The organism is Sporosarcina sp. P29 (genome assembly GCF_002743265.1).
Classification (GTDB): Bacteria; Bacillota; Bacilli; order Bacillales_A; family Planococcaceae; genus Sporosarcina.
On the sequence record NZ_PDYX01000012.1, the window covers coordinates 1 to 57671 of the forward strand.

Here is a 57671-nt window from a genome sequence, read left to right on the forward strand (position 1 = left end):
TTCATGATAAAATTCATATGCACGTATCACCTTTCTCTTTGACTTGTTTCTCGACAATTCAAGTATAAAAGAAATTGGTGATCACGTGCATTTTTTGTTCAATTGTTTGAGAACCCCAACATTTATTATAGAACCTGTTTTCATTACGCTTATGAGTATTGCAAGTGTCGCAATCGTTTACTTTTGGTCGTACTATTATTTCGGGAAGATATTTGAAGATCGTATTATTGATGAATATACGTATGAAAAGAACGACGAACGAGGCGTCTATAATGAGTGGATTTTAGGTGTAACAGCGCATAGTATCGATATAGTCGAAGCTATTCATGGTCAGCCTACAGCGGAGTATATCATGGATCATGCGGTTGAGCAGATGGAGGAAAGCGAAGTGTACCGTGAAAAAGTTGAAGGTAAATACTTGTTATACAAAATCGATTTGGATTATGAAAATGGTGAAAAAGTATATAAGTATTCTGTTGTTAAAGATATTTACCGTGAAATTCTACCTAAAATGTTATTGTGGTTTTTGGCTATTACCGCATTCATCTTTATTTTGTCTGTACTACTCACACGAATGATCACGAACAAGCTCTATTATAATATTCATGAATTGAAGCGGTATATTATGCAGACTGACACGCAAAACTGGGACACGGAACTGGTATTGGAAACAGAAGATGCCGATATTCAAGAATTGGCTTCATCATTTTCCTCTATGAAATACAATCTAAAACAGAAGGATTTGGCACAGCAGTCCATGTTGAGGTATATTTCCCATGAACTAAAGACACCGATTATGATTATATCCAGTTATGCCGAGTCTGCAAGAGACGGAATTTATCCGAAGGGAACTATAGACGAAACACTAGAAACCATTACCAAGCAAACGGCTAGAATTGAAAATAGAGTAGAGGATTTATTATTCATTGCGAAGTCAAATGCTGAGGACCTTCAGAATGGTCAAGATATCCAGCTTGTTCAATTGGATGAACTGATTGAACAGGTCGCCCAAGATCTAAACGTATATGCATCCGGTTTAACGGTCGACTTGCAACTTGCTAAGCAGTTGACAGTGATTGGTTATCAGCATGAAATAGAAATTCTAATCGAAAATATGCTGAACAACCAAATGAAATATGCAAAATCTCTACTGATGATCCGTTGTGTAAAGGAAGATGGTAAAGCTGTGCTTTATTTTCATAACGATGGACAAGCTATTGACTCTTCGCTTAAAGATGAACTATTTACTCCGTTTACAAAAGGCAAGACCGGAGCGCATGGTCTAGGTCTCTCAATTGTTAAAGAGATTGCAGAGAAGCATCAAGGATCGATCGAGTTGTTGAAGCAGTCAAGTGGAGTCACATTTAAAATTATTATAAGAAATTGCATATGAAGTTGTAGAAAAGAGCTGATGGTTTATGTACAGCTCTTTTCTGCATTTTACTAAATTGATCTCTTTCAATCTACTCATCTACTAATGTTAGATAAGCCGCCAGCGTCGTAATCGCTTGACCGAATAAGGCAATAGATTCACCGAGCAATGCTAATTTCGCGATTTGTTTTTCACTCTCACGCATAGGAACCCCTTCTAAGTCATTTAATGGAGTTATAATGAAGTCTTTATTCTCGTTCTAGTGTGTAAACAAACAAAAAAGAGGTCTAACTAGGTTGGAGTTTTGCATAGAAATGATAATACTGTAAAAAGGAGAGTGTTCTATATGTACAACGAACAAGAAACACGAACGATTACTGTATTTGGTGAAGGCGCAGTGAAGGTCTCGCCTACTACGGTTCATATTGTATTATCTGTTACATCAAGAGGAGCGGAACTCGAGGAGATCCAGCAAGAAAATGCTAGACGTATGAATCAAGTGGTACAGTCGCTTCAAAAAGCGGGAATTTCGGAATCGTCTATTCAAACGATTGATTTTCAAATTCGTCCAGTCTATGAATATGTTAATGGGGAACAGCGCTTTCAAGGTTATGAAGTGATTAATTCTATCCGCATTACAAGTAACGAACTTTCACGAACAGGTGAACTCGTCGATCTTGCGGTCAAAAACGGTGCGAATCAAATCGGCTCAATTGAATTCACGATGCCCGATCAAGATGAACAATATCAGCAAGCCTTGGTACTAGCCTTGCAAGATGCAGAAACGAAAATGATTACGATTGGGACTTCGTTGAAACTACAGAATCGACCTATTCCTTTGAAGATTGAAGAACAGCATACATCTCAACCGGTAGCGTTCCGCGCAATGGCCTTAGCAGATACCAGCAGAACATCAATTGAGTCTGGAACGATTACAATCAGCGCAAGTTTGCAAGTGAAGTATCAAATCATTTAACTGTATAGTTTAGTATATCAATTGGTAGTCGGCTACTATGATGAGAAAACTTTCAGAGCGAGTTATACGAAAATAAAAAGGGTTCGATGTATAAACATACCCAATTCATCATTGAAACGGATCGAGTAGCAGGTAGTCATACTGATGGGAAAACTTAGAGAAACTACTGTGCGGCCAAACATTTTCGAAGTGGATCAACCGAAGTGGTATGTAGTGAATAAATCGTTAGTGTAATTGCTTAATGTCATTCTTAGCGTCAAGGTGGAATCGGTTTAGAGTGCTGTGCTATAGTGAAAGTAACAAAGCAGGCAGGTGAGTACAGTGCAAAAGAAGCGTAGACAAGTCATTAGAAAAGGGAATGTAGTCGTCTTTCCTGGAACACTTGAACGTCTTCATCGAGAAGGTAGACAGGCAATGGAGCGTGATCTTCATGAAGAAGCGGTCCAGAATTTCGAATCTGTATTGGAAATTGACCCCGAAGACTACACAGTTTTCGATGGTCTTGCCATTTCTTTATATGAAATGAAAGAGTATGGACGAGCGAAAGAATTCGCCCTTTTAGCTATGCAAAACCAAGCGGGCGATTACATAGAATTACTGGAGCTTTATCTTTCAATTTCAATCCAATTACAACAATACGATGAGGTAGAGCTGACGATACAAGGTTTGTTAGAGAAAGAGATCATTCCGGAACATAGCTTGCAGAAGTTTCAATACTTGCGGGAATTGAATAGTCGATTATCCGATCGTTATGAAGAACCTTCTATAGAGGAGCCTTCTATTACAAGCGAGCAATTTCAACAGATGGGATCGATGGAGCAACAGGAATTCTTATTATCGTTACAACATCAGAAATTACAGCCGTATATTCCGTTGCTGGTAGATGTAATTGAAACAGAGGATATGTTACCAGTAGTCAAGACGTATGCATTAATGTTATTGCAACAAACGGGATATCAAGAATCTTTAGCTGTTCGAAAATATCACTTTGAGACTGAAGCCAATCCATCGAGACTCGTGTCACCTGAAGAAGATCAATTTATCGGGGAAGTACAGTTTCTTGCGAAAGCACAATTCGAGAAAGATCCAACAGCTAGTGAACTGGTTGTTAATCTGATTCTTAAGTACAGTGTCTTGCTGTTTCCGTTCCACTGGGGACCTTATACAGCGGAAGAGGTGGCGGGCGCTTACGTCGCATATACAAAGCAGTTATTGTATGGCAAGGAGACAGAGGAAACGTCATTGCTGTCGTTCATACGTTCGGTGGATGAAGAAATGGAAAGCTGACAGTGATTAATTCTTGAAAGATGAATAGACTATGTTATACTAAAATGGTTGTCAACTGCTTATCTGCATTCAGTAACGTTGTTGCTTGTAATAGGCACAACAAAATGAGCTGATTCAGGTAAAGCCTTCAAAGAGTGTCGAAGATTTTTTAGGATGTACAGAAAAAATTCAGATACAATCATGCGAAGGTATAATTGATTAAAATAAAAATAAAAGTATTGCAAATGATTTGGAGGTCATACATATGACAGTTAAATGGGAAAAATTAGAAGGTAGCGAAGGGAAACTTACGTTTGAAGTTTCTGTAGATCGTTTCAACGAAGCGTTGGATGAAGCGTTCAAAAAAGTAGTAAAGAAAGTACAGGCACCAGGTTTCCGTAAAGGGAAAATGCCACGCAAAATGTTCAATAAAATGTACGGTGAAGAATCACTTTACAACGATGCTATCGATATCGTACTACCTGGAGCATACTCTGCTGCAGTAGATGAAGCGGACGTAGATCCAATCGCAGCTCCTGAAATCGACATCGAAAAGCTAGAAAAAGGCGAACCAGTTGTCTTCACTGCAATCGTAGCGCTTAAGCCTGAAGTAAAGCTTGGAGAATACAAAGGTCTTGAAGTAACTCGTCAAGCAGTTGAAGTAACAGACGAAGAGGTAGACGCACAACTTGAACAACGTGCTGAAGCACTAGCAGAAATGGTAGTCAAAGAAGACGGCGTTGTTGAAAATGGCGATACAGCTACAATCGATTTCGAAGGATTCGCTGATGGCGAAGCATTCGAAGGTGGACAGTCAGATAACTATGAACTTGAAGTAGGTTCTGGTTCATTTATTCCAGGATTTGAAGAGCAAGTAGTGGGCATGAAAACAGGAGAAGAAAAAGAAGTTGAAATCACTTTCCCTGAAGAATATCACGCTGCTGAATTAGCTGGAAAGCCTGCTACATTCAAAGTGAAAGTTAACGAAATCAAGTCTAAAGAAGTTCCTGAACTTGATGATGAGTTAGCAAAAGAAATCGACGAGAGTGTATCTTCAGTAGAAGAGCTACGCACGAAGTTGAAAGAAGAAGCTGAAGAAGTGAAAAAGAATGATTCTGAAACAGCTCTTCGTGACGATTTAGTAGAACAAGCTGCAAGCAACGCTGAAATGGAAATTCCACAAGCGATGATCGATTCAGAAACGGATCGTATGATGCAGGACTTCGAACAACGTCTACAAATGCAAGGCATGAACTTGGATCTTTACTTCCAGTTCTCTGGTCAAGACGAGCAAACACTTCGCGACCAAATGAAAGACGATGCACTAAGCCGCGTACGTGTTTCATTAACACTTGAAGCAATTGGTGCTGCTGAAGAAGTAGAAGTTCCTGAAGAAGAAGTAAATGCTGAACTTGAAAAAATGTCAGAGCAATTCGGTATGGACGTTGAGCAAATCAAGACTACTCTTGGTGGCACATCTGTACTTGAAAACGATCTTCGTTTCAATAAAACAGTACAACTACTTGTTGACAGTGCAAAAATCATCGACTAATCTTTTTATATGAACGTAACAAGGTACGGTTTGTCCGTACCTTGTTTTTCTTAAATAATAGAACTTCATGTATAGACTTTCGGAAACTCCATAAGCTAGATCATAAATAACGATACATATCCGGCTGGTTGTTATCGGTCATTAAGTTCTAAATAGTTGATTAAGTCATGGTAATCTTGTAGTATATTCACTTGAATAGGGGTGAGCATAATGTTCAAATTTAATGATGAAAACGATAACCTGAGCTGTTCTTTTTGCGGGAAATCTCAAGAGCAAGTCCGCAAACTAGTAGCAGGTCAAGGTGTTTATATTTGTGATGAATGCGTTGAACTTTGTGCGGAAATCGTGGAAGAGGAAGTCGGTCTTGAAGAAGGCTTCGAGCTAAAAGACGTTCCAAAACCAAGAGAAATCCAAGGTATCCTCGATGATTATATCATCGGGCAAGATCGCGCAAAGAAATCACTCGCAGTAGCGGTATACAATCATTACAAACGGGTAAATTCAGGCAGTAAAATTGATGAAGTCGAGCTGGCTAAATCCAATATCGTCTTAATCGGCCCAACTGGTAGCGGTAAAACATTACTCGCGCAAACGTTGGCTCGTATTTTGGATGTACCATTCGCGATTGCAGATGCGACTTCATTAACTGAAGCGGGCTACGTTGGGGAAGACGTAGAGAATATTCTCTTGAAATTGATTCAAGCAGCGGACTTCGATATCGATAAAGCTGAAAAGGGAATCATTTACATTGATGAAATCGACAAAGTGGCTCGTAAATCTGAGAACGCGTCGATTACTCGTGATGTATCCGGTGAAGGTGTGCAACAAGCCTTGCTGAAAATTCTTGAAGGAACGGTTGCGAGCGTACCACCACAAGGCGGTCGTAAGCATCCTCATCAAGAATTCCTGCAAATCGATACAACGAATATCTTATTCGTTGTAGGTGGAGCATTTGACGGCATCGAAGATATCGTTAAACGCCGTATCGGACGTAAAGTCATCGGTTTCGGTTCTGAATCCAAGCAAGAAATCAATGAAGAAGAGAGCTTATTGTCTAAGTTGATTCCTGAGGATCTTCAGTCATACGGTTTAATTCCAGAATTCATCGGTCGTTTGCCGGTTATCGCAACACTCGATACATTAGATGCGGATACATTGTATCAAATTCTAACTGAGCCGAAAAATGCGATCGTCAAACAATACCAGAAGATGGTTGAACTGGATGATGTAGAACTTCAATTTGAAGATGATGCATTAATTGAAATCGCGAAAGAAGCGATTGCTCGTAAGACGGGTGCACGTGGACTTCGTTCGATTATCGAAAACATTATGTTAGATGTAATGTACGATCTTCCTTCACTTGAAGAAGTGAAAAAGTGTATCATTACGAAGGACTCTGTTCTTGGTAAGTCTACTCCGATCTTGTATAGAGAAGACGGATCTGTATACGAATCAGATAACGAAAAAAATACCGCATAACGCCGAAAAGGCAAAAAGGCCGGCTCCACCGATGCGTATCCTATACGTTCGGCAGTCGGCTTTTTGTTACATAAGATTTCATTTGAGCACTACACATACATAGACATAATTTATTTGGAGGTGGCTTATCATGCCGACGATTCAAAAACAGAACATCCCATTATTGCCACTTCGCGGAGTGATTGTTTATCCGACGATGCTTTTACATATTGATGTTGGCCGAGAACGCTCAATTTTCGCGATTGAACATTCATTGGCAGGTGATCATCAGGTTTTCCTTGCGACCCAAAAAGATTTAAGTTTAGAAAACCCGGAAAAAGATGATTTACATGAAATAGGTACTCTGGCGAACATCAAATCCATGACTCAATTACCGAATGGTACGTATCGCGTATTAATCGAGGGCATACATAGAGCAAAGTGGAGCAGTTATCAGGAAGCTGATCTATATCCAGTTGTCAATGTTACATGTTACGAAGAGAGCGATGAAAAAGACGCGGAAGCAGAAGCATTGATGCGTTCACTTGTAGCTCAGTTCAAACGATATGCGAAGAATAGCAAACGTATTTCCGACGAAACACTGGAGACAGTTGAAAGCATTCAAGAACCGGGTAGATTAGCTGACATGATCGCATCGAACTTACCATTAAAATTAACAGCTAAACAAGAAGTGCTTGAAATTCTGGATGTACCTGAGCGTTTGGAATGGCTAATCAGTAGAATGTACAATGAACAGGAAATCATGGAGCTTGAACAAAAAATTAATGAACGTGTAAAAGAAGCAATGGAACGCACGCAAAAAGAGTTTTACTTACGTGAACAGTTAAAAGCAATTCAAACCGAACTAGGCGATAAAGATGGTAAAGGTCTCGAAGTGTCTGAGCTGAAGAAGAAAATTGAGGAAGCTAATATGCCACAATCAGTTAGAGAGACTGCTGAGCGTGAATTGGAACGGTATGAAAAAATTCCTTCCGTTTCAGCTGAAAGTGGTATCATTCGCAATTACATCGAGTGGCTCATTATGCTGCCATGGACGCATGCGACAGAAGACCAGTTAGATTTGTCTCGTTCAGAAGAGATATTGAACCGTGACCATGAAGGTTTAGAAAACGTTAAAGAACGAATTTTAGAGTATCTCGCTGTACGTCAGATGACAAATTCTCTGCGAGGACCAATTCTATGCCTAGATGGTCCTCCAGGAGTCGGAAAAACTTCGTTAGCTCGTTCTATCGCTGAGTCTTTAGGACGTGAATTTGTTCGTCTGTCACTAGGTGGTGTTCGTGATGAATCTGAAATCCGTGGTCATCGTCGGACGTATGTAGGCGCGATGCCTGGGCGTATTATTCAAAGTATGAAAAAGGCAGGCACTATCAATCCGGTCTTCCTACTTGATGAAATTGATAAAATGTCGAATGATTTCCGAGGAGATCCGTCGTCTGCTATGCTGGAAGTACTGGATCCTGAACAAAACAGCAATTTCAGTGATCATTATATAGAAGAGCCGTATGATCTTTCGAGTGTATTATTCATTGCAACTTCGAATGATTTAGGGTCTATTCCTGGGCCGTTGCGTGATCGTATGGAAATTATTTCGATTCCTGGTTATACAGAACAGGAAAAACAATCGATTGCTATTAATCATTTGATTCCGAAACAGATGAAGGAACATGGCCTGAAGAAATCGCAACTACGTTTCCAGGATGAAGCAGTACTGGAAGTCGTACGATACTATACACGTGAAGCTGGAGTGCGCTCACTTGAGCGAGAAATCGCCAGCATTTGTCGTAAAGCTGCGCGTCAAATTTTGGCGGGCGATAAGAAAAGCCTGACAGTCAGTCCGAAGTCTTTAGAAGCCTTACTTGGTAAAAAGCGTTTCCGGTTTGGACAGGCAGAAACGGTCAATCAAGTAGGTATGGCCACTGGACTTGCTTATACGTCAGTCGGTGGAGATACATTGCAAATTGAGGTTTCATTATCTCCAGGTAAAGGTAAGTTATTGCTAACAGGTAAACTTGGGGATGTCATGAAGGAATCAGCACAAACGGCATTATCCTATGTGCGTTCTAAAGCCATGACATTTAATATAGATCCTGATTTTCATGAAAAGTGGGATATTCATATTCACGTTCCGGAAGGTGCTACACCTAAAGACGGACCTTCCGCCGGTATAACGATCGTAACGGCACTAGTATCCGCATTGACGGAACGTCCGATACGCCGTGAAGTTGGTATGACAGGAGAAGTGACCTTACGTGGGCGTGTGTTGCCAATTGGTGGACTGAAACAAAAAACGCTTAGTGCTCACCGTGCAGGATTGCGCACGATCATCATCCCGTCAGATAACGAACGTGATTTGGATGATATTCCAGATAGTGTAAGAAAAGAATTAACATTTAAACTCGTGTCGGATGCTCATGAAGTACTCGATATCGCTTTGGAGGAAAAGAAATGAAAGTCCATAACGTTGAAATGATTATGAGTGCGGTTAGACCTGAACAATATCCAACAGAAGGTTATCCTGAATTTGCGTTAGCCGGTCGTTCGAATGTAGGGAAATCTTCCTTCATTAATAAAATGATTGGACGCAAAAGCTTGGCTCGTACATCTTCAAAACCAGGGAAGACCCAAACGCTCAATTTCTATAAAATTGAAGAAAAATTATTTTTCGTAGACGTACCAGGGTATGGCTATGCGAAAGTGTCGAAAACAGAAAAAGAAAAATGGGGCGGTATGATCGAACAATACATTACATCACGCGAAGAATTGCGTGCGGTAGTGCAGATTGTCGATTTACGTCATCCACCGACAAAAGACGACTGCATGATGCACGATTTCCTTTCTCATTATAATATCCCGACAATAGTCGTTGCGACAAAAGCGGATAAAATACCTAAAGGTAAATGGGAAAAGCATAAGAAAGTCGTTCGCACAACATTTAACATGGAAATACATGAGCCGCTCATACTGTTTTCATCTGAAAAGGGAATGGGTATGGATGAGGCATGGCGTGAAATTGAAAGCCGCATGTAAATAACGTGTGATTTTTGATGGAATTGCTACATTATGACTTCAAACGATGTTCACAATTTGCATTCCGACTAAAGCGCTATGTATGTTATAATGAATGTAAGAAAAAGATTCCGAAAGGTGTGAGCACCTAATGTATACAGTCGTTGTCGGTGTTAACCACCGAACCGCCCCTGTCGAAATTAGAGAGAAGCTATCATTCGTCGAGGCTGATTTACCACAAGCGATGCAAACATTGCAACAGCAAAAGAGCATCTTGGAAAACATCATTATTTCTACTTGTAACCGCACCGAGATTTACGCGGTGGTGGATCAGATTCATACTGGACGATATTATATAAAAAAATTCCTTGCTGATTGGTTTTCTATTCCTATGGAGGAATTCTCCAGTCATTTGATTATTCATGAAGAAGATGGTGCAGTGGAACATTTATTACGTGTAACTGCAGGCATTGATTCCATGGTACTTGGTGAAACGCAAATTTTAGGACAAGTTCGCAGTAGTTTTTTTGCTGCACAAAATATTGGTACAACAGGTACCGTATTCAATGAATTGTTCAAACAAGCGATTACGACAGCAAAAAGAGCGCATACGGACACTGCAATTGGAGAAAATGCCGTGTCAGTTTCCTATGCAGCAGTAGAACTTGGGAGAAAGATTTTCGGTTCTCTCAAGGATAAGCATATTGCCATTCTTGGAGCCGGTACGATGGGTGAATTAGCAGTCAAGAACTTGCAAGGAAGCGGTGTTGGGAAGATTACTGTGATCAACCGGACATTCTCTAAGGCAGAAATTCTAGCGGCGAAATTTAATGGTGAAGCGAAATCTATGCAAGAGTTGCAGTGTTTGTTACTCGAAGCAGATATTTTGATCAGTTCAACAGGAGCTACTGAATATGTCATCGATTATGAATTGATGGATTTTGTAGAGAGACTTCGTAAAGGCAAGCCACTATTTATGGTGGATATTGCTGTGCCACGTGACCTCGATCCAAAAATTGGTGAACTGAGTAGTGTATTCTTGTATGATATTGATGATTTGCAAGGCATTGTTGAAGCAAACTTAGCTGAGCGTAAGCGTGCAGCTGATGAGATCGGTTTGATGATCGAACAAGAAGTTGTTGCATTTAAAGAATGGTTAACAACACTAGGTGTCGTGCCGATGATTTCTGCTTTGCGTAAAAAGGCAAGTCGTATTCAGAGTGAAACGATGGCTAGCATCGAAAATAAGATGCCTGATTTAACAGAACGTGAAAAGAAAGTTCTGAACAAGCATACAAAGTCGATTATTAATCAATTATTAAAAGAACCTATTTTACAGGCTAAAGAATTATCTACTGATAAAAAAGCAGCAGAGAAACTCGCACTTTTTGAACAAATCTTTGGGATCTCAGAAGATGTTGTAACAGAAAAGGAACAGCTGGCATTACAGGCAAAAGAGCGTCTTCAAAAACGGGCTGATCAAAAATCAGACGTAGTTGATGTGACGAACTTAAATTATCAACACTAATCCCAGGTGGTTCTGTATCTGTCTTTCACAAGAACGATACAGGGCCACTTTTTTATTGCGGTTAAATAAGCAGTAAATGGATAACTGTTCATATCAATAGTAGAAAGATGCTTACTATGGATGCAATTATTTGCAGTAACACCCTCTCATTTGAGACAATGTAGACGAACACTCCTTACTAGCAAAAGAGAGGTTTTCGCTTGAAAGGCAGAGAATAGCATATGGTTGATTTAACCGTCGCAAGACTTCAGGAATTCATGATTGTCCTTTATGCCCTCGGTCTTGTTTTCTACTTTATTGATTACTTGAAGAAGTCAAAAGCTGTCCAACGTACTGCTTTTTGGCTCATCGTTACCGTATGGGTTACACAAACCGCGATTTTATCACTTTATATTATTCAGATGAAACGCTTTCCAGTATTATCGCTAGTTGAAGGAATTTATTTTTATGTATGGTTGCTGGTTACATTATCTATTGTGTTCCAGTTGATTTATAAAGTGAACTTTATGGTGTTTTTCACAAATATCATTGGTTTTGCATTTTTAATGATTCATGTCTTTTCCAATTTGAAATACACAGCGTCCACAGTAGGTGATTCGCTCATTTCAGAAGTACTATTTGTTCACATTACGTCAGCAATCCTCTCGTATGCAGTGTTCGCATTAGCATTTGTTTTTGCGGTATTATATTTGATTGTCTATAACGTATTAAAAAGTAAGAAGTTTGGAAAGCGCTTTTCCAGTCTACCCAATTTACATCAGACGATGACGGGAATGAAAATGTCGATCTATACCGGTATTCCGATTTTATTCGTCAGTTTGTTATTTGGTGTTCAGTGGGCGTATGTAGCGCTTGAAGATTGGTCTCCGTTTGATGTGAAAATTATGGGATCATTTGCAGTATTACTCATCTATTCTTCGGTTATTTATTTCAATTATAAGGGAAAGCTTCAATCAGTGGAGTTTGCCTGGATGACGATATTTGCATTTCTCTTAACGGTCATTAATTTCTTTTTAGGCAGTACGCTGTCACAATTTCATTTATGGATATAAGAAAGGGAGAGTTTTGTGAGAAAAATTATTGTAGGTTCACGCAGAAGTAAACTAGCTTTAACTCAAACGAAGTGGTTCATCGAACAAATGAAGCAGGCGGGTGCACCTTTTGAGTTTGAAGTAAAAGAGATTGTGACGAAAGGCGATCAAATCTTGGACGTCATGTTGTCAAAAGTTGGCGGTAAAGGGTTATTTGTAAAAGAAATTCAACAAGCTTTATTTGATAAAGAAATTGATTTTGCCGTACATAGCATGAAAGATATGCCAGCGGTAATTCCTGACGGTTTGACAGTCGGCTGTATTCCTAAACGTGTAGATCCACGTGATGCGTACATCGCAAACGACCATGTGCGTTTCATGGACTTACCGATCGGAGCGGTTGTCGGTACATCCAGTCTTCGTCGCAGTTCACAGTTATTGCTGTTACGTCCGGATATTGAAATTAAGTGGATTCGCGGCAATATTGATACACGCCTACGTAAGCTTCAAGATGGTGAATATGATGCAATTCTCTTAGCGGCAGCAGGACTTAAGCGTATGGGCTGGGATGACAATATCGTCACAGAACACCTATCGCTTGAAGATTGTATTCCAGCAGTAGGACAAGGTGCATTAGCGATTGAATGTCGTGAAGACGATACAGAATTACTAAATGAACTAGCGAAATTAACAGATAAGAATACTTGGATTGAACTACAGGCTGAGCGTACATTCCTTAATGAAATGGATGGTTCTTGCCAAGTGCCAATCGGTGGATTTGCAACGTTTGATGGTAATGAAGTGGAAATGACTGGCTTCATCGCTTCTCCGGATGCAGTTCAAGTGTTCCGTGAAACTGTGAAAGGAACAGATCCTGTTGCAGTCGGTAAAGAAGTCAGTAGAATTTTACGCGACCAAGGTGCTGCTGAAGTAATCGAGAAAGTGAAGGCGGATATGGATGCGTAACGCATTACCGTTAGCAGGAGAAACGGTTATTTTCACCGGAACACCAAAATCTGCGGAAGCTGCCGAACTTGTGAAAAGTTACGGTGGCATTCCGGTTTCGATTCCGCTTATTGAAGTCGGAGAAATACAGAAGAAGGCTGATCAGCAAAAATTGCAACAAGCAATGAAGGCTGATTGGCTCATTTTTACGAGCCAATCGGCAGTTGCTGCGTTCCGCGCCAAGATGTTGCGGTTCAATGTAACGGCTGATACGTTCAACGGAAAAGTTGCCGCGGTCGGAACTCGAACAGCGGCTGCGTTAGATAAACTTGGCTTTGCCGTGTCTTTCATTCCGAGCGTTTTTAGTGCAGATGTTTTCGTCAAACAGTTTAATCCAAAAAAGTCAGAACGATTACATGTAGTCTTTTTGAAAGGCACTCTCGCGGGCAGTTTGATTCGTGAAGAGTTGCCGTTTCATGTATCGGAATGGACAGTCTATGAGACCAAGAGTGCAACGAGTGAAATAGATAAATTGAGTCGTTTTATACTCCATAAAAATCAGGTGTCTGTTTTGTTCGCAAGCCCATCGGCGGTTGAAGTATTCTCTTCACGTATTGCGCCGAAAACAACGTGGTTCGGCTTTACAGTTTGCGCAATTGGACATGTTACGGAACGTGCGTTATTAAAAGTAGGCGCGCCCGTTCACGTCAAACCTGAAACGTATACATTAGTCGAGCTAGTTCATGAACTGGCCAAACGAAAGGGAGAATTCAAGTGAATCCAATAGAATTTAAGCGTCATCGTAGACTTCGTACACATCCTACCGTTCGAGCGATGGTAAGAGAGACAGAAATTAAAGCAGCGGATTTCATTTATCCTATCTTTGTTACAGAAGGCGAGAACGTACGTAATCCAATTGCTTCTATGCCAGGAGTAGATCAGTTTTCAATTGATTTATTATTGAAAGAAACAGATGAAGTAGTTGAGTTAGGTATTTCTTCTATTATTTTATTTGGTATACCTTCCGAAAAGGATGCAACTGGTTCTGAAGCGTATGACGATGAAGGAATCATTCAGCGTGCAACACGCGCAGTGAAGGAACGTCATCCACAATTAGTCGTAGTAGCAGATACTTGCCTATGTGAGTACACAGACCACGGTCACTGTGGCGTTATTCATGACAATGATGTAGATAATGATGCAAGTCTCGTATTGCTTGCGAAGACAGCAGTCAGCCAAGCGAAAGCTGGAGCGGATATTATTGCACCATCAAATATGATGGACGGCTTTGTGGCAGTTATTCGTCAAGCGTTAGATGATGCAGGATTCCAAAACATTCCGATCATGTCGTATGCGGTTAAATATGCTTCTGCTTATTACGGTCCATTCCGTGAAGCAGCGCAATCTACACCACAATTTGGTGATCGTAAAACGTATCAAATGGATCCAGCAAATCGTATGGAAGCAATGCGTGAAGCGGAATCCGATATTCTTGAAGGCGCGGATTTCTTAATTGTTAAGCCGGCATTGTCTTACCTAGATATCATTCGCGATGTGAAGAATCATGTGCTATTGCCTGTCGTAGCGTATAACGTCAGTGGGGAATACGCAATGGTTAAAGCAGCAGCGTTAAATGGCTGGGTAGACGAGAAGAAAATTGTATTAGAAACGTTAACAAGTATGAAGCGTGCAGGCGCAGATATCATCATGACGTATCATGCAAAAGATGCTGCTCGCTGGTTGGAGGAGAAGTAATATGGGACAAAAAACAAATACGAACTCTAAAGAGGCTTTCAAAAAAGCCGTTGATTTAATGCCGGGTGGGGTCAACTCACCAGTTCGTGCATTCAAATCAGTCAATATGGATCCGATCTTTATGGAAAGTGGTAAAGGTGCGATTATTAAAGATATCGATGGCAATGAATATATTGACTATGTTCTATCTTGGGGTCCTCTAATCCTAGGACACACACACCCTGACGTAGTATCTGCAATTCAAAAAGTAGCTGAAACAGGTACAAGTTTCGGAGCGCCTACTCTTCTTGAAAATGAATTGGCAGAGCTTGTGATCGACCGTGTACCATCCATTGAAATGGTGCGTATGGTATCTTCAGGTACGGAAGCGACGATGAGTGCACTTCGATTAGCACGTGGCTATACGAAGCGTAATAAAATCCTTAAATTCGAAGGTTGCTATCACGGACATGCGGATTCTTTGCTTATTAAAGCGGGATCGGGTGTCGCTACATTAGGTTTACCTGATAGCCCTGGAGTGCCTGAATCGATTGCGCAAAACACTCTTACGGTTCCATATAACGACCTGGAAAGTGTTAAATTAGCTATTAAAGAGTACGGAGACGACCTTGCTGCGATTATTGTAGAACCTGTTGCAGGAAACATGGGTGTTGTAGGACCGGATAACGGCTTCCTTAAAGGCTTACGTGATTTGACCGAAGAAAACGGTTCATTACTCATCTTTGATGAAGTCATGACTGGATTCCGTGTGGGTTATAAATGCGCACAAGGTCATTTCAACATCAAACCGGACATTACATGTCTAGGTAAAGTAATCGGTGGCGGACTCCCTGTAGGAGCGTATGGCGGTTCACGCAAGATTATGGAGCATGTAGCGCCGGCGGGAACTATTTATCAAGCGGGTACATTGTCTGGTAACCCATTAGCCATGACAGCTGGTATCGAAACGTTGAGAAAGTTGACACCGAAAACATACGAACACTTCATCAAACTTGGCGATCAGTTGGAAGAAGGTTTCCGCGCAGCAGCGAAAGCTAATAATATTCCACATACCGTCAATCGAGCAGGTTCTATGATTGGTTTCTTCTTTACAGACGAACGCGTCAATAACTATGATAAAGCGAAAACATCCGATTTGGAACTGTTCGCAGAATATTACCGTCTGATGGCGGAAGAAGGTATTTTCTTACCACCTTCCCAATTCGAAGGTATGTTCTTGTCAGCAGCACACACAGAAGAGCATATTGCGAAAACTGTGGAAGCATTCCATACGGTATTTGAGAAGTTAAAACGATAATTATGAAGCGCCAGGCAAATTTATTTGCTTGGCGCTTTTTTATGTCCATTATTTTAGGGGGGATGGCAGGGTTACGATTACTTCCATTATAATCTACACTATACTTCACTTCTAAACTCCTCCATTTCTTCATATAGTAGCCTGAGTTAAGAAAAGGAGTGAAGCGAAAATGACGACGCATCAATGGACATTGCAAGAGTCTTTTTATTTCCCTGCTGAGTACGGGGCATTTGCTGAATCGGCTGAGGTAAAGGTGACGCCAGGGTTTACGGAAGAGCGTACGGAGGAAGCGATCCGCTTGCAAGGGATCTATCATATCGCGGCAAACGTTGTATTTGATGCAGACAAGCAAGTGGAATTGGCAACTGAAGATGCATTAGTTATTAATGACGTGGAAGTAGAAAACAATAAAGGGTATTTTGAGTATGCTGTGCCTCTGAATGTTGATCTGCCAGTAGAACTCGATGGAGACTTGCAACTTGAAGTGCGGGATATTAAAACTGCAACACAGGAAGACGGAGGATTGAAGCTCGAGTGGACTGTTCATTTGAAACAGGATAAGCCTGTACAAGAAGTGGTCGTTATTGAAGAAGAACCCGCTGCGCCAGAGTTCGTAGCTGCATCGACATCTCATATGGAGTTTCTTGCAAATGCGGATCGTGCGATAGAGCAAGTAACTAATGAAATGGAAGACTTTCTCCTATACATCGCCGAGATGGATGACGATGTAACGAGAAAGATCTTCCATTCAAATAATGTTTTTGTAGAAGCAGAAGGACAAAGCAGCGAGTAAGCAAAATACTAAAAAGTCGCCAGTGGTCGGGACTAAAAGTAACCGAATCAATTGAAAAACGGTTAACGGAATAATACAGCCTTTACAATAAAATCTCGTTTTTCGAAGCCATGGCGGTAACAAGTAGGGATTATATCCTCTTCGCATCGTTCACCATCCTTTCTCTATAGACTACTATTCAGTTGACGGACGCTACATGTTTCGCTTATAATAATGGGTATATGAATATAAATGCGAAGAGTAGGAAAGTACATGTGAACCGTTTTCTTTAGAGAGGGTGCGATTGGTGGAACGTACCTGGAAACAACATATGGAAGTCCCCTATGAGCAGTTTCTGTGAAATTATAGTAGCAGAATCCGGTGAAGACCGTTACCAAATCATGAAGATGTAATGCTTTTTAGCGTTCATAAATAAAGGTGGTACCACGAGCTCCTTCGTCCTTTTACCGGGATGAGTGGGGCTTTTTTGTATCCCTTTTTATTTGAAGGAGGAACTGAAATGACTGATGAATTGACGATGCCGACTAAATACGATCCGCAAGCAGTTGAAAAAGGACGTTATGAATGGTGGCTGGAAGGTAAGTATTTTGAGTCAGATGTAAAGAGTGAAAAAGAACCGTATACGATTGTGATACCACCACCGAACGTTACAGGTAAGCTTCACTTAGGGCACGCTTGGGATACAACATTACAAGATATGCTCATCCGCATGAAACGTATGCAAGGGTATGACGCATTGTGGTTGCCTGGAATGGACCATGCTGGAATTGCGACACAAGCTAGAGTAGAGGAAAAACTTCGTGCTGAAGGCAAAACACGCAATGATCTGGGTCGCGAAAAATTCATACAGGAAACATGGAAATGGAAAGAAGAATACGCGAGCCATATCCGCGCACAATGGGCGAAACTTGGTCTAGCCCTCGATTACTCACAAGAGCGTTTTACGTTAGATGAAGGATTATCAAAAGCAGTAAATGAAGTATTCGTTAAATTGTATGAGAAAAAGCTTATCTACCGTGGCGAATATATTATCAACTGGGATCCTGCAACGAAAACAGCGATATCTGATATTGAGGTTATCCATAAAGATGTGCAAGGTGCATTCTATCATATGCGCTACCCGTTGGCAGATGGCACAGGTTCGATTGAAATAGCGACAACACGTCCCGAAACGATGCTTGGTGATACAGCTGTTGCAGTTCACCCGGATGACGAGCGCTATCAGCATTTGATCGGCAAGATGGTCAAATTACCGATCGTGGGACGCGAGATCCCAATCGTAGCGGATGACTACGTCGAAATGGATTTCGGAAGCGGTGCAGTGAAAATTACACCAGCGCATGACCCGAATGACTTTGAAATAGGTAACCGTCATAACTTACCACGTGTGTTGGTGATGAATGAGGACGGTACGATGAATAAATTAGCAGGCAAGTATGAAGGCATGGATCGTTTCGAATGCCGTAAGCAAATCGTCAAAGACTTGCAAGAGATGAATGTACTATTTGAAATTGAAGATCATATGCACTCTGTCGGACACTCGGAACGAAGCGGCGCAGTAGTGGAACCTTACCTTTCTACACAATGGTTCGTCAATATGCAACCACTTGCTGAACAAGCAATCAATCTTCAGAAAAATGAAGAAGAAAAAGTAACGTTTGTACCTGAACGTTTCGAGAAAACATATTTGAGCTGGATGGAAAACGTCCACGACTGGTGTATTTCTCGTCAACTATGGTGGGGTCACCGAATTCCGGCTTGGTATCACAACACAACAGGCGAAATCTATGTGGGTCAAGAAGCACCAGCCGATGAAGAAAACTGGACACAAGACAATGATGTATTGGATACATGGTTCTCATCTGCTCTATGGCCGTTCTCGACTATGGGCTGGCCAGATGTTGACAGCGAAACGTTCAAAAAATATTACCCGACAGATGCCCTTGTTACAGGATATGATATTATCTTCTTTTGGGTGTCCCGCATGATCTTCCAAGCACTTGAATTCACGGAAGAGCGTCCCTTCAAGGATGTCTTGATCCATGGATTAGTACGCGCGGAAGACGGGCGAAAAATGTCTAAATCTCTTGGTAACGGTGTAGATCCAATGGACGTAATCGAACAATACGGTGCAGACGCATTGCGTTACTTCCTAGCAACCGGTTCTTCACCAGGACAAGATCTACGTTACTCTACAGAAAAAGTAGAAGCGATTTGGAACTTTGCCAATAAAATTTGGAATGCTTCCCGTTTCGCCTTAATGAATATGGATGGTATGACGTATGAAGAAATCGATTTGTCAGGTAAGAAATCTGTTGCAGATGCATGGATCTTAACTCGCCTAAATGAAACGATAGAATCAGTAACCAATTTAGCTGATCGTTATGAGTTCGGTGAAATGGGCCGCGCATTATATAACTTCATCTGGGATGATTTCTGTGACTGGTATATCGAAATGGCGAAATTGCCACTATACGGTGAAGATGAAGTAGCCAAAAAAACGACTCGTTCGGTTCTTGCGCATGTTCTTGATCAGACGATGCGTTTATTGCACCCATTAATGCCTTTCATTACTGAAGAAATCTGGCAGAACCTTCCACATGAAGGTGAGTCGATCACAGTAGCGAAGTGGCCTGAAGTAGATGCAACGATGATGGACAAGTCACGTGCTTCGGATATGAAATTGTTGATGGATATTATCAAAGCGGTTCGTAATATTCGTGCGGAAGTGAATACACCGATGAGTCGTAAAGTTGATTTGTATATTTCGGCGAAGGACGAGAAGACGGTGGCGGTACTAGAAGAGAACCGTAATTATCTTGTGCGCTTCTGTAATCCAGAAACATTGACGATTGGTGTGAAGGTGAATGCACCAGGCAAGACGATGTCCGCAGTCGTGACAGGGGCAGAGCTGTATTTGCCACTTGAGGGATTGATTGATATTGAGGAAGAATTGGCTCGCTTGACGAAAGAGCTTGGTAAGTGGCAAGGTGAAGTGAAGCGGGTTCAGGGCAAGTTGTCAAATGAACGTTTTACTGCGAAGGCGCCTGAGTCAGTTGTTGAGGAAGAGCGTGCGAAAGAGAAGGATTATTTGGAGAAATATGCGGCGGTTGAACGTCGTATTGCGGAACTGAAGGAGATTTAAAGATAGTTATAAATAAATCGAAGGCCCATTCGACAGTGTAACGCTGTTGAATGGGCCTTTTTGTAGTTTAGTGGTGGTAAAGTTGAAGCGAAGAGTGGTAAGGATTTACACTTAGCAATGGACGCATTCTTATGGCCCCGTCCGGCGCTTCAAATCTTAAAAATATATTTTCATTATAGTAATCATCAAGTCCGATGGGTATAATTAAAATCACAATATTATGAATTATTAAGGAGAGGGCTATATGAGTTTTTTAGTTCGTGAGATGGTAAGTGAGGATATTGAGAGGGTTCAAGATATTGCTAGGCAGAGTTGGCATGCTACGTATGAAGGCATTATTCCTCGTACGATTCAAGACTGCTTTTTGGATGCAGCTTACGATACTCCTATGATGAATAGGCGTCTACAAACTTCTAATCTATTTGTTGTAGAGGTTGATGATGAAGTGGTGGGCTTTGCTGATTTTTCACAGGTAGATGAAGATGGAAAATCCAAACTGCGCGCTATTTATCTTTATCCTGATCGACAAGGGAAGGGGCTCGGCTCGGCTCTTATACAAAAGGGGATTGAAGTTCTCGGGAAATTGAAAGAACTTATAGTTGAAGTGGAAAAAGACAATATGATTGGGCGGAAATTTTATGAAGCGAAAGGATTTGAGGTCGTTAAAGAATATGATGATAACTTTGACGGTCATACGTTGAAAACGATTCAAATGATTAGGAATCTGTAAGTAGTAAAAGGGGGGTATGGGGTTGAATAGAATACTGTTCATTGCAATAAATATTTTTACTGGTTTATTTGTGCTAATCAACAGTGTAGTGGGCTATGGAATTAGCGGTTTGGGAGAGGATTCTACACATAATATTGCTATACTTGGTTTAATCGTAGTGTGGATAGTTGGCTTAGCTTTTCAGTTAAGCAAAAGGATTCGAGTTTTAGGATTTGTTATCACGTTTATCCCAGCATTGTTTATCTTGTATATTTACTTTACCGCTATGAATATGTAATGCAGAAGTCACATATTGGGGGGCACTATGCGGAAGTTCTTTACTTTATTACTTTTTCTCTGCTTGTCATTTGTATTGGTTGGCTGTACCACTAGTGTTGGACAAAACAAAGGTGGGTATTTGACAAAAAAACAGGTGGTAAAGTTGGACCCAAAAGCGGATTGGCTGAAATTTGAAGGCAAAGTATACAAAAGTAATATCGGTTGGTCTGATATGGGGAAATTCACAAAGGGATCGAAACTAGGGGAAGTTTCAAGGGGGATGGCATCGCATATCCCGATTGGAGCTGAGATTTATGAATCGAAGGAACGGAGCGATATTTTGATTGTTGACTATATGAAGGTAGAGAAACACTATTTACTACAACGGGGTGAGTAGTAATTGAGCGTAATAGGTACTCGGAAAAAGGTATAGCAATGGATGCGAACTAGTTAAAAGGGGGAAATCGAATGTTAATTAAACCGAAGAAATTGCAGCGAGGCGATCAAGTTGCAACGGTGAGTCCATCGTGGGGAGGTGCGGGCGAACCAGAAATCAGATGGAGATATGAGCAAGGAGTAAAGAGATTGGAAGATATATTCGGCTTAACTGTTGTGCAGATGCCAAATAGTTTAAAGGGAGCCGACTTTCTCTATGAAAATCCGAAAGCCCGTGCAGAGGACCTGATGACTGCATTTAAGGATCCGAATATTAAAGGGATCATTGCGAATATCGGAGGAGAAGACAGCATTCGCTTACTTTCATATATCGATTTTAACGTAATACAAGAAAATCCAAAAATCTTCATGGGTTATTCTGACGTTACGGTATCTCATTTGTTTTGTCATAAAGCGGGAATTTCGTCGTTCTACGGACCGGCTATATTAACCGATTTTGCTGAAAATATTGAGATGGATTCCTACACGGTTGAGATGGTGAATCGAACTCTTTTTTCTAATGAAACCATTGGTGAGATCCGACCAGCTGAAAATTGGACAAGCGAACGGTTGGAATGGATTGAGCCTAATAAGGATACGCGACGCACGATGAATCCGAATACTGGATACGAACTACTTCAAGGCTCAGGTACTGTGCAAGGACGATTGATTGGTGGATGTATCGAAGTCTTGGAATTTGCGAAGGGTACGGTAATTTGGCCTGAAGACAAGTATTGGGACAATAGTATAGTATTCTTTGAAACATCTGAAGAGAAGCCCGATCCAAATTTGATTCGCTACTGGTTGAGAAATTATGCAGCACAAGGAATCTTACAGAAAGTGAATGGCATTATTTTCGGTAAACCGAAAGATGAGAAATACTTTGATGAGTATAAAGAAGAAATTCTTCACGTGATGAAAGAATATGGTTTGGAGCATTTGCCTATTTTATATAACTTGAACTTTGGCCATACAGAACCTAAATTTATATAACCGTATGGTGCGTTGGCGGAGATAGATTGTGAACAAAAGATGTTTTCGATTCTCGAAAGTGGCGTTCAGTAAAATAATAGTTAAATGAGGTGTTTCTAATTTTTACAGATCAGCAATTGCGAATGCTCATCAAAGGTGAAGTTATAAGTGGAACCTTTCCTTATAATAGCTATGATGAAAAAGAAATCTTGGCACATATCAATCGACTGTTCTATCGAATCAATCGCATCCACAATGTGCTCTGCGAAGCGGAATGGGATCATTTCGGCAGTGGCTATGCTTCCTTTGTGGAGTATTTTTGTTATCGCAAAGAAGATTGTATTGTTATGGAAGAAAAGAATGGAATACGTGAAATAGAGATAACAGGTATTATACTCGATATAAGTCGCCTAGCACCAGTTGCTATAATGGGAGAAGATGTGAGGCATAGAACCATTCGTATAGAGACGACCGAAGAATTGAGCAGTGGACAAGGTTCAATACTTGATGATCCTATTTCGTTAGCTGTTGGTGAGGAATTGGAAACATTAGCATTTGAATTACAGAATGCTTTAGAGGAATTTGATTACAAGCTATTAGCTACAAAAGAAATGAATGTACCACTATCCTTTAATACAAAAATCCCGACGGTTTATCGGAATGAGCGACAATATCTTGTCTTAGATGCTATCTTTTATTGGGAAGATTAACAACGTGTTTAAACGTAGATCAATAAAATAAATAGGGAGGAACGATATGAAAGTGCAAGTAGTGGACTACAATAATCAATGGCCAGAGATGTTTAAAAAAGAATCTCGAAAGATCGCCAAGGTTTTTGAAGATGAATTAGTACATATTCATCACATCGGCAGTACATCTGTAGAAGGACTACCAGCTAAACCAATAATCGATATAATGCCCGTAGTAAAGACAATTGAAAATGTTGATGCGTTGATTACTCAGATGAATGAAATTGGTTATGAAGCGCTTGGAGAATTTGGAATGAAGGGAAGACGTTATTTTAGAAAAGGTGAACAGCCTCGAACACATCACATCCATGTATTTCAGGATGATAATTTATACGATATTGCTCGTCATTTAGCCGTTAGAGATTATCTTCGCTTTCATCCTGAGGAAAGTAAGCGCTATGGCTCCTTGAAAATGAAACTGGCTGCCAGGTTTCCGGACGACATAGAATCCTATATTGATGGAAAAGATCTGTTTGTGAAGGAATTGGAACGAAAAGCGCTTAGTTGGTATGATGCTAAGAAGTAATATGTAGAAGGGTATCTAGAAAGTAATGAGGTGTTCTGTGAGGTTATTCACGAAGTTAGGAATTATAGTATTTTCAACACTTCTATTAACCGCATGTTTTGGAGAAAATTATGATTTCACCCCTCCAGATGTTACGCTAATGAATAATACGGAATATCCTGATACAGAAGAATTGACTGCGGTCAATATCGAGTGGGATTTAGACAAATTGTATACTAAGAAAACAGATGATATTTTGTCAGTCGCTAGAGATCAGAAAACATTGGTTTACCATAAAGGGCAAGAAATGAGAGTCGTATTTGTTACCCAGGATTTTGCTATCAGGAAGTTGAGCGCCTATGTAACTAAAAATGGGATAAAGACAGAAATCAAGGTAGACGGGGAAGTTTTCAACATGCCTAACGAGAAGGGTGAATATATCATGGTTTTACATCTTCTCGCAGATAGTGGAACGGTAGAATATGTAGGGAATGTGTTAATTGAGTAGTAGAGAATCATTCCTAGTGGTGCTAGTCATCTTAAGAATTGTGAAGCTTAGACTAAAAACCCACCAAACTAGTTTACATAATATTATTATTAGTAAGAGCAGAGAGGAGTTTAGTTATGCAAGCAATTATCGAAATCTTGGGTATTGTCTTACCGATTATAATAGCAGGCCTTATTGTAATATTTGTCATTAAGAGACTGGATCGGAAAATGAAGCAAGGTACGTTGCCTAAGAAAAAATCGAAGAGCGCTCAGACGTTGTTGGATAGTTTGATACCTCTTGGAATGTTGGTTGGTTGTATACTTGGTTTGCTAATCAGTATGATGTCACCTATTTCGTTAGGACTTGCCTTTAGTTTAGGTTCTTCATTTGGTTTATTAGGTGGGTATTTTGCCTATGAGAGTTATGGTAATCAAGAAGAAATGTAAGTGTACGAGACATGATCTAGAAAAGAGGCTTTCGATATGATGAAAAAAGTAGTTTCTGCGTTAGTGGTCGTTCTCTTAATTGAATCGGTAACTTCTAGTAAATCGGCTTCATGACCGAATATAAGGATGAGTTACGTAAGGAGAAAATGAATGATTAAAATCAAATCTACTTCTGAAACTTGTATTATAGTTCTTCATGAAATCTACGGAATCAATCAATTTATGAAAGACGTTTGTGAATCGTTGTCTGAGAAAAACTTCGATGTGATCTGTCCAAATCTGTTACCACAGGAAATACCTTATGAATATTCGCAAGAAGAGTTAGCTTATGAAAACTTTAAGGAACAAGTGGGTTTCGAAAACAGCGCACATAAAGTAAAAGGACTACTAATGGATATAAAAGATCAGTACGCAAGAGTATTGATCCTTGGATTCAGCGTAGGAGCGACAATTGCTTGGTTATGCAGTGAGGATGAGTGTGTGGATGGCATTGTTGGATATTATGGGTCACGAATTCGGGATTATGAAGGGATTCATCCAGCATGCCCGACGTTGTTGTATTTTCCGAATGTCGAGAAGTCATTTGATGTAAATGAAATGCTATTAAAATTAGAGAAGCCGAATGTAGATGTATATATGTATGAAGGGCAGCACGGTTTTAGCGATCCTTATACTTATGCATACAATGAAGAATTGGCTTATATCGCCTGTAAGCAAACGATAAACTTCTTCAGAAGTAATGGAATGAATAGTGTAGAGGGAAGCACTTCATAAAGAGAAGTGCTTTTTGCATTTTAGATATATTGATAATATAAGCCGAACTGAGTATCGTACCATAACAAGGTGCCATGTTTTCGTTTTGGCAGGCGTGTTTGGAAACACCACTCAGGATACTGTTTAATGATTTGAACTTGATCACCAGTAGCGAATGCGATAAAGGATATATAATGTTCTTTTGTCATCGGGTGATCGCTTGAAATAAAACGTTCATTATCCACCTCTTCAATCGTGAGTTTTTCTTCCTCGCTCGCTTTCTTCGCTTCGAGCGCTTCGAGCTTCCTTCCACAGCAAGATATGGTAACATCTCCTGTTGCTAATACAATATTCTGGCAAGACGGGCATACAAAGTACTTTGATTTTTTCATATTTCCTCCTATAAAATCATTAGATAGCAATTCACCATCTAAAATATTTTCAATATTTACACCTAATAGCGTAGATAAACTGGATAAAAGCGTGACATCAGGACAACCGTATCCGCGCTCCCATTTTGAAATGGTGCGATCCGAGATATTCATTTGATCAGCTAATTGTTTCTGTGTGAATCCTTTTTCTTTGCGCAATGTATAGATTACTTCTCCAACTTTACTTGTATCCATCGTTTTCCCTCCTGCTCTCTATATATCATAGGCGTATATCTCACGTGCATCAACAAACGTTCCGTGGAGTTTGTTACACTCATACGTACTAGCATGGTAAAATGACTAGATAATATGAAAAGAACGGTACTGTGGTAGCGAAAGAAAGGTGGAAAGGAATGAAACAGCATTGTTGTGAGGATATGGAGTATCATGCAGATTTCACATGTGATATACACGACGAACCGTTTGATTGTCCGGATCAATTGATTTTATTTGATGAAACAGATCAAGGTTATGGATTGTTAATTCATGATGGGGGTACTTCAAGTATCGGGATTTTTTTTTGCCCTTGGTGTGGGAATGCATTAGTAGAAAGGGGATAGAAAATGAAAAAAGCTTCAAAGGCATGCTGTTATTATTGCGATTCTAGCACTTATGTTTTTCTTGGTCTTATCACTAGTCACGAGTAATTGGAAATTTCTCTTATAGAGTATCGTACCGATTTTTTTATCGCTCATGACGGCGTTCCTAGCAAAAGCCAACGCCAGAGATTAAATAGGTTTCAACTCCCCACTTAAAAGAGACTGTCACAGAGAATCATTGAAGAATGACTTTCTGCGACAGTCTCTTTTGGTTATAACCACAACGTCTCCCCAATAAGCAACTTCTTTAATCGATGTTCATCCAACTGCAATCTGGTCCACTCAGCATTCAGCTTTTCAAGTGCTTCCGGTCCTGTATCATCTGCTAAATGATAAGCACCATAATGCATCGGAATGAATATTTTCCCGGCTACATTTAAAAACCCTTTCACCGCATCCTCAGGTGTGAGATGGCTTTCCTTCATAAACCATTCTGGCTCATACGCGCCGATCGGCATAAGCACCGTATCAATCGTGAATTTCTTTGCTATTTCTGAAAATCCACGGAAATATCCCGTATCTCCAACGAAATAAATCGAATGCTCGTCACTTTCCAAAATCCAGCCACCCCAATGAGAGGTATTCGTATCGGTCAATGTCCGCTTCGTCCAATGTTGCGCTGGAACGAACGAGAACTTCATGCCTTCAAACACAAATGAATCAAACCATTCCGCTTCGATGACATGTTTAATTCCTCTTATTTGGAACTTTCTCCGCAAGCCAACAGGAACAAAATATGTAGGTTTACCTTTCAGACGTCTGATCGTACCGAAGTCCAAATGATCATAATGTCCGTGTGAAATAAACACAACGTCAATCTCTGGCAATTCGTCTAGTTCAATTCCTGGTTCCGTCAACCGATTCTGAAATCCCATTCGTTTTGCCCAAACTGGATCTGTAAGTATATTAAACCCGTTAATTTGAATCAAAAACGTGGAATGCCCAATCCAAGTAATGGATGTTGCGGATCGATTGGCAACGAGTTTTTCTATTTCTTTATTTGGTGCTTGTTCGATTACGATCCGTAAATCTTTCTTATTTTCATTACGTTCTTTCTGCCAACGAATCATATCCCGTACTGATTTACTCGTATCTACGTCATCCAAATTTGTATAGCGTTTTCTTATCATCATTCATCACCTAACTGATTTTTGACATATTCCAATAATTTCTTCGCTACTGAAAACTCATGTGTTTGATAGAGTGAACGGGCACCAACGGGATCCTCGATTTCATTCAGCAACCAGCCGCCTGCAATTGGAAGTATGAAATCAATGCCAATATAGTCGCTCGAAATTGCCCGGGAAATCGTTTGTACTTGATTGGTTTCAGTGTCGTTCAACGTATATTTTTCCACTGTGCCACCTAACGTGTAATTGGATTTGAATGAATCTTTCGCTCCGGTGCGTTTTACAGCACCTAATACTTCATTGCCGAGCATAAATACGCGGACGTCCGTCGCAGCAGATTTGATGAAAGGCTGCGCGATTAGTTCATTATGACCGAACTGACTTAGAACATCTTTAGTTTGTTGTGCAGATTCACACAGAAATACTTCGCTGCCGCCATGACCTCCGCGCGTTTTCATTACAAAGGGCAAGGGCGGGAGTTGATCCACTCTAAATGTGGGAATGGTGGGAATTCCGAGTAGAGTAGCAAGTTCAAATGTACGTAGTTTATCATTAGCGATTTTCTGTACACTCGCTCGATTGAATACTCGATAGCCCGCTTGTTCCAATTCCCAAGCTAATGAAGGATCCCGATCGCGGAATAAAATGAAATCAAGCGGCTCAATAGGTGAATCAGTTAGTAGCTTTAATTCAATATCTAAATTTTTCGCTTCTAACAATAGATCGTCGATAAACGCGTGATTCCTCTTCGCTTCGACCTCATTATAGTAGACCGCGCCTTTCATTTAATCTTCTCCAAAATGTACGCAATCATAGCATCGGCTACGTTAATGCCGGTGACGTTCAAGAGGTTACGGATATGCGCTGCACCGTTCACTTCGCAAACGAGGGGCTGTTCATCCGGGCCGAATAATAAATCCACACCTGCGAATTCCGCTCCAACTGCTTTCGCCGCTTCCATAGCTAGTGTTTTCTGTGCGCTAGTCAATTCCACCACTTCAGCTACGCCGCCGTTCGTAATATTCGCTCGGAAATCTGTCTCGGAGTGGCGGTACATGGCCGCAATGATTTGATCGCCCACTATATTGACACGTAAGTCGCGACCTCTACTCGTCTCAATGAACTCTTGAAAAACATAATCGACGCCGCGGAGTTCATCGACTTTCTCATAGAACGCATCTTTTGTTTCGATCAAATATACTTTCATACCAAATGAGCCATGACCTTCTTTAATAATCATAGGTAAGTGAAGAGTCTCAAGCACATTTTCGTAATATCCGCTAGTTGCAATCGTGAAATTAGGATAGACTTTCGGTGCGATGATTGTCTTCGGCATCGCGACACCATGTTTTGCTAGTTCAAGATACTGCTTTGCTTTATTATCACATGTCTCAATGACTTCAGGATCATTGAAGACCGGGATTCCCATATTTTTTAAATACTGCGCAAGCAACGTATCTTTATCGAGGAAGACGACGAAATCAGGTGCATCTTTCACATCATTTTGCACGTCCATCTGAATTTCATAATTTTTTAAGATTGTCGTCCGTACACCAACACGCTCTGCCGCTTCCTGTATAAGCCTCGCTTGATCAGCGAATTTATCACTCGTCAAACTACCATTATAAATAACCCAACAACTTTTCAATCCCGACGCCACCTTTGCTATACTGTATGTAACTTAATTTTAGCACAGGAGGAATTTCTTTGATTCCAAAATTTGATGAATATAAAAAACAATTTGACATTATGAGTGACGATGAAATTAAACCCGGGTTAGATGCGATCGAAGAGGCATTGGCGAGTGTGTTGAACCCCGAGAAAGATTTACGAATTATTCATGTGGCAGGTACGAACGGCAAAGGTTCGACGATTGCGGTCATGGAAGCGGTGTTACAAGCACATGGATTTGAAACGGGTGTATTTTCTTCACCCGCAATCCTCGACGTACATGATCAGATTCGAATCAATGGAAAGCCGACTACACAAGAAGAATTGGAGTATGTGTTTGAGGAGATGGAATCAGCAGGATTGAGTGGCATGCTGACAGACTTTGAATTACTGACAGTGGCGGCGTTTTTAGCATTCCGTAACGCAAGTCCTGATTATGTGTTGCTTGAGACGGGGATGGGTGGCAGATACGACAGCACGAATGTCGTGACGCCTTTAGTTTCCGTCATTACGTCGATTGCGCTAGATCATATTGGGTTTCTAGGGGATACAATAGAGAAAATTGCTGAACATAAAGCTGGCATTATTAAGCCATACATTCCTGTCGTTATAGGGGAGTTGCCGGTAGAAGCGAAAGAAGTTGTGCTGGCAGAGGCGAAAACGAATAAAAGTTTGGTGCGAGCTTATGGAGAAGAGTTCACGATGAAATCAAGGGAGACAGAGACATTCAGTGGTATGTCTACTTTTGAAATTCCTGTACGAAATATGAAAGGGCCCCATCAGGCAATGAATCATGCAGTGGCATTGGAAGCTTTATCATTGGCGGGGGTACCTTTAAAACAAGATAGTGTCGCTGATGCTATTGCGCATGTTTCACTGCCGTTTAGATTCCAGAAGATTGCCGAGAATGTCTATATAGACGGCGCGCATAATCCAGCAGCAGCTACTATGTTAGTGCGTACAATTGAAGAGCAGTTTCCAGGGGAGAAAGTGGACTGGGTTGTGGGGATGTTGAATACGAAAGATTATAAAGCGACGTTAGAGATACTGGCGCCGCTTGCGAATAGTTTTACGTTTGTTGATTTTCCGCATGAGCAGGCTGCTAGAGCGGGGGATTTGCGGGCGGTTTGTCCTATAGAAGAGTGCCAAATAATTTCATTTGAAGAAGTAGATTTGAAATGTTCGCAAAAACACATAAAAGTAGTCGTTGGCTCTCTTTACTTATTAAGTAGTTTAATGAGACAATAGGCTTAATAGAATGAGTTTTATAGACTGTTAGTTTTATAGTAAGGTATTTAGTTTTAGTAGATGTAGTAAAATGTGATGATAAATGTTAATAGAGAGGTGTCTGTCATGGAGAATAATGAAAAAGGCTTTACACTCGTTGAAATACTGGCTTCTTTGACAATCTTAGGAATTGTATTCATTAGCTTCATGACGATTTTCTCGCAAATGAATTTATTTAATGCTCGCACGGAATCAAAACTTGAAACCATTAATTTGGCCAAAAAGGAATTGAGTTTTTGGAAGGACAATCCTTTACCACTAGAAGATGTAGACGAGTTGTTGGATCTCAGAAAAGATGAGATATCCTCCCCTGGGTTTATTATTTATAAATATACACGCCAAGAAAAACCGGAATATGAATACCAAGTAAAATTACGAGTAGATTCAGACTTGAAACCATTCATAGAATCATCTGTTAAACTTCATCGCTTTCATATATCTATTTATGAGAATAACAGAGAAATTAGTGAAACGTTCGGTTATATGGAGGATGGAACATTATGATTAAAAAGTTGACGGTTACAAACAATCAGCGAGGAATGTCACTGGTTGAATTGTTAGCGGCACTTTTTCTTGTGTCATTAGTTTCAGTTGTTATATGGACCACGTTAGCCGTAAGTACTCGTCTGAATACGACAGAAATTTCAAAGTTACGGCTTCAACAGGAAACTAATTACATTGCAACCGAAGCACAACGTTTACATCGTCATTGTTACAGTTATGAATTCGTAGTGACGCCGCAACAGGTAGAAGTTCAAAATTGTCGAACATCAACTGGACATGAAGAGGAATATATAATAAGTACAGGGTTTATATACCATACTGACGAGAATAAACTAAAAGGAGCAGAAACCAGATACTATGTGAATACTAAAACAGAAAACTTAACAGTATCGCGCCTTTGGTTAGTTGATCCAGACAATCCTAAACTGAAAGTATCTATCCCTTTAGAGCTTTCACGATATAAACAATCTCCATAATGAAAGGATGATGTCATTTGCAATTACCAAGAAATGAAAAAGGCTATGCATTAGTAATTGTCCTACTTGTAATCATATTTATCATGATTGTGAGCACTGTTTTCATGAGGGGATCTATCAGCAATGTTAAGCAAGAACGCATAGTCGATGAAAATAATCTAGCCTACACAGCAGCTGAGATGGGTATGGATTATTATAAATGGCTATACATAAATAAATTTAAAGCTGTAAGAGATGGGGTTTGGCAAGAAAAGAAATCTGCATTTGAAAATGACATACTCGAAATTAAAAAGAAAAAATTATCGAATATTCTAGAAGAAAAAGAAATTAAGAATGCGGCAAGAAATCGACAAGAACAAATGGTGGATTTGTTAGTAACCAATCATTTTTTAAAGCTTGAAGAAACGAAGCCAAATACAACGGACTCACTAAATTACTTAATTCAAAAACCCATTGTATATAAAAAGGTTGAAAACTCAGACGGTTTAGTTGTGGCTTTAATAGTTCAAGGCATTGTTAAGGGGAAATATGGCATAGAAGTCGAAAGGATTAAGAATTTGGATTTCAAATTGTTATTTGATTTTCCTTTGCTTGCTTCAGTTCTTTCACCTGATACACCCGACCTGGGAGATAGAACTCCAGTTGTGAATATTAAAGATACTATTAAAAACAATATTCAAACTAAAAAGTGTAGTGATAAGCCTATTAATGAAAAGTGTTTAAGTAATGGATCTGTAGACTCGCACTTTACGGCGCTGAATTCAATTGTTTACTTTCCTAATGGTTATGAAAAAGGAAATGGAAATATAGGAATAGACTTTAAGAACACGCAAATGTATTCAGAAGATGACATTGAATTACCGAATATGAATAACATGAATAACGTCACTATGTATGTAAATGGAGATATAGAAATTAACAATATAAACGGTGCAAACAATGCAAATCTATATGCTACTGAAGATATTGAATTTAAGAATGCTAGTTCGGGTTATTCCAATTCTGTTTTATATGCTGGAAAGGATATAGAGGGTAAGAATATAGAATTTAACAACATGACGATATTTGTAGGTGGGAATTATAGTGGAGACAAATTTTCACTTAGCGCTAAATCCTACATGGTAGTAGAGAAAGAATTAGAAATTGAAAAGTCTGGATCTATATTAAACTCTACCTTAATTGTAAAAGGGGATTTAGATATAGAAAAATCTCTAGAAGTAAAAAACGGTTCTAAAGTCTGTATAGGCGGTACTATTAACTTCAATAAAATCAACATAAAATCACTCGACTCTTCTAGCGTAATCTATTTCGTACAAGAAAAAGCAGAACCGAAAAACATTATTGGAAAATATCCTAATTTAGTTTCGATAAAAGAATCTGAATTTAAAAAAAATCCAAGTATTTTATATGAAAACTGTTTGAGGGGAGGTAACGGAAGCAGTAGTTCTGGCAGTTCTGATAAGCCAGTTTGGGAACCTCCTAAAATAGATGTTGAATATAATTAATCAAGTAACTGTAGGGAGGACATTATGAAACCCAAACAATTCAAAGTAATCCTTATCTTAGGGGTTCTACTACTCACAATATCTGGAGTATTCGCCCAACAAGCATACGCGGGCGACGGCTTCTTCTCCAATTTTAAGAAGTTCAGCAAGCATACCTACGCAGGCCCGTTTGATATATCTGGGCGTTCGAAAAAGAAAGCAAAGGAGAAATTGATGGTGGATTTTTCCGGCTTGGAACAAAACTTGTCAGTACAACTGATCGTACAAGATTTGCAAGTTGATATTCCACAAGAAGTAGTAAGTTTTGATCCGGACGCTACATTAAATCAAGCTAAGAGTGGAGATGACAATTCCCTAGTCGCGAGTGTCTCCCGAGAAGGCCTTCGCACAGTGATGAAGCAAAATTTTAATTCACTAACTTTTAGTGAAGACGAAGTAGATAAGATTGCTGCGCAAATAGAAGTTCAGCTACGGAGCGGAATTATGCCACAGCAAGTTTACGTAGCGAATTTCATTCCAGAGCTTTATGAGCAGAAGCAAGTTATTGCGTCTGCTGAATATAAAGTGGATGGATTGGCTAAAGGGCTCCGGTTATTGATGGACGACTTGGATGGATTGGAGATTCAGCCGAACTCCTCGTTTTCATTCCGTGAATATCTTGAAGGCAAAGAGTCTGCTAGTGCGACAGATTTACAGATGACAATTATGGCGTCCCTTCTATATAAAGCAGTGTTGCAAACGAATTGGATCATGGATGAACGAAACATTTCTACTGAATTGCCAGCAGGCGTTGAACCAGGATTCGAAGCGGCGATTAATCGTAAGCTAGATTTGGATTTCCTTTTCACAAACCCTAATCAAACCGTCTTCACGATTCGTACGGATTGGACAGGCTCTCAATTGGAACTATCGATTGAAGGTCTACCATTTGTACATCGTTACGATACTGAAGTGGAAAAAATCACTAAGTATGACCCTAAAACAGTTATTCGTTATAGTGCCTTTGTAAATGCAGGTGCGATTGAAGTAATGGATAAAGGTAAGAAGGGCATGGAGGTTACGGTTAAACGGAATGTTTTGTTGAATGGTTCATTGGAAGAAATTGAAGATGTGTCGATTGATTTTTATGCGCCACAACCGATTATTGAACGTCATAGTTTAGAGAAAGTAGTAGAGAAAGTTCCTGATAGTAATGTGGATAGTAATTCTAGCACTACCGATAGCAACAATTCAGGTAATGGTTCGACTGATACTCCAGCTAATTCATCTAACGGAAATGGTTCCTCTTCATCCAATGGCGGATCGGGTAGCGATGGTTCAGGATCATCTACTGGCAGTGGAACAGGCAATACTGGATCTTCTTCAGGATCTGGAACAAACAGCAGTGGTTCATCTAGCTCCGGATCATCTAATGGAAGTGGTTTAAGTAACTCGAACAGTTCCGGTGAAAAAGATGATGTGAACTATGATTACGATAAAGGCGGCAATCTTATAAAGGTCGATAAAAATGGTAATCCGATTGATTGATAGAGGGGGATTCTGATGGCGACTACAAGAAAACGTCTTGGTGATTTATTAATAGAGTCTGGTTTGCTGTCGGACGAGCAGTTGATGAGTACGTTGAAAGAAAAGTCTAGGGACGAGAGACTTGGCGATGCGTTGTTGCAGCGCGGTTATATTACGGAGCAGCAATTAATTGAAGTGTTAGAGTTCCAGCTTGGAATTCCTCATGTTAACTTATTCCGTTATCCGTTTGATCCGAAGTTGTTTAATATTGTACCTAAAGGTTTAGCGCAGCAAAAAATGATTGTTCCTTTGAAAAAAGATGGTGATAAATTATTTGTCGCGATGGCGGACCCGATGGATTACAACACGATTGAGGATTTGCGTTTGTCCACTGGTTTTCATATAGATACAGCGATTGCGTCAAAAGATGATATTACACGAACGATCACTAGATATTATGATGATGAATTATTTGACGACTTGCTGTTTGAAGAGCCGGAAACTACAGCGAGTCAGCTGGAGCAACAGGAAGATATCGTAGATAATGATTCACCTGTAGTGCGGCTAGTGAACCAGATTATTTCTAGTGCGGTTTCTATGAAGTCCAGTGATATTCATATTGATCCTCAAGAACACCAAGTCATCATCCGTTTTAGAATTGATGGAAAACTGCAAACTGAACGCGTAATACCGAAGCATATGCAGTCCATGTTGCTTGCGCGCATTAAGATTATGGGAAATTTGAACATTACGGAATCTCGCCTGCCTCAAGATGGGCGTATTAAAGTAATGATTGATTTCCGTCCGATTGATTTGCGTTTATCAACTTTGCCTACTGTTTTTGGTGAGAAAGTCGTTATGCGTATTTTGGACTTAAGCAGTTCTTTGAATGATATGACGAAGCTTGGTTTTGGGCCGACGAATTTAGAGCGTTTCATTGAAGAAATAGAGAAGCCAAATGGTATCGTGTTGATTTCAGGGCCAACAGGTTCGGGTAAGTCTTCTACGTTATATGCAGCCTTAAATCGATTGAATAGCGAAGAAGTAAATATTATTACGATAGAAGATCCTGTAGAGTATCAATTGGAAGGAATTAATCAAATTCAAGTGAATTCCAATGTAGGATTAACATTTGCGACAGGATTACGTTCTATTTTGCGACAAGATCCTGACGTAGTTATGGTTGGGGAAATTCGTGATAAAGAGACGGTGGAAATTGCGATACGTGCTTCATTAACTGGACACTTAGTTTTAAGCACTATCCATACAAATGATTCGGTAGCATCTATATCACGATTACTTGACATGGGTGTGGAACCATTCCTCTTGACGGCTTCATTAAATGCGATCGTGGCTCAACGATTGATACGTCGAGTTTGTCGAGATTGTGGTACCACTCAGCAGGCTACTGAACGTGAAAAAGAAATTTTTTCCAGACGTAGGAAAACGATAGAAACGATCCATCGCGGGACGGGTTGTTCTGCATGTAACATGACTGGATATCGTGGACGTATTGCGATACATGAAGTTTTGATCATTAATGCGGAATTACGAGATGCCATAAATAGCAGCGCAGCACCTACTGTATTCCGAGAGATTGCTGAGAGAAGTGAAACGATATTCCTGATAGACGATGGTTTGGATAAAGTGAAACAAGGCATTACAACTACTGAAGAAGTATTGAGAGTAGCCTTGTTAGATTAGGAGTGTTTGCCGTGACCGAAAGAATTGATCAATTACTAACTGAGGCCTTTAAAATCAAAGCATCTGATATTCACTTAACTATAGGAGTGCCGCCAGTTTTTCGAGTACATGGTGACTTGAAACGTTTTGGTGAAACTGTAATGTCTGAAGAAGACACAAAAGAAATTGCCTATCAGACAATTCCTGAAAAGATGATTCCTGCTTTTAAAGAAGCTGGACAGATTGACTATTCTTATGAAATCGCTGGCGTTTCCCGTTTTCGTGTCAACGCATTCCAACAACGCGGTGCGATTTCATTAGCATTTCGGACGATTCCTACAAAGATTCCGACGATTGATGAGTTGAATATGCCGGCAACGTTGAAGAGTTTGTCGGACACGGCACAAGGATTAATCTTAGTAACAGGTCCTACAGGTTCAGGTAAGTCCACAACACTTGCGGCAATGATTCGTTATATGAATGAAACGATGCGTAAGCATATTATTACATTGGAAGATCCCATTGAGTATATGCATACGCACGGTTCTTCTATTATTGATCAGCGTGAAGTTGGTTTTGATACGCTGTCTTTTGCGGACGGCTTGCGTGCTGCATTGCGTCAAGACCCGGATGTCATATTAGTAGGTGAGATGCGTGACTTAGAAACAATTTCTACAGCGATCACTGCTGCAGAAACTGGCCACTTAGTCCTTGCGACTTTACATACTTGGAGTGCCGCATCTACGATCGATAGAATTATTGACGTATTTCCACATGGTCAGCAGGCGCAAATTCGTGTGCAGTTGGCTGGCGTTTTGAAAGCCGTCGTTTCCCAACGTTTATTCCAGACGATGGATAAGCAAGGAAGACGCGCAGCGACGGAGATTATGATAAATAATCCTGCTGTGTCGAACTTGATACGATCCGAAAAGATTCATCAGATTCCGAACGTCATTCAAACAAGCCGTGCACTTGGGATGCATATGATGGATCACTCCGTTAAAACATTGATGGAACAAAGAATCATTTCGTATGAATCAGCATTGCCGTTTTTGCAAGGGGATGATTAATAGTGGCTCGTTTTACATATGAAGGGCGAGATGCTAAAGCAATTCGTCGCGGTACTGTAACCGCGACGAATAAACGCGATGCAGCTATCAAACTTAAAGGGCAAGGAATTCGTGTAGTGAGTCTTGTGGAACAGAAAGAGACGGTCTTGACGAAAGACATAACAATTGGTAGTCCGGTTAAGCGAGATCAGTTGATCATGTTCTTGCGACAGTTTTCTACTCTTCTACAAGCGGGGGTAACGATTGTTGATGCGGTTAGGATTTTGTCCGCACAAGTAGAGCAGGCTTCGTTTCGGAAGATCTTGACTTCGATTCAGGAAGATTTACGTACAGGAACACCGTTATCCATAGCTTTTGGCAAACATCCTAAAGTTTTCGAACCATTAATTTTGAATATGGTAGCGGCTGGAGAAGTTTCAGGAACAGTAGATGAATCGTTGGATCAATTAGCCGAGCATTTTGAGAAAGCGTATCGCACGAGACAGAAAGTTACGTCCGCGATGGCATATCCAGTAGTCGTTGGTATTATAGCTATTGCAGTAGTCATATTTCTTTTATGGTTCGTCGTACCGATGTTCGTAGATATGTTTGATAGTGTTGGCGGACAATTACCGTGGCTAACTCGCGCTGTTATGGCGGCTAGTGGATGGATTGAAAACTACTGGTACTTGTTAATTCTAATTGTTTCAGCGATTGCCGTAGGTTATATCTTAGTCCGCAATAATTCAAAAGGGAAATATATTCTTGATACCATCTTGTTGAAATTACCTATATTCGGTAGCATTGCGCAAAAGTCTTCACTTGCAATGATGACTCGTACATTAAGTTCTATGTTCTCTAGCTCTGTGCCTATTTTACAGGCATTGACAATGACGGAAAGAGTCGTGGGGAATGAAGTTATTTCAAAAGTAATTGGTGAGTCTAGAGTATCAATGGAACGCGGCGGATCGCTAACAGAACCTATGTTAAACCACTGGGCATTTCCACCGTTAATACCTCATATGATCGCGATAGGGGAAGAGACTGGTTCTTTAGACTCCATGTTAGGAAAAGTTGCTGATTTTTATGAGAAAGAAGTAGAAGCGGCAACAGACCGATTAAAAGCTTTAATAGAGCCTTTAATGATAGTTTTCCTCGCGGCCATAGTCGGGACTATAGTTTTGGCAATCATGTTGCCGATGTTTAGTATGTTTGAACAGATAGATAGTTTGTAACAGAAATAACAAATGTTATCTATAATTTTTATTTATTTCAATAAAACTAGTGTTATTTTCCTAATACCTCTGATATACTAGATTTATAGAGTAAGAAAAAACAAGAGGAGGAAATTATATGAAAAAGTTTATGCAGAAGAAATTAAATCAAAAAGGTTTGACGCTTGTTGAACTACTAGCAGTTATCGTTATTTTGGGGATTATTGCTGCGATTGCGGTGCCAGCTATTGGGAATATTATTGAGAACACTAAGTATAATGCGGTGAAGTCTGATGCTTTGAATGCTTTGAGTGCAGGAAACCTTTATTATGCTGAACAACCAAAAGAAAACAAAGTTACAGTTAAACAACTTGTAGAAGGTGGCTATCTTGATAATAACGGTAAATTACTAGATATAGTAAGTGTTGATAAAGCTGTAGAAAAAAATAAATTATCAATTACTGGTAACTCAGAAGAATATGCTGGTGGAAAAAAAGTAATATTTACAGCAGCTACTGTTGAATCAATTAATGCAGACATTCTAAAAGGTAGTGCAAAAGGCGACAAAACAATTACTGCAACACCTGCAGCAACACCACCATCTCAATAATACGTAGTTATCTGACAAAGGCGGAGGGCGCTTACTATAATCGCCTTCCGCTTTTTTATTTAGAATTTTCTAAGGAGGACTGAGTAGTGATATGAAGTTTTTAAAATCGCAAAGAGGACTTACCTTAGTCGAACTTCTCGCAATAATTGTCATTCTGGGAATCGTGGCAGCAATAGCTGTTCCTGCAATCGGTAAAGTTGTTGAAAATAATCATATTAAAGCCACGAAAGGCGAAGCAATGATTATGTTAGAAGCAGCACAATTATACTTCATAGAGACACCTGTGAAATTTGGAAGGGAATGGCAGGCGGCTTCATTACCAGATTTAGTTTCTCAAGGTTATATGGAATCTCAAGGTTATTTGAATACCACTTCGTATGTGACGAACGTGAATCCCGCTAAAATATGTGCGAGATCTGAAGGAGAAACTAAAGTGAATTTTTATAATGCGACTGCAGAAGAAATTTCAAATAGTAAGAATGATATTCACGTAGGTAATGAAGCGTGTGGTGATAATAAGGAGTTGGTACCACCAACAAAATAAGCGTGTGTTTAGTTATAACTATTTAGTATTGTACTAATTCAACAAAGAAATACAGATGAGTGTACTTGAACGCTTTAATGGTAAAGATTCATTCCCTACGATTCTTCCCTTCTACCATCACATTTGATATACTAACCATAACTAGTTCACTAGGAAAAAATCACCAAACACCATGAGTTTCTTGTCTGGAAGGAGTTCGTTCATGTCTATTTTATCTAATTTAAAACGCCCGCTCTCCAAACTTTCTATTCCAACATTCAGCCGTAAAAAGCGTGTTTATTCGTTAACTTTGGACGATGATGCGATTCGGTACGTACGAATAAAGTCCCTGGATCCAATCGTACTAGATACGGCAAAAGAGATGTTGCTACCAGAACACGTCATCCAAGAAGGCCGAATAGCTGAAGAGGACATGCTGCGCGATGTCTTGACGGAGGTTGTGAAAGATTGGAATCTTGCGAAGCGTGACGTGGCGTTTCTGGCGCCCGATACATATGTCATTATCCGACGTGTTGCATATCCAGACACGGTGGAGGATGAAGAGCTGAAAAGCCATTTCTTTATCGAGATTGGTTCGACGATTTATTTGCCATTTGATGATCCGGTATTTGATGTCGTTCCGTATACAGCGAATAATGCACAGAATGAAGCGATTTTGATTGCGTCGAAAGAAAGTATTATGCAGACGTATGAGGAAGTGCTGAAGTCCGTAAAGTTGGAACCGGTTGTGGCGGACATTGCGCCGCTTTCTCTGTATCGTCTGGCACATCATGTGCATCACTTTGAGGGGACGGAACATATTCTCCTTGCTGATTTGCGTGGGCGTAGTCTGACCGTGTCTATTTTCTATTCTCATTATCCATTGTTCATACGCTCGATGGAACTTGAGTTGCCACTCAGCATGTCGACAGGCGAAGAGCTGGAACAGCAGGTTGAGCCACTTACGATCGTCATGGAGCTCGAGAAGCTGGCGAATTTCTATCGCTTTAATTTGGCGGAGAATGATTCGGCTATTACCCATCTAGTATGGAATGGAAGCTATACACAACAAGGGGAATTATTGCAGATGGTACGAGAACGTTTAGCGATCGAAGCGCTTCCCTTGGTGAAAGAGCCGATTAGTTGTGTGGACGGAACTGCTATTACTGCGGATTTCCACCGAGTTATTGGTCTCGCGCTGAAGGAAGAGGTGTAATGCGCGTATGTTAGTCGATATAAATCTACTGCCGGAGAAGATCCGGGAGAAGACCACTTTTCTTTGGATAGCGATTGCCATTCTTTTAGTCGCTTTCATTAGTTGGGCTGTGCTTTATTTCTTCGCTCAAAAATATGATGATGAAGCTCAAAATTTACAACAATCTACATTTGAAATACAGAAACAACAAGAAGGGATTACGTCCCAAATGCGTTTGTCCGCATTTGGTCAAGAAAAAGAACAGTTAGCTGCCACGGTGGAGTTTCTGAAGGGGCATCAATATAAAACACAACCTCTTATAGAAGATCTTTCCAAAGCATTACCTGATCGAGGTTTTTTCCAAGAGCTAATGTTCACTGCGCCAAACGAAGTAACGTTGAAAGTACAATTTGATGATTTGATGGAGCCTGCGCTCTATTTAACTCGAATGAAAGCATCGTCGCTAGTTATTGATGCGACGTTCGAAGGAATTGAGACAGAAAAACTGGATGTTGAAGAACGCGAGAATGTCTTGCCTAGATATTTCGCTACCTATTTCATTCAGTTTGTGGATGAACGTGCGCTACCAGGTACAGATGCAGATGTAGACCCAAATGTGATTGAAGAGCCGCAAGAGGAAGCCCCACCTGCTGAAGAGCAACCACAGCAACCTGCACCTGAAGAACCGCAACCTCCTGTAGATGCGAATACGGAAGGGGGCGATACGGTTGAATAAGTATCTATCTAAACGTCAGATGGAAATCGGTTTGGTCGTATTGGCCTCCATATTCTTTATTGCACTCGTCTACTACACGGTGACGAACGTTTACTTGCCAGCGAAAGAAACGAAGAATCAGACAATGGCACAGTTTGCTTCAGAACGTGATGTGTTGTTTTCATTGCAAAAACAATTGGCGAATAAAGATCCGAATGAAACGGTAACGTCTGCGCCACTTCAAAAAGTCGTGCCTGTTATTCCGTTAGAAGATGCATTGCTCATTCGTCTAGAGAAAGCGGAAGTAAAGTCCGAAAGTCGTATAGAAGAAATCAATTTTTCTAAAGAGGTATTTGATGTCGAACTGTTACCTGGAAATGTACAAAATCTTGAAACAGTATTGATGGAAGTTACACTCGCTGCTGATACGTATAAACAAGTGGATACGTTCATTTACGAGATTGAAGAAATGATTCGGATCATGAATGTAGAAACAATCCAATTTGAAGCGACTGCTGAGAAAACGGAAGAGGAATCTGATGTGGGTGAAATGAGAGTCGTTATTTCATTTAACGCATACTTCCGTCCGGATCTTGTCAATTTGCAAAATGAGGCGCCTAAAGTAGATGCGCCGCCACCAGCGTCGAAATTCGATCCAACGACGATTAACAAAATGATAGGTACCGAGAAAGCGGAGTAAGGAGGCAATTCATGGAATGGCTTTACAGTATATTTTTCTTCCTTTACGGCATTACGTTCGGCTCGTTCTTTAACGTCGTCGGCATGCGTGTGCCTTTAAAGGAATCCATCGTGTCGCCTCCTTCTCACTGTACGACGTGTGATCGGAATTTGACGACGGTTGATCTGGTGCCAGTTTTCTCTTATGTGTTCTTGCGTGGCAAGTGCCGAGGCTGTAAAGAGAAAATCAGTGCTCTTTATCCCGCGATGGAGTTGATCACGGGTGTGTTGTTCGTTTTTGCGTACTTGCACTTCGGATTTCAGTGGGAGCTCGTTGTAGCGTTATTGTTTATTTCGATGATGGTTATTTTAACGGTATCCGATTTAAAATATATGTTAATTCCGAATAAAATTTTGGTGCCGTTTGGTATCGCGATTTTCATCTTGCGCTTCGTCAGTCCGCTGACGCCATGGTGGGATAGCTTGCTTGGAGCGGCAGTTGGGTTCGGTTTGTTGCTGTTGATTGCAGTCGTGTCGAACGGCGGTATGGGCGGTGGCGATATTAAGTTGTTCTTCGTTATCGGCTTAGTGCTCGGGACGATGCAGACGTTAGTGACACTGTTTCTCGCTTCATTAATTGGTGCGATTGTCGGACTGATCTTTTTGAAAAAGACGAAGCAAGGACGTAAGACGCCTGTGCCATTTGGTCCTTCGATTGCGGTAGCTGCACTCATTGCCTATTTTTACGGCGCGCAGCTTGTCAGTTGGTATACAGGTTTGTTGAACTAAATCGGTAAATGTTTATGGACGAGACGACAACAGTCTCGTCTTTTTTCACGTTCATTTTGGTAAGGTGGAAGAAAACTAGTGGAGTGATGGAATGAATTTCCGCAGGACGTATTCAAAGAATATTGTGATTCGGGCGTTAGTGCAAGGAGTAGCGATCGGCTTGGTCGCCGTGCTAGTAATCGGGCTAACGATATCGATTACTGGAGGGAAAGAGGATAAGGCGAAAGAGACGGTGGCGACAACCGGGCCAAAGACAGAGGAGAAGGGAGGGGCAGTTGAAGGGGGAGATACGATGTTCGTCAAGCAACATGGCGTGTTTTCTAGTCAGGAAGCAGCCACTGATTTCGTGGCAGAGAATCCGAGTCTCGCAAGTACGGCTGTCGTACCAGCAGGCGGGCAGTTCTACGTTTGGGGAGCCGTATGGCTGAAAGAGAGCGATGTTATTTTGAATGAAGGTGAAGATGCGTTCAAGAAGAGAATCACAGTCGTACCAGGTACTTGCAAGTCTGCAGATGCCAATGAAGTGAAAAAAGCATTGCTCGCAGAGGATCTATCGAAAATTGAATTGTCCAAGGATGGAAAAGCTGCGAAAAAAGACGGAGACTTTACGAAGAAAGTGACTGCCATCACTGCGTTTACAAAGGATTCTTCTGTCGCGAGATTGCATCTGTTGGCACACTATTCGAACCAAGACCCATGCTTCAAAATTCAATTTTGATCCAATATACGGGGAAGAATTGAATTTTGCCCTTTTTTCAAATCGTGTGGAATAGCGTACACTATGAAAAAGGAGGTTGTTCCAATGAAATTTATCAGTCTAAAACCTATCGTCCTCGCATCTTCTTCGCCGAGACGCAAAGAACTATTACAGCTTGCAGGAATTGATTTCACGGTGAGACCGAGTGATGTAGATGAAGATATGCCATTTACACCGGAAGAGCCATATGAGTATGCGGTTCGATTATCTGAGCGAAAGGCGCTTGCGGTATTTGAATCAGAAGAAGAGATCGTCATTGCGGCAGATACGATCGTTGTGAAAGACGGCAGAGTATTCCCGAAGCCGAAAGATGATGCGCAAGCCATTGATTTCTTGATGGAGCTCTCTGGTGAGTTGCATGAAGTGATTACAGGTGTGACGATCCTTGCGAACGGAAAGACGATACAGTTTGCTGGTTTGTCTCAAGTGAAGTTTAGGCAACTCGACGAAGAGCTTGTTCGTGCCTATGTAAAATCAGGAGATGCTTCAGATAAAGCAGGAGCTTACGGCATTCAAACGCAAGGAATGTTGTTTGTAGAAAATATGGTAGGTGATTATCAAAACATCGTAGGGTTACCGATCAGTGATGTAGTCAACCGCATGCGTCAAGAAGGGTTGCTGATTTTAGAAGGCGGTGGCGCGTAATGCCTCTTGATCTGGCACCGCAAATGATGATCCGCGATGTGCATATCGCCGACAGGCCCCGTGAGCGTTTGATACGGGAAGGGGCAAGCAGTTTATCTAATCAGGAGCTCATGGCGATCCTGTTGCGCACTGGCTCCCGCTCAGAGTCTGTTCTCGTACTCGCTAACCGTGTCTTGTCGACCATTGACCGGTTGCAAGATTTGAAAGAGCTGACGGTAGACGAGATGACGAAGATTAAAGGGATCGGTGAAGCGAAGGCGGTGCAGTTATTAGCTGCAGCAGAACTCGGCAAGCGATTGTATCGGACGGCACCACATGAACGGTATAAGATCCGGTCACCTGAAGATGCCGCGAACTATTTGATGACGGATATGTCGTCGTTGAACCAAGAACATTTCGTGGTGTTATTTTTGAATGTAAAAAATGAAGTGTTACATAAGCAGACGATTTTCATTGGCAGTTTGAATTCATCTATCGTCCATCCACGTGAAGTGTTCCGTGAAGCGTTTAAACGTTCAGCAGCATCGATGATTATTTCGCATAATCACCCGAGTGGTGATACTACACCTTCAAGAGAAGATATCGAAGTGACGAAACGTCTTATGGAAGCGGGTCAGATCATGGGTGTGGATGTGCTCGATCATATCATCATCGGTGACCAGAAATTTATCAGTTTAAAAGACAAAGGCTACATCTAAAAGCATGGATTTTGTCGAGAAAAAGTGGAGAGACTGGGAAATCAGTCTCTTTTTCGATGTTTTTTGCAAACTAGCCGGGTGACACTGTAAATTAAGTTACCTTTCCGTTATAATGTGGTGTATGCTTTTAAGAACACCGATGAAGGTTTTATAGAAAGGGAGAATTGACTTGTTTGGTTTCAGATCAAGAAACGTAGGAATTGACTTGGGGACAGCCAATACTCTAGTTTTCATTAAAGATAAAGGTATTGTGCTAAGAGAACCTTCTGTCGTAGCGAAAAATACGACGACTGGTGAAATCGTTGCGGTAGGCAGTGAAGCTCATGCGATGATTGGACGTACACCGAGTTCAGTCGTGGCCATTCGCCCAATGCGAGAAGGAGTTATTGCAGATTTTGAAACAACAACTGCCATGATTCGTCATTATTTAAAAGAAGCGTTAAAATCAGCAGGAACTTCATGGACGAAGCCGACTGTTATGGTTTGTGTGCCATATGGTATTACATCTGTTGAGCAACGCGCAGTACTCGATGCTGCACGTCAAGCGGGTGCAAAAGAAGCGTATACGATTGAAGAACCTTTTGCGGCTGCAATCGGTGCGGATTTGCCAGTATGGGAACCAACCGGCAGTATGGTCGTCGATATAGGTGGAGGTACGACAGAAGTGGCAATCATTTCACTAGGCGGCATCGTGACGAGTACGTCGATCCGTGTAGGTGGAGATTCTATGGACTCAGCAATCATAACGTATATCCGTAAAGAATATAAATTGATGATCGGTGAACGTACTGCTGAAAACATCAAAATGCAAATTGGTTCGGCGTTTGATTTGGAGAAAACGGAAAAGATGGACATCCACGGTCGCGACTTATTAACAGGTCTGCCGAAAACGATGGAAATTAATTCACAAGAAATCACGAAAGCATTGCGTGAACCGATGGATTTGATTATTGAAGGTATGCGAAAGACACTTGAGCAGACACCACCTGAATTGGCGTCAGATGTCATGGAGCGTGGAATTGTCTTAACGGGTGGCGGATCATTACTTCGTAACCTCGATAAAGCTATTTCTGAAGAAACGAAAATGCCTGCATTCGTAGCGGAAAATACGCTGGACTGTGTAGTAATCGGAACAGGTAAGGCACTGGATAATTTAGAACTCATTAAGAAAATTCAATCATAATATTAATTGGAGGAGATGTAGGCAATGCCGCGTTTTTTTTCCAATAAACGATTAATCATTTTATTAGTAGGAGTAATCGTCCTTGTGGCATTAATTGCATTTTCACTTCGCGACCGAAATCATGCAAATGTTCCGGAACAAGCAGTGAAGGATGTCGTAGGTTTCGGGCAGTCGCTCGTTACGAAACCAGCCCACTTTGTGACGGGACTTATCGAAAATATTGATACGATGCTTAATACATACGAAGAAAACAAACGATTAAAAGAGCGTCTGGAAACGTATGCCGCCATGCAAGCGGAGTTAGTGGATGTCAAAGCGAATAATGTGAAGCTGCGGGGAATCATTGATAAGCAAGAGGATCTGCGCGCATTTGAGCCGATCCATTCCACGGTGATCTCCCGTAATCCCGATCAATGGGAAGAGAAGATCATCATCGACAAAGGAACAACAGCTGGAGTGGACGTCAATATGGCGGTCATGACAGCGCAAGGCTTGATAGGGAAAGTCATTTTGTCGACTCCATTCACGTCCACAGTCGAATTGATTTCAACGGAAAATAGCGATTTCCGTGTGGCGGCGATGGTAGTTGGCGAAGAGGAAATGTTTGGCTTGATCGAAGGATACGACCGAACCTCTGGTCAATTGATCATGAAGCGACTAGATTCAAGTTTCAATGTGAAAAAAGGAATGCAAGTCATATCTTCAGGTCTAGGAGGAATCTTCCCGAAAGGTATTTTAATAGGGGAGGTAACCGAAGTTTCCACGGATGACTACGGTCTGACGAAACTAGCGTATATAAAACCAGCAGCTACTTTCTCACAACTTGATCATGTGATGATTGCGAAGCGTACGATGACGGTTGTCGATGGGACCGATGGAGGCAACTCTGCAGATGCTAAAGGGGACGATGAGTCATGATTCGATTCATCATTCCTTTAATAGCTGTCCTGTTATTTTTCCTGGAACCTATATTCAGTCTGTTTTCACCGATTGACATAAACGATAATTTATATATTACCGTTCCTAGGTTCCTCATTGTCTATTTAATTTTCATTGCGACGTATTATAATAGTAAGCGAGCGATTATTTACGGATTTGTCCTTGGACTGTTGTATGATATGTATCATATTGATATTATTGGATTATACACATTCATGTATCCGCTGATTTGTTATGTTGCCGCGCTTGTAATTCGACAAATTGAGCGTCATATCGTGACGGTTATGGTATTATCAGTAGTAATGATTGTGTTACTGGAATTGTTGTCGTACTTTTTTGCTAGTGTGATTGCGTTAACGTCTATTGATTTTGGCGAATTTTTCACGAATCGACTCGTTCCGACGATGATTGCGAATGCACTATTTATCGTGATGTTCGGCTATATGTTCAAACAGATTACAGAGAAAAGATTTTTTCAAAAACAAGCAGGTTTTTAAGTATTGTGAGGTGATGTAGGTGACGAAATCACAGTTGATAACGATAAAAGGAACAAAAGACGGCTTAGTTTTACGATTGGATGACCATTGCGCATTTTCCGATTTACTAAGTGAGTTGAAAGAAAAAGTGCAGAGCAGCGTACTTGAAGGTGTGTCTGAAGTACAGTTGCATCTGGGGCATCGTTATTGTGACGAGAAAGACATGAACAAGATTCAATCGGTCATTCATACTTCCCCTCATTTACGAGTTTCGAAGGTACATAGTGACGTCATTTCGTTAAAAGAGTGTGAGAGAAAGTTGATCGAGAAGCAGTCCGAAACCTATATAGGAATCGTTCGATCGGGTCAGGTCGTAAAGGCTGATGGCGATTTGGTCATTATCGGTGATGTCAATCAGAGTGCACAAGTCATCGCAGGCGGTAGTATTTATGTACTAGGTCGTGTCAAAGGCATCGCACATGCGGGAGCACAAGGCAATAAAGATGCAGTCATTGCTGCATCTTGGTTGGAAGCGACGCATCTGAAAATTGCGGATAAGATCGAGATCATGACCGACGAATTGACGGTTCTTTCTGAGCAACCTGAAATGGAATGTGCGTATCTTCAAAAGAATGGGCAGATTGCGATAGACCGTCTTCAGGAGCTCCGATATTTACGTCCGGACCTTGCTACATTTAAGGGAGGTATATAATTTGGGAGAAGCAATTGTTATTACTTCTGGTAAAGGTGGCGTTGGTAAAACGACAACGTCAGCCAATCTAGGCACCGCTCTTGCGTTACAAGGGAAAAAAGTGTGTTTAATCGATACAGATATCGGTCTGCGTAACTTGGACGTAATTCTAGGCTTGGAAAACCGGATCATTTATGATTTGGTCGATGTGGTGGAAGAGCGTTGTAAAGTACATCAGGCCCTTGTGAAAGATAAGCGTTTCGAGGATCGATTGTTCTTGCTGCCAGCAGCACAGACGACTGATAAGAGTGCCGTGAATCCGGAACAGATGAAGAAACTCGTTTTAGAATTAAAACAAGATTATGATTATGTTTTGATTGACTGCCCAGCAGGAATCGAGCAAGGATTTAAAAACGCAATTTCTGGTGCAGATCGCGCAATTGTCGTGACGACTCCAGAAATTTCCGCTGTGCGTGACGCAGACCGTATTATCGGACTGCTTGAAGCGGAAGAAGGATTAGAGCCACCGAAATTAATCATCAACCGTATTAGAAGCGGTATGATGGAAAGTGGTGAAACATTAGATGTCAATGAAATCACGACGCATTTGTCGATTGATTTATTAGGTATCGTAATGGATGATCAAAACGTTATCTCTGCTTCAAATAAAGGCGAACCTGTCGTGATGGACCCGACAAACCCTGCTGCCATTGGTTATCGTAATATTGCACGACGAATCTTAGGTGAGTCTGTGCCATTGATGACGATGGAGAAAAGCAAAGCAGGATTCTTCGGCAAAATCAAGAACATGTTCGGCAAATAATACAATCGTAAAACTCAGTGCCTGTTATGGTACTGAGTTTTTTTCATTCGTCATTTAATTCTCCGTCTTTTCATACACTGCAGGTAAGGGAGGGGACGTGATGAAGTGGAAAACAAAATGGATCATCGCAATTGTGCTGATGGTGTCTGTTGTAGGTTTATCCAAACTGGAAGAACGCCAGCTAGTCAATATACCCATTACGCAATATGTGACGACAGGGAAAGATTTTGTGGTGATGAAGAAGTGGGTTTCTTCCTGGATGGCAGATGATGAAGTCATCACGGTGTCCGGGAATTCCGTATTTAATCCATTTGAGACGTACGAATCGTTCCAGCCCTATCAGGACGGCGCTATTATCTCGTATACTCAACCGATGTCGATTACTTCACAAGGAAGCGGGCTAGTCGTCTTTACAGGCTATACAAGGCAGTCAGGAAAGACAGTGACTGTTCAGTATGATAACGGTGATGAGGTAACGTATGGATTTGTAGGCTCGTTCTCGACGCTTCCGTATACGGCTGTAAGGCTTGGGGATGAGATTGCGATGATGGACGAGGAAGCAGTGTATATCCGCGTGAAACGCAATGGGATACCGCTGGAGCCTACTGTGCTGGCAACGTATATGTCAGGCGGTCAGCAATGAAGTATCGTATTCATCCGGTATTGTTACCGATCTTTTTATTTTTCATGATTGTCGGTGGTGTGTCATTGTACGCGATGCTCTTATTCTCATTACTTTTTCATGAACTAGGACACGTATTGGCCGCGCGACACGTCGGAATGAAAATTAGAAGTTGTACTATCTTACCGTATGGAGGGGAATTGCAATTTGTTAATCGGCAGCTGGCAAGTAAACAGCAACGGCTGATCGTGGCGCTCGGTGGACCTGTCGCGACAGCCGTTTTGTTAGTGCTTGGCATGTGTTTGACATTCCCGGGTGATGCGCAGTTTATAAAAATTCAACTGATCTTATTAAGTGTGAATTTATTACCGATTCTACCACTTGACGGTGGACAAGTGGTGTCTGTTTTGCTGGAGACGGAGGCAACGAAATACACTACGCGCTCGAACTTCTTATTGTACTCTATCATCGTGTCAGCATCGCTTTGTGCATATTTAATTGTGTACTTACCGGACAGTTTACCTCTTGTCATTATTACATCATTTCTAGCAGTGCAAAACATTATTTCCTATCGTTTTAGAAGGTACGAGCGGGTATTTGAACAGCTCACTAAAAAAGAAACTTCCTTCTTTTAAAAGATTATAGGAATAATGCTTGACCTGCTCTTTTCTATGTGATAATATTTTACTGTTATTGATTGTAGCACCCGTGCTACAACCGCACTAAACAGGTTCAAGTATTCGTAGGTTGAATCACCTGTCAAGGCGAGTCTGTATAATTAGAGGAGGTGCAAGTATGTACGCAATTATTGAAACTGGTGGAAAACAAATCAAAGTTGAAGCAGGCCAAGAGATCTTCATTGAGAAGATTGCTGGTGAAGCTGATGAAGTGGTGACTTTTGACAAGGTGCTAATGGTGGGCGGAGATGACGTTAAAGTCGGTGCTCCATTCGTAGAAGGCGCAACTGTAACAGGTAAGGTTGTCAAGCAAGGCCGCGCAAAGAAAATTGTTGTTTTCAAATATAAGGCGAAGAAAAACTATCGCAAAAAACAAGGACACCGTCAGCCATACACGAAAATCGTTATTGACGGAATCAATCTATAATCCGGCATGATACATGTCAGAATTATAAAAGAGCCTTCTGGGCGCATCTCAGTTTTTGAGATGGATGGTCATGCAAACTTTGCAGAACACGGACAAGATCTAGTTTGTGCTGGTGCTTCTGCCGTATCATTTGGAGCGGTGAATGCTATTATGCAATTGACTTCGATTGAACCTGATGTTGATCAAGGTGCGGACGGTGGTTACTTACGTGTGGCGTTTCCGGTAACGGAACAAGATGCGCAAGTTCAGCTACTCCTGCAAGCAATGATTATTTCTTTACAAACGATTGAATTAGACTATGCAGATTATATAAAATTATCCTTTGAAAAGTAGGAGGTGGCAGCTATGTTACGTTTAGATCTTCAGTTTTTCGCATCGAAAAAAGGTGTAGGTTCTACTAAGAACGGTCGTGATTCACATTCGAAACGTCTTGGTGCTAAGCGCGCAGATGGACAAATCGTTTCCGGTGGATCAATCCTTTATCGCCAGCGTGGAACTAAAATTCACCCAGGTGAAAACGTTGGACGCGGTGGAGATGATACTCTATTCGCAAAAATCGATGGCGTCGTTCGTTTCGAACGTCTTGGCCGCGACAAAAAGAAAGTCAGTGTCTACCCAGCAGCAACGCAAGAAGCTTAATTGGATAGCGTGACGATGTGAAAAGGACTGCACTTGTTGCAGTCCTTTTTCTTATGTCAAGATTGTCGTGGTATGAGCGGATGTTAGGGAAGTATGAGCGCTTAGGTTGATTGATTGAGCGGATAGCGAGTGTGTATGATCACTTGTACGTTTCTATGAGCGGATACAAGAATTATTGAGCGCTTACCGGGAAATAATGAGCGCATGACTATATAAATTTCTGATTGGCCATATATTTCACGTAAATTGTCACTCGATGAAGATTATTTTAGTGATTTGCGCGTGAAAATGCTATACTAAGAAGTACGAAAACAGCTGGTGGTGAAAAAATGGGGAAGAATGAGCTAAATGTGTCGCAGGCAGTGAGATTTAGTCGACACGATCACATGAATGATCTGCAATTAATCCTCATGAATATTGATATGGGGAAATATTCAGAAGCACGTAACTGCATTCTCGAGAAAACGGGGGACATGCAGCGAGAGGCATTGCTGCAGAGATTGGATATGCCTCTTACTGAGGAATGGATTACGACACTTGGGTGGCGATATCCAGTTCTGAAGGTGCAACTGTATTGTGATATTACAGAAAAAATTAATTCAAGTGAAATTGATCGAGCGTTGGTCGAATACTTGGAACAAGTCGTGCTGGCTGTGGAAGCCAAAATCCAGCGTTATGCAGATTGTCCCGTGACGATTGAAGTCACGACAGAAACTGCTTCTTGGAGTATGCAATTGACATTTACTGAGCTGTACGCGAAGCAACTAGACATCCCAGAATACTCATCTCAGCTTACGGTCGAAGTCCTCGGTGAACCGAATCAATGGACGTTTACCATCAGTGGACAATTAGGAGGATAATAAATTATGTTTGTGGATCACGTTAAAGTATTTGTAAAAGGTGGCGACGGTGGCGATGGTATGGTTTCGTTCCGTCGTGAAAAATATATAGCCAATGGTGGACCATCCGGTGGTGATGGTGGGAAAGGCGCAGACGTCATCTTTATCGTGGATGAAGGATTGCGTACGTTAATGGATTTCCGTTATCAACGTCATTTTAAAGCGGATCGTGGAGAACATGGTCAAAGTAAAAATATGCACGGTCGTAGCGGTAAGCATATGGTCGTTAAAGTTCCGCCTGGCACAGTCGTCAAAGATGCGGAAACCGATACGATTATCGCAGATTTGGTTGAACATGGCCAACAAGCAGTTATCGCGCGTGGTGGGCGTGGAGGACGCGGTAACAGCCGTTTCGTTACGCCACAGAACACGGCACCAGAGCTTTCTGAAAAAGGAGAGCCAGGTGTTAGTAAGGATATCGTGCTTGAATTGAAAGTTCTCGCAGACGTCGGTCTTGTTGGATTCCCGAGTGTTGGGAAATCAACGTTGCTTTCAGTCGTTTCTTCAGCGAAGCCGAAAATTGCGGATTATCACTTTACTACACTAGTACCGAACCTTGGAATGATCGAAACGGATGATCACCGTACATTTGTTATGGCAGATTTACCTGGATTGATTGAAGGTGCGCATGAAGGAATCGGACTAGGACATCAGTTCCTGCGTCACATCGAACGTACGCGTGTTATCGTGCACGTCATCGACATGTCAGGACTTGAAGGCCGTGAGCCGTTCGACGACTATCAGACGATCAATAAAGAACTTGAGCAGTACAATATGCGATTGACTGAACGTCCACAGATCATTGTGGCGAATAAAATGGATATGCCGGATGCACAAGACAATCTGGAGATATTTAAAGAGGCGCTTGGTGATGAAGAGATTCAAGTGTTCCCGATTTCAGCATTGACGAGAACTGGTTTGGATCCATTGCTGTACGCGATTTTAGATCTGCTTGAAACTACACCGGAATTCCCGATGTTGACTGATGCAGATGAAGAAGATGCGAGCAACTCCGTATTGTATAAACACGAATCAACTGGACCTGATTTCGTTATTTCACGTGACGATGATGGAGCGTTTATGTTGTCGGGTTATACGTTGGAGCGTTTGTTCCAAATGACCGATTTCAACTTCGATCAATCAGTCCGCAAGTTCTCACGTCAAATGCGTGGTATGGGAATCGACGAAGCATTGCGTGAACGCGGTGCGAAAAACGGCGATATCGTTCGTATCATGAGCTACGAATTCGAGTTCTTGGAATAAGGAATGGCTCGTTTTGGGGGGAGCAAAATGGAACAAATCGGGGAAGGTCAGTTTTATTTAGTGCGTGAAGATGTATTGACTGAGTCGATGCAGAAAATGTTGGAAGCTAAACGAATGATGGCAAGGGGCGAAGTGACGACGATCCAAGAAGCAACCAAACGGGTCGGTCTGTCACGCAGTGCCTTCTATAAATATCGTGATGCCGTGTTCCCGTTCGAATCGATCGCACGGGACCGGATCTTGACGATTTTTATTCAACTGGAAGATTTAAAAGGTTCCTTAGCTGTGCTTTTGGAAGTCGTCTCAGAGGCGAAATGTAATGTATTGACGATCCACCAGACGATTCCTGTCCAGGGCCGCGCTAATATTACGTTATCGCTAGATGTGACGGAAATGGAAATTAAAGTAGAAGCATTTTTACAGCGACTTAAAGCACCTCGATTTATTGATTCCGTTGACTTAATTAGTTCAGGGGTTTTCTGACCTCTTAAATCAGTGGGGAGATGAAAGAATCATGACAGAAAAGAAGTATATACCTTCCGTTGCGTATTTGGGACCTGAAGCATCATTCACTCATATTGCAGCGTCTGATTTATTCGGCATGGAAGGCTTAACGCCACGTCCGACGATTCCAGATTGTATAGAAGCGGTGACAGAAGGCCATGTTGCCTATGCAGTCGTTCCGTTAGAAAATGCACTTGAAGGTTCCGTACCGTTAACGATTGATTATTTATTTAATAGTGAAGAATTGTTTATCACAGCTGAAATTTCCACGCCAATTGAGCAGCATATGCTAGTGAATAAATCGCAGATCCATCACTTGGATGAATTGGATTCGATTCAGTCTCATCCGCATGCGTTGGCACAATGTCATAAATTTTTGCAATATCGTTTCCGCGGAGTTCCGTTGATTCAGACGACGTCTACGGCAGCAGCAGCGAAATCTATTTCTGAACAGCCAGACTTACGTGTTGCGGCAATTGGCAACCGTTTGGCAGCAGAAACGTACGGCTTACATATAGCAGAAGAGAATATTCATGACTTCCACTTCAATCACACACGTTTCGTCGTGCTGTCGTTGCGCAAGGAGAAGTTAGAGCATTCGAAGCATGCTTCTTCGATGAAGACGACGTTGATGGTGAAGTTGCCTGAAGACGACCGTCCAGGGATGCTACATCAGATTCTGTCGGTGTTCTCGTGGCGCCGGTTGAACTTGAGTAAGATCGAATCACGTCCATTAAAGACGGGTCTTGGTCATTATTTCTTTATTATTGATATTAACGAGTCGGAGGAACATCCGATGATGAAGGGCGCGATGGAAGAACTAGACGCACTAGGCTGTACAGCACGCTCGTTCGGAACGTACTATGTCTACGAGTCTGGTGAATTTATCTCTTAAGGATAGGCTGGCACGGTATACGTGAGTGGATTGGTGCTACGGAGGGGACGCATATCCCATTCGAGGTGGAGCCGACTAGTCACTAGTGCAAAGATATTCTTCGAACGCTTCGCTTTTGCTCCAACAGTATGACTAGTTGATACGTATCAATGTTCATTGCATGTTGGTTTGTAATAGGTAACTGCACTTGAAATAAAACCAGAAAAGCCCCTGAACTTAACTAAGTTCAGGGGCTTTACTAATTCACACATTATCGCAAATAAGAGTTCTATGTCCATCCACTATAAACGTAGGATTAAAGCGGAAGCTCAAGCCACGCCCACCGGAAAAGCGTCCATAGCCTGAGCGGAAATCCCATACACTCTCTAATTGAACTGTCTTCATTCCACCATCCTCTATTCATCAGGATGGTTTTTTATTTGGAATAAACAAGTCCCTGTTGAATATACATAACAAGAGAGGAGGCCTACACATATTGTCACAAAAGTAGGCGTCCGTTCATACGATGGATTGATGGAAGGGGGAATTGTTAGTGGAAGTTCATATTGTCGTCAAGGGTGATACATTATGGAAGATCGCAAGACAATACGGTATACCGTTCGAGGAACTGAAGCGGGTGAATGCGCACCTGGCGAATCCGGACTATATCGTTCCCGGCATGAAAATATTTTTGCCGATGGATAAGAAAAAGCCTCATCATAAAGGTGATCATACGCCACCCCAAGAGAAACCACATGAAAAACCGCACCATGAAAAGCCACACCATGAAAAACCACATGAGAAACCGCATCATGAAGCACCGATGAAGCCGCCACACCAGGAGAAGCCTTCTAAACCGGCACCTCCACAAACGAAACCACCGAAGCATCAAGTGCCGCCGCTACCACAAGCGCCACAGATGCCACAGAGACCACAGTTGCCACCGATGCAGCAGAAGCCTTTGCCACAAGTACCGCCGATGCAACAGCAACCGGTCCCAGCACCGCCACCGATGCCGCAACAATCGCAGACTTCACCAGCAGTGCCTCATATGCCGATGCCGCCTATGCAGGCTCCACCGATGTGGCAGGCAGTATTCCCGATTTGCGGTTGGATGCCAATTTTCGATGCGGACTGCCATCCACATATGCCGCAACAGCCTATGCAGCCTATGCCGCCGATGCAACCGCCTATGCAGGCGCCAATCAAACCGATGCCGCCAAAAGAATCATCTAAGTGGTGTGAAGAGTCACCCCATCACCATAAACCTGTTCCCGCACCGATGCCAGACGGTTGGCAGTTGATCGAATCGAGTTCATTACACATGAAACCGAATCCGATGCCTCAACCAAAGCCGCCTGTGATGCAGCCAATGCCACAACAGCCGATGCCAATGCCAATGCCGCAACAACCAACGATGCCGCCTAAAGCGGAGACGCCACCGTCATGGTGTCCGTCAAATCAGCCGCATTGCTCACCGAATTGGCCGGTCCAGCCTCAATGGCCGACACAACCGGAATGTATGCCAGCGATGCAATGGATGCCGTATCCACAAATGATGCCGATGCCAATGCCACAGATGCCAATGCCGCCGATGTGGCAACAACCTCCAGGTTATCAGGGTGATTGTGGGTGTAATACACCTCCACAACAGCCGATGCCAATACAGGAGGACTGGCACCGAAACCAGTAACCGCGTATGGCAGACAATCAGCGATTTACCAAAATCAAAAAGAATGTCTGGAAAATGGAATCAGGCGGAGCCATGTATTCTGTAAAGAAGTATGCATCACTCGCTCAAGCTGTGAAAGTTCGGCAAGTACATCAATTACTTAGTGCACAACATTTTCCATATATCTTGCCGATTGTCGATAAATCGGATCCTTTGTTAATCATGCAGCCGTGGCTCGAAAATGCGAAAGCGGTCAACTTTAAGCGTAGAATTGACCGTATCGACTCGTTCCGTGCGCTACAAGCATTACATGATACGAAATATACGATTGATTGGCAGTCGATTTCCTGTCTGCCGCATTATCATATGATTGAGAAGTGGGAAATCCGTCTTGCACGCTTTGAAGAGTTGCGGGAAATGTGTGGGGCGTTTCTTACTTCTTCGACGATTGACCAGCTGTTACAGTATGGACGGGGTGCATTGCAGATTGCCAAAAAAGAACCACCTCCTGTTCACTCTCTGACGCTATTGCATGGCGATGTCGTACATCATAATATTTTGCGGGACTCGACTGGGAATATCCGCTTTATAGATTTTGATTTAGCGTGTCTCGGAACCGAAGAGGATGAACGTGTGTTATGGATGCATCGTGTGTTGCCGCAAATTTCCTATAATCCGACTTTTTTGATGGGGGAGCATCCGGCGCTGCAAACCTTGTCAAACCAGTCGTTAGCGAAGCTTTTATATCCAAATGAAGTACTTCGGGAATGGTTGCATCTGTTGTCATTGCCACTAGCGCAGCAACAACGGATGGCTAGCAAACTTCTACAT

Annotated in this window: 61 protein-coding genes, 1 pseudogene and 2 other annotated features (1 of these 64 running past the window's edge); of the genes and pseudogenes, 58 read left to right on the forward strand and 4 right to left on the reverse strand. The window is 41.5% G+C overall.

All coding sequences use genetic code 11. From position 1 onward, the window contains the following. Positions 1-106 precede the first annotated feature (106 nt). From CSV68_RS10995 to CSV68_RS11115, 24 genes and pseudogenes are all read left to right on the forward strand, one after another. Positions 107-1393, forward strand: coding sequence for a sensor histidine kinase (locus CSV68_RS10995; protein ID WP_143561002.1), 1287 nt, complete (start codon positions 107-109; stop codon positions 1391-1393). Between the two features lie 325 nt (positions 1394-1718). Then, a complete protein-coding gene (locus tag CSV68_RS11000; protein WP_099662156.1) occupies positions 1719-2348 on the forward strand; it encodes an SIMPL domain-containing protein in 630 nt (209 codons plus the stop codon). Positions 2349-2669: 321 nt separating this feature from the next. Beyond that, on the forward strand, positions 2670-3635 hold the full coding sequence (locus tag CSV68_RS11005; RefSeq protein ID WP_099662157.1) for a tetratricopeptide repeat protein: 966 nt from the start codon (positions 2670-2672) through the stop codon (positions 3633-3635). A gap of 244 nt (positions 3636-3879) precedes the next feature. Then, a complete protein-coding gene (gene tig / locus CSV68_RS11010) occupies positions 3880-5166 on the forward strand; it encodes a trigger factor (RefSeq protein ID WP_099632944.1) in 1287 nt (428 codons plus the stop codon). Between the two features lie 210 nt (positions 5167-5376). Continuing rightward, entirely contained in the window at positions 5377-6645 is a 1269-nt protein-coding gene (gene clpX / locus CSV68_RS11015) for an ATP-dependent protease ATP-binding subunit ClpX (protein ID WP_099632945.1), read from the forward strand. A 130-nt stretch (positions 6646-6775) separates the two neighbouring features. Further along, positions 6776-9097: an endopeptidase La gene (gene lon / locus CSV68_RS11020; protein ID WP_099632946.1), complete on the forward strand. Its 2322-nt coding sequence runs from the start codon at positions 6776-6778 to the stop codon at positions 9095-9097. Further along, a complete protein-coding gene (gene yihA / locus CSV68_RS11025; protein WP_085131065.1) occupies positions 9094-9675 on the forward strand; it encodes a ribosome biogenesis GTP-binding protein YihA/YsxC in 582 nt (193 codons plus the stop codon). The genes lon and yihA overlap by 4 nt, the downstream gene beginning before the upstream one ends. A 130-nt stretch (positions 9676-9805) precedes the next feature. Next, the gene (gene hemA, locus CSV68_RS11030) at positions 9806-11182 is read left to right on the forward strand and encodes a glutamyl-tRNA reductase (protein ID WP_099632947.1); all 1377 of its coding nucleotides are present in this window, start codon (positions 9806-9808) and stop codon (positions 11180-11182) included. Between the two features lie 221 nt (positions 11183-11403). Then, on the forward strand, positions 11404-12234 hold the full coding sequence (gene ccsA, locus CSV68_RS11035; RefSeq protein ID WP_099662158.1) for a cytochrome c biogenesis protein CcsA: 831 nt from the start codon (positions 11404-11406) through the stop codon (positions 12232-12234). Between the two features lie 15 nt (positions 12235-12249). After that, complete coding sequence (gene hemC / locus CSV68_RS11040; protein ID WP_099632949.1) at positions 12250-13179, forward strand: hydroxymethylbilane synthase; 930 nt, start codon at positions 12250-12252, stop codon at positions 13177-13179. Then, positions 13172-13936, forward strand: a complete 765-nt coding sequence (locus CSV68_RS11045; protein WP_099632950.1) for a uroporphyrinogen-III synthase — start codon at positions 13172-13174, stop codon at positions 13934-13936. The genes hemC and CSV68_RS11045 overlap by 8 nt, the downstream gene beginning before the upstream one ends. Then, complete coding sequence (hemB, locus tag CSV68_RS11050; RefSeq protein WP_099662159.1) at positions 13933-14913, forward strand: porphobilinogen synthase; 981 nt, start codon at positions 13933-13935, stop codon at positions 14911-14913. The genes CSV68_RS11045 and hemB overlap by 4 nt, the downstream gene beginning before the upstream one ends. A 1-nt stretch (position 14914) precedes the next feature. Further along, positions 14915-16210 carry a glutamate-1-semialdehyde 2,1-aminomutase gene (hemL, locus tag CSV68_RS11055; RefSeq protein WP_099632952.1) on the forward strand — a complete coding sequence of 432 codons (1296 nt, stop codon included), beginning with the start codon at positions 14915-14917 and terminating at the stop codon, positions 16208-16210. 169 nt (positions 16211-16379) lie between these two features. Further along, positions 16380-17003 (forward strand): hypothetical protein, encoded by a 624-nt coding sequence (locus tag CSV68_RS11060; protein ID WP_099662160.1) that lies wholly within the window; start codon positions 16380-16382, stop codon positions 17001-17003. 227 nt (positions 17004-17230) lie between these two features. Continuing rightward, positions 17231-17449 (forward strand) — a binding site (T-box leader). A gap of 53 nt (positions 17450-17502) precedes the next feature. After that, a complete protein-coding gene (locus tag CSV68_RS11070; RefSeq protein ID WP_099632955.1) occupies positions 17503-20148 on the forward strand; it encodes a valine--tRNA ligase in 2646 nt (881 codons plus the stop codon). Between the two features lie 244 nt (positions 20149-20392). After that, positions 20393-20878, forward strand: coding sequence for a GNAT family N-acetyltransferase (locus CSV68_RS11075; RefSeq protein ID WP_099662161.1), 486 nt, complete (start codon positions 20393-20395; stop codon positions 20876-20878). A 22-nt stretch (positions 20879-20900) separates the two neighbouring features. Next, positions 20901-21155 (forward strand): hypothetical protein, encoded by a 255-nt coding sequence (locus CSV68_RS11080; RefSeq protein WP_099662162.1) that lies wholly within the window; start codon positions 20901-20903, stop codon positions 21153-21155. A 120-nt stretch (positions 21156-21275) separates the two neighbouring features. Continuing rightward, a complete protein-coding gene (locus tag CSV68_RS11085) occupies positions 21276-21533 on the forward strand; it encodes a hypothetical protein (RefSeq protein WP_233192907.1) in 258 nt (85 codons plus the stop codon). Between the two features lie 71 nt (positions 21534-21604). Further along, positions 21605-22636: pseudogene (locus tag CSV68_RS11090) on the forward strand (S66 family peptidase). Positions 22637-22686: 50 nt separating this feature from the next. After that, a complete protein-coding gene (locus tag CSV68_RS11095; protein ID WP_099632960.1) occupies positions 22687-23253 on the forward strand; it encodes a hypothetical protein in 567 nt (188 codons plus the stop codon). 46 nt (positions 23254-23299) lie between these two features. Then, the gene (locus tag CSV68_RS11100) at positions 23300-23818 is read left to right on the forward strand and encodes a GrpB family protein (RefSeq protein ID WP_099632961.1); all 519 of its coding nucleotides are present in this window, start codon (positions 23300-23302) and stop codon (positions 23816-23818) included. A 139-nt stretch (positions 23819-23957) separates the two neighbouring features. Continuing rightward, a complete protein-coding gene (locus CSV68_RS11105; protein WP_143561004.1) occupies positions 23958-24305 on the forward strand; it encodes a hypothetical protein in 348 nt (115 codons plus the stop codon). A gap of 116 nt (positions 24306-24421) precedes the next feature. Further along, complete coding sequence (locus tag CSV68_RS11110) at positions 24422-24733, forward strand: hypothetical protein (protein ID WP_099662165.1); 312 nt, start codon at positions 24422-24424, stop codon at positions 24731-24733. Positions 24734-24883: 150 nt separating this feature from the next. Beyond that, positions 24884-25507, forward strand: a complete 624-nt coding sequence (locus CSV68_RS11115) for a dienelactone hydrolase family protein (RefSeq protein WP_099662166.1) — start codon at positions 24884-24886, stop codon at positions 25505-25507. A gap of 20 nt (positions 25508-25527) precedes the next feature. Here CSV68_RS11115 and CSV68_RS11120 read toward each other — a convergent pair whose 3' ends face one another. Beyond that, on the reverse strand, positions 25528-26112 hold the full coding sequence (locus CSV68_RS11120; protein WP_099662167.1) for a helix-turn-helix domain-containing protein: 585 nt from the start codon (positions 26110-26112) through the stop codon (positions 25528-25530). Positions 26113-26270: 158 nt separating this feature from the next. Here CSV68_RS11120 and CSV68_RS11125 point away from each other — a divergent pair, with 158 nt between their 5' ends. After that, the gene (locus tag CSV68_RS11125; protein ID WP_099662168.1) at positions 26271-26477 is read left to right on the forward strand and encodes a DUF6980 family protein; all 207 of its coding nucleotides are present in this window, start codon (positions 26271-26273) and stop codon (positions 26475-26477) included. Positions 26478-26728: 251 nt separating this feature from the next. Here the strand turns inward: CSV68_RS11125 and CSV68_RS11130 are convergent, their stop codons facing one another. Genes CSV68_RS11130 through CSV68_RS11140 form a run of 3 tightly spaced genes read right to left on the reverse strand, consistent with a single transcriptional unit; the run spans position 26729 to position 29294 of the window. Beyond that, the gene (locus CSV68_RS11130; protein ID WP_099662199.1) at positions 26729-27643 is read right to left on the reverse strand and encodes an MBL fold metallo-hydrolase; all 915 of its coding nucleotides are present in this window, start codon (positions 27641-27643) and stop codon (positions 26729-26731) included. Positions 27644-27645: 2 nt separating this feature from the next. Further along, positions 27646-28431, reverse strand: coding sequence for an ATP-grasp domain-containing protein (locus tag CSV68_RS11135; RefSeq protein ID WP_099662169.1), 786 nt, complete (start codon positions 28429-28431; stop codon positions 27646-27648). Beyond that, the gene (locus CSV68_RS11140; protein ID WP_099662170.1) at positions 28428-29294 is read right to left on the reverse strand and encodes an ATP-grasp domain-containing protein; all 867 of its coding nucleotides are present in this window, start codon (positions 29292-29294) and stop codon (positions 28428-28430) included. The genes CSV68_RS11135 and CSV68_RS11140 overlap by 4 nt, the downstream gene beginning before the upstream one ends. Before the next feature lie 59 nt (positions 29295-29353). Here CSV68_RS11140 and CSV68_RS11145 point away from each other — a divergent pair, with 59 nt between their 5' ends. From CSV68_RS11145 to CSV68_RS11305, 33 genes are all read left to right on the forward strand, one after another. After that, complete coding sequence (locus CSV68_RS11145; RefSeq protein ID WP_099662171.1) at positions 29354-30565, forward strand: bifunctional folylpolyglutamate synthase/dihydrofolate synthase; 1212 nt, start codon at positions 29354-29356, stop codon at positions 30563-30565. Positions 30566-30670: 105 nt separating this feature from the next. After that, on the forward strand, positions 30671-31108 hold the full coding sequence (locus CSV68_RS11150; RefSeq protein WP_099662172.1) for a type II secretion system protein: 438 nt from the start codon (positions 30671-30673) through the stop codon (positions 31106-31108). Beyond that, on the forward strand, positions 31105-31584 hold the full coding sequence (locus CSV68_RS11155; protein ID WP_099662173.1) for a PilW family protein: 480 nt from the start codon (positions 31105-31107) through the stop codon (positions 31582-31584). Before CSV68_RS11150 ends, CSV68_RS11155 begins: the two co-directional genes overlap by 4 nt. Positions 31585-31601: 17 nt before the next feature. Continuing rightward, complete coding sequence (locus CSV68_RS11160; RefSeq protein WP_099662174.1) at positions 31602-33089, forward strand: hypothetical protein; 1488 nt, start codon at positions 31602-31604, stop codon at positions 33087-33089. 24 nt (positions 33090-33113) lie between these two features. After that, the gene (locus CSV68_RS11165; RefSeq protein ID WP_099662175.1) at positions 33114-34616 is read left to right on the forward strand and encodes a VanW family protein; all 1503 of its coding nucleotides are present in this window, start codon (positions 33114-33116) and stop codon (positions 34614-34616) included. A gap of 15 nt (positions 34617-34631) precedes the next feature. After that, complete coding sequence (locus CSV68_RS11170) at positions 34632-36299, forward strand: GspE/PulE family protein (protein WP_099662176.1); 1668 nt, start codon at positions 34632-34634, stop codon at positions 36297-36299. Positions 36300-36310: 11 nt separating this feature from the next. Continuing rightward, positions 36311-37348 carry a type IV pilus twitching motility protein PilT gene (locus CSV68_RS11175; protein WP_099632975.1) on the forward strand — a complete coding sequence of 346 codons (1038 nt, stop codon included), beginning with the start codon at positions 36311-36313 and terminating at the stop codon, positions 37346-37348. A 2-nt stretch (positions 37349-37350) separates the two neighbouring features. Next, a complete protein-coding gene (locus CSV68_RS11180; RefSeq protein ID WP_099662177.1) occupies positions 37351-38562 on the forward strand; it encodes a type II secretion system F family protein in 1212 nt (403 codons plus the stop codon). 118 nt (positions 38563-38680) lie between these two features. Continuing rightward, positions 38681-39151, forward strand: a complete 471-nt coding sequence (locus tag CSV68_RS11185; RefSeq protein WP_099662178.1) for a type II secretion system protein — start codon at positions 38681-38683, stop codon at positions 39149-39151. Positions 39152-39242: 91 nt separating this feature from the next. Further along, positions 39243-39695, forward strand: a complete 453-nt coding sequence (locus CSV68_RS11190) for a prepilin-type N-terminal cleavage/methylation domain-containing protein (RefSeq protein ID WP_099662179.1) — start codon at positions 39243-39245, stop codon at positions 39693-39695. Between the two features lie 202 nt (positions 39696-39897). Continuing rightward, the gene (pilM, locus tag CSV68_RS11195; protein WP_099632979.1) at positions 39898-40890 is read left to right on the forward strand and encodes a type IV pilus biogenesis protein PilM; all 993 of its coding nucleotides are present in this window, start codon (positions 39898-39900) and stop codon (positions 40888-40890) included. Between the two features lie 7 nt (positions 40891-40897). Next, positions 40898-41605 (forward strand): PilN domain-containing protein, encoded by a 708-nt coding sequence (locus CSV68_RS11200; RefSeq protein ID WP_099662180.1) that lies wholly within the window; start codon positions 40898-40900, stop codon positions 41603-41605. Beyond that, on the forward strand, positions 41598-42284 hold the full coding sequence (locus CSV68_RS11205; protein ID WP_099662181.1) for a pilus assembly protein PilO: 687 nt from the start codon (positions 41598-41600) through the stop codon (positions 42282-42284). The genes CSV68_RS11200 and CSV68_RS11205 overlap by 8 nt, the downstream gene beginning before the upstream one ends. Positions 42285-42295: 11 nt before the next feature. Continuing rightward, positions 42296-43051: a prepilin peptidase gene (locus tag CSV68_RS11210; RefSeq protein WP_099662182.1), complete on the forward strand. Its 756-nt coding sequence runs from the start codon at positions 42296-42298 to the stop codon at positions 43049-43051. 91 nt (positions 43052-43142) lie between these two features. After that, complete coding sequence (locus CSV68_RS11215; protein WP_099662183.1) at positions 43143-43769, forward strand: hypothetical protein; 627 nt, start codon at positions 43143-43145, stop codon at positions 43767-43769. 84 nt (positions 43770-43853) lie between these two features. Further along, positions 43854-44453: a Maf family protein gene (locus CSV68_RS11220; RefSeq protein WP_158233516.1), complete on the forward strand. Its 600-nt coding sequence runs from the start codon at positions 43854-43856 to the stop codon at positions 44451-44453. After that, entirely contained in the window at positions 44453-45151 is a 699-nt protein-coding gene (gene radC / locus CSV68_RS11225) for a RadC family protein (RefSeq protein ID WP_029053688.1), read from the forward strand. Before CSV68_RS11220 ends, radC begins: the two co-directional genes overlap by 1 nt. A 169-nt stretch (positions 45152-45320) precedes the next feature. Beyond that, positions 45321-46334 carry a rod shape-determining protein gene (locus CSV68_RS11230; RefSeq protein ID WP_099632985.1) on the forward strand — a complete coding sequence of 338 codons (1014 nt, stop codon included), beginning with the start codon at positions 45321-45323 and terminating at the stop codon, positions 46332-46334. Positions 46335-46358: 24 nt separating this feature from the next. Further along, complete coding sequence (gene mreC, locus CSV68_RS11235; RefSeq protein WP_099632986.1) at positions 46359-47252, forward strand: rod shape-determining protein MreC; 894 nt, start codon at positions 46359-46361, stop codon at positions 47250-47252. Next, positions 47249-47770, forward strand: a complete 522-nt coding sequence (gene mreD / locus CSV68_RS11240) for a rod shape-determining protein MreD (protein WP_099632987.1) — start codon at positions 47249-47251, stop codon at positions 47768-47770. The genes mreC and mreD overlap by 4 nt, the downstream gene beginning before the upstream one ends. A 19-nt stretch (positions 47771-47789) precedes the next feature. Further along, positions 47790-48461 (forward strand): septum site-determining protein MinC, encoded by a 672-nt coding sequence (gene minC / locus CSV68_RS11245; protein ID WP_099632988.1) that lies wholly within the window; start codon positions 47790-47792, stop codon positions 48459-48461. 1 nt (position 48462) lies between these two features. After that, the gene (gene minD / locus CSV68_RS11250; RefSeq protein ID WP_099632989.1) at positions 48463-49263 is read left to right on the forward strand and encodes a septum site-determining protein MinD; all 801 of its coding nucleotides are present in this window, start codon (positions 48463-48465) and stop codon (positions 49261-49263) included. 100 nt (positions 49264-49363) lie between these two features. Beyond that, positions 49364-49906: a peptidoglycan DD-metalloendopeptidase family protein gene (locus CSV68_RS11255; protein ID WP_099662185.1), complete on the forward strand. Its 543-nt coding sequence runs from the start codon at positions 49364-49366 to the stop codon at positions 49904-49906. Next, positions 49903-50520 (forward strand): metalloprotease, encoded by a 618-nt coding sequence (locus CSV68_RS11260; protein WP_099632991.1) that lies wholly within the window; start codon positions 49903-49905, stop codon positions 50518-50520. The genes CSV68_RS11255 and CSV68_RS11260 overlap by 4 nt, the downstream gene beginning before the upstream one ends. 70 nt (positions 50521-50590) lie before the next feature. After that, positions 50591-50667, forward strand: a sequence feature (ribosomal protein L21 leader region). Positions 50668-50680: 13 nt separating this feature from the next. Then, positions 50681-50989, forward strand: a complete 309-nt coding sequence (gene rplU, locus CSV68_RS11265) for a 50S ribosomal protein L21 (RefSeq protein ID WP_085131022.1) — start codon at positions 50681-50683, stop codon at positions 50987-50989. A gap of 6 nt (positions 50990-50995) precedes the next feature. Further along, positions 50996-51322 carry a ribosomal-processing cysteine protease Prp gene (locus tag CSV68_RS11270; RefSeq protein WP_085131021.1) on the forward strand — a complete coding sequence of 109 codons (327 nt, stop codon included), beginning with the start codon at positions 50996-50998 and terminating at the stop codon, positions 51320-51322. A gap of 12 nt (positions 51323-51334) precedes the next feature. Further along, positions 51335-51628, forward strand: a complete 294-nt coding sequence (rpmA, locus tag CSV68_RS11275; protein WP_083031825.1) for a 50S ribosomal protein L27 — start codon at positions 51335-51337, stop codon at positions 51626-51628. 329 nt (positions 51629-51957) lie between these two features. Next, on the forward strand, positions 51958-52488 hold the full coding sequence (locus tag CSV68_RS11280) for a Spo0B domain-containing protein (protein ID WP_099632992.1): 531 nt from the start codon (positions 51958-51960) through the stop codon (positions 52486-52488). Positions 52489-52494: 6 nt separating this feature from the next. Further along, the gene (obgE, locus tag CSV68_RS11285; RefSeq protein ID WP_099632993.1) at positions 52495-53790 is read left to right on the forward strand and encodes a GTPase ObgE; all 1296 of its coding nucleotides are present in this window, start codon (positions 52495-52497) and stop codon (positions 53788-53790) included. 27 nt (positions 53791-53817) lie between these two features. After that, positions 53818-54273, forward strand: a complete 456-nt coding sequence (locus CSV68_RS11290; RefSeq protein WP_029053700.1) for an ACT domain-containing protein — start codon at positions 53818-53820, stop codon at positions 54271-54273. A gap of 31 nt (positions 54274-54304) precedes the next feature. Then, positions 54305-55189 carry a prephenate dehydratase gene (gene pheA / locus CSV68_RS11295; RefSeq protein WP_099662186.1) on the forward strand — a complete coding sequence of 295 codons (885 nt, stop codon included), beginning with the start codon at positions 54305-54307 and terminating at the stop codon, positions 55187-55189. A 532-nt stretch (positions 55190-55721) separates the two neighbouring features. Continuing rightward, positions 55722-56861 (forward strand): LysM peptidoglycan-binding domain-containing protein, encoded by a 1140-nt coding sequence (locus CSV68_RS17430; RefSeq protein WP_233192908.1) that lies wholly within the window; start codon positions 55722-55724, stop codon positions 56859-56861. Between the two features lie 6 nt (positions 56862-56867). After that, positions 56868-57671: the 5' portion of a phosphotransferase gene (locus tag CSV68_RS11305; protein WP_099662187.1), read on the forward strand. The gene runs 66 nt beyond the window's last position; only the first 804 of its 870 coding nucleotides appear in the window; its start codon is at positions 56868-56870; the stop codon falls past the right edge of the window.

Excerpts from the sequence above, each read along its gene's own strand:
- CSV68_RS11110 (WP_099662165.1), top strand. The coding sequence starts at position 24,422 with ATGCAAGCAATTATCGAAATCTTGGGTATTGTCTTACCGATTATAATA.
- lon (WP_099632946.1), top strand. The coding sequence starts at position 6,776 with ATGCCGACGATTCAAAAACAGAACATCCCATTATTGCCACTTCGCGGA.
- CSV68_RS11210 (WP_099662182.1), top strand. The coding sequence starts at position 42,296 with ATGGAATGGCTTTACAGTATATTTTTCTTCCTTTACGGCATTACGTTC.
- CSV68_RS11120 (WP_099662167.1), bottom strand. The coding sequence starts at position 26,112 with ATGGATACAAGTAAAGTTGGAGAAGTAATCTATACATTGCGCAAAGAA.
- CSV68_RS11185 (WP_099662178.1), top strand. The coding sequence starts at position 38,681 with ATGAAAAAGTTTATGCAGAAGAAATTAAATCAAAAAGGTTTGACGCTT.
- CSV68_RS11060 (WP_099662160.1), top strand. The coding sequence starts at position 16,380 with ATGACGACGCATCAATGGACATTGCAAGAGTCTTTTTATTTCCCTGCT.
- hemA (WP_099632947.1), top strand. The coding sequence starts at position 9,806 with ATGTATACAGTCGTTGTCGGTGTTAACCACCGAACCGCCCCTGTCGAA.
- CSV68_RS11200 (WP_099662180.1), top strand. The coding sequence starts at position 40,898 with ATGTTAGTCGATATAAATCTACTGCCGGAGAAGATCCGGGAGAAGACC.
- obgE (WP_099632993.1), top strand. The coding sequence starts at position 52,495 with ATGTTTGTGGATCACGTTAAAGTATTTGTAAAAGGTGGCGACGGTGGC.
- CSV68_RS11280 (WP_099632992.1), top strand. The coding sequence starts at position 51,958 with ATGGGGAAGAATGAGCTAAATGTGTCGCAGGCAGTGAGATTTAGTCGA.
- CSV68_RS11095 (WP_099632960.1), top strand. The coding sequence starts at position 22,687 with ATGCTCATCAAAGGTGAAGTTATAAGTGGAACCTTTCCTTATAATAGC.
- tig (WP_099632944.1), top strand. The coding sequence starts at position 3,880 with ATGACAGTTAAATGGGAAAAATTAGAAGGTAGCGAAGGGAAACTTACG.
- CSV68_RS11000 (WP_099662156.1), top strand. The coding sequence starts at position 1,719 with ATGTACAACGAACAAGAAACACGAACGATTACTGTATTTGGTGAAGGC.
- yihA (WP_085131065.1), top strand. The coding sequence starts at position 9,094 with ATGAAAGTCCATAACGTTGAAATGATTATGAGTGCGGTTAGACCTGAA.
- CSV68_RS11260 (WP_099632991.1), top strand. The coding sequence starts at position 49,903 with ATGAAGTATCGTATTCATCCGGTATTGTTACCGATCTTTTTATTTTTC.
- CSV68_RS11150 (WP_099662172.1), top strand. The coding sequence starts at position 30,671 with ATGGAGAATAATGAAAAAGGCTTTACACTCGTTGAAATACTGGCTTCT.
- CSV68_RS11290 (WP_029053700.1), top strand. The coding sequence starts at position 53,818 with ATGGAACAAATCGGGGAAGGTCAGTTTTATTTAGTGCGTGAAGATGTA.
- CSV68_RS11170 (WP_099662176.1), top strand. The coding sequence starts at position 34,632 with ATGGCGACTACAAGAAAACGTCTTGGTGATTTATTAATAGAGTCTGGT.
- rplU (WP_085131022.1), top strand. The coding sequence starts at position 50,681 with ATGTACGCAATTATTGAAACTGGTGGAAAACAAATCAAAGTTGAAGCA.
- CSV68_RS11075 (WP_099662161.1), top strand. The coding sequence starts at position 20,393 with ATGAGTTTTTTAGTTCGTGAGATGGTAAGTGAGGATATTGAGAGGGTT.
- CSV68_RS11220 (WP_158233516.1), top strand. The coding sequence starts at position 43,854 with ATGAAATTTATCAGTCTAAAACCTATCGTCCTCGCATCTTCTTCGCCG.
- hemL (WP_099632952.1), top strand. The coding sequence starts at position 14,915 with ATGGGACAAAAAACAAATACGAACTCTAAAGAGGCTTTCAAAAAAGCC.
- CSV68_RS11155 (WP_099662173.1), top strand. The coding sequence starts at position 31,105 with ATGATTAAAAAGTTGACGGTTACAAACAATCAGCGAGGAATGTCACTG.
- CSV68_RS11115 (WP_099662166.1), top strand. The coding sequence starts at position 24,884 with ATGATTAAAATCAAATCTACTTCTGAAACTTGTATTATAGTTCTTCAT.
- ccsA (WP_099662158.1), top strand. The coding sequence starts at position 11,404 with ATGGTTGATTTAACCGTCGCAAGACTTCAGGAATTCATGATTGTCCTT.
- CSV68_RS11105 (WP_143561004.1), top strand. The coding sequence starts at position 23,958 with ATGAATAATACGGAATATCCTGATACAGAAGAATTGACTGCGGTCAAT.
- mreD (WP_099632987.1), top strand. The coding sequence starts at position 47,249 with ATGATTCGATTCATCATTCCTTTAATAGCTGTCCTGTTATTTTTCCTG.
- CSV68_RS11100 (WP_099632961.1), top strand. The coding sequence starts at position 23,300 with ATGAAAGTGCAAGTAGTGGACTACAATAATCAATGGCCAGAGATGTTT.
- pilM (WP_099632979.1), top strand. The coding sequence starts at position 39,898 with ATGTCTATTTTATCTAATTTAAAACGCCCGCTCTCCAAACTTTCTATT.
- CSV68_RS11270 (WP_085131021.1), top strand. The coding sequence starts at position 50,996 with ATGATACATGTCAGAATTATAAAAGAGCCTTCTGGGCGCATCTCAGTT.
- CSV68_RS11255 (WP_099662185.1), top strand. The coding sequence starts at position 49,364 with ATGAAGTGGAAAACAAAATGGATCATCGCAATTGTGCTGATGGTGTCT.
- CSV68_RS11070 (WP_099632955.1), top strand. The coding sequence starts at position 17,503 with ATGACTGATGAATTGACGATGCCGACTAAATACGATCCGCAAGCAGTT.
- clpX (WP_099632945.1), top strand. The coding sequence starts at position 5,377 with ATGTTCAAATTTAATGATGAAAACGATAACCTGAGCTGTTCTTTTTGC.
- pheA (WP_099662186.1), top strand. The coding sequence starts at position 54,305 with ATGACAGAAAAGAAGTATATACCTTCCGTTGCGTATTTGGGACCTGAA.
- CSV68_RS11135 (WP_099662169.1), bottom strand. The coding sequence starts at position 28,431 with ATGAAAGGCGCGGTCTACTATAATGAGGTCGAAGCGAAGAGGAATCAC.
- radC (WP_029053688.1), top strand. The coding sequence starts at position 44,453 with ATGCCTCTTGATCTGGCACCGCAAATGATGATCCGCGATGTGCATATC.
- CSV68_RS11125 (WP_099662168.1), top strand. The coding sequence starts at position 26,271 with ATGAAACAGCATTGTTGTGAGGATATGGAGTATCATGCAGATTTCACA.
- mreC (WP_099632986.1), top strand. The coding sequence starts at position 46,359 with ATGCCGCGTTTTTTTTCCAATAAACGATTAATCATTTTATTAGTAGGA.
- CSV68_RS11190 (WP_099662179.1), top strand. The coding sequence starts at position 39,243 with ATGAAGTTTTTAAAATCGCAAAGAGGACTTACCTTAGTCGAACTTCTC.
- CSV68_RS11165 (WP_099662175.1), top strand. The coding sequence starts at position 33,114 with ATGAAACCCAAACAATTCAAAGTAATCCTTATCTTAGGGGTTCTACTA.
- CSV68_RS11215 (WP_099662183.1), top strand. The coding sequence starts at position 43,143 with ATGAATTTCCGCAGGACGTATTCAAAGAATATTGTGATTCGGGCGTTA.
- rpmA (WP_083031825.1), top strand. The coding sequence starts at position 51,335 with ATGTTACGTTTAGATCTTCAGTTTTTCGCATCGAAAAAAGGTGTAGGT.
- CSV68_RS11045 (WP_099632950.1), top strand. The coding sequence starts at position 13,172 with ATGCGTAACGCATTACCGTTAGCAGGAGAAACGGTTATTTTCACCGGA.